This is a genomic window from Streptococcus suis (assembly GCA_022354845.1).
GTDB lineage: Bacteria > Bacillota > Bacilli > Lactobacillales > Streptococcaceae > Streptococcus > Streptococcus suis_AA.
In genome coordinates this window covers 1,095,759-1,153,429 of sequence record CP031970.1, presented here as the reverse complement: position 1 = coordinate 1,153,429, position 57,671 = coordinate 1,095,759, and the positions used below count along the sequence as shown (strand labels likewise).

The following is a 57,671-nucleotide window of genomic DNA, read 5'->3' as shown; positions in this document are numbered from 1 at the left end:
GGTCAGGACTAATGGCTTTTGAAGAATTTTTAAGTGCTGAAGAAATCAAGGCTATGCAGTTGGCGGAAGCCAATTCTGATAAGCAACAAAAACGCACACCTGAGCAGATTGAAGCCATCTACACGCACGGTCAGAATGTTCTGGTCTCTGCATCAGCTGGGTCAGGAAAGACCTTCGTCATGGTTCAAAGGATTTTGGATAAGTTGAAGCGTGGCGTCGGGATTGACCAGCTCTTTATCTCGACCTTTACAGTCAAAGCGGCTGGTGAATTGAAGGAGCGGATCGAAAAAAATCTCAATGAAACCATTGCGAAGACGACGGATATGGAATTGCGACGGCATTTGTCTGCCCAGTTGGCGGATTTGACCAAGGCGGATATTGGGACCATGGACTCCTTTACGCAGAAATTGGTGACAACCTATGGTTATAGCCTTGGTATTTCTCCACAGTTTCGGATTTTACAGGATGAGACAGAAAAAGCGAGTCTGAAAAAAGAGGTTTTCGATCAGCTCTTTGCAGATTATCTTGAACAGGATGAAAATGGTGCATTCCGCAAACTGGTTCGCAATTTTTCGGGCAACCGTAAGGATAACAGTGGTTTTCGTCAGGTTGTTTATCAGGTGCATGATTTTAGCCAATCGACGAGCAGTCCAACTAAATGGCTGAAAGAGCAAGCTGTTCAAGCTGATTTGTACAGTCAAGAGCGTATTGAGCAGGTGTTAGAGCAGGGCTTTAAGGAAAAAGTTTTAGAGAAGCTCTATCAAGCTGCAGATTTCTTCCGCTACCATGTGGAATGGGGCAGAAATGACTTTGGTTCTGCTAAGTATTTTTCAAGCGTTGAAGATGTAATCGAATTGTTAACCGGTATAGACCAACTGGAATCCAAGCAGTTGATGGAGCGGGTTGAAAGAATCCTTCTCATCAATGATCAGTCCAGAGGCAAGGGCCTGACCAATGCCAATCGACCAAAAGATGAGCATTTGATAGCCTTTAAAGAAGAATACAATGCTGGCAAGAGTCAGATTATCTCAGGACTACGAGATTTGGGTCAGGAAGTTTATGAATTGACCCTGCTGAAAGATTATCAGGATCAAGCTGTGCCCTTGCTGATATTATTACGTGACTTTGTCTTGGATTTTTCGCAGGCTTATCTGAATGTAAAAATCAAGGAAGCAGCCTTTGAATTTGGCGATATTGGGCATTTCGCTATTCGTATTTTAGAAGAAAATGCGGACATCCGCCAGTTTTTCCAAAAAAAATACCACGAAGTCATGGTAGACGAGTACCAGGATAACAACCATAGCCAAGAGCGAATGCTGGACCTGCTGTCTAACGGTCACAACCGCTTTATGGTAGGCGACATTAAGCAATCCATCTATCGATTCCGTCAGGCGGATCCAATGATTTTCCAAGAGAAATTTGAACTGTATCAGGCAAATCCTCAGGCTGGGAAATTGATTTTGCTCAAGGAAAACTTCCGTAGTCAGATTGAGGTCTTGGAGGCAACAAATGCTATTTTCACGCGCCTGATGGACCGCCAAGTAGGGGAAATCAAGTATGATGACACCCACAGTCTAGTAGCAGGTAGTCCAGGTCAAAAAATTGCCCAGCCCAAGCATGAGATGGAATACTTCATTTACGACCAGCAGGAAAACGCAAATTCTTCAATGGATGCTGAGGAGGAAGCGCCTCTGACTGCTGGTGAAATTGAGGTCGTTGCAAAAGAGATTATTCGTCTTCACAATGAAGAAGGAGCAGACTTCAAGGACATCACTCTATTGGTGCAAAAACGGACGCACAATGACCTCATTATGTCCATTTTTGAAAAACATGGGATTCCTATTGTGGCAGATGGCGGAGCAGCCTCCTATCTGCAATCTTTAGAAGTCATGATCATGCTGGATACCTTGCGAGTTATCAATAACCCACTCAATGACTATGCCCTCGTTGCCTTACTTAAATCGCCCATGTTCCGATTTGATGAGGATGAGCTGACACGTATTTCCTTGCAGGATGGGACAGGTTTCTTTTACCAAAAAATTGAAGTAGCCCAACAAGAAAGTGGGCAACATCCTGAACTTATATCAGGAGAGTTGAAGAAGAAAATCACGGATTTTTTGTCTATTTTGGAAAACTGGCGTGCCTATGCCAAACTGCATTCTATTTATGACTTGATCTGGAAGATTTTCAATGAAAAATTCTACTATGACTATGTCGGTGCTCTCCCAAATGGCAGCAAGCGTCAGACCAATCTATATGCACTAGGTCTGCGTGCCAACCAGTTTGAAAAAACAGGCTACAAGGGCTTGTCTCGCTTCATCGCCATGATTGACCGTGCCTTAGCAAATGACAAGGACTTGGCAGATGTACAAGAGTTTCTACCGCAAAATGCTGTACAGCTTATGACGATTCACAAGTCAAAAGGTTTGGAGTTTAAATATGTCTTCCTCATGAACATCGATAAGCGATTCAACTTGGAAGACCATTATCAGTCAGTCATCATCAGCCGGAAAAATGGTCTAGGCATTCAATATTTAGCGGATATGAAAGATAAGGTAAATAGCCCATTACCCCAGGTTCGAGTCTTAATGAACACCCTTCCTTATCAAAATAATCTCCAAGAGCTAAAAATTGCCAATCTTTCAGAACAAATGCGGTTGCTTTATGTTGCACTAACGCGTGCCGAGAAGAAGCTGTATCTGGTTGGAAAGGGCAATGCTGACAAGTTAGCTGAAAAATACGATGGCAAAAAGGAAGATGGCGTACTTGCCCAATCAACTCGTGAAAGTATGGCGACCTTCCAAGACTGGATTCTAGCCATTGATGAGGCCTTCTCAGGAGAAGACTTGCACTTCAAGAAAGTCTTTGTAACGGATGAGGATTTGACGGAGGAGAAGATTGGTAAACTGAAATTGAAGAATAAGCTAGAAGATGCCAGCCTTAAAGATATTCGTCAATCAGAAGACATCGCCCAGGCCTTGGACCAGTTGTCTTCTGTCCAAGAGTTGAACGAACGCTATAAGGCTGCTATAGAATTACCAAGTTTACGGACTCCAAGTCAAATCAAGAAACTCTATGAGCCTGTCTTGGAACAAGAAGGCATGGAAGTCATGGAAAAATACCAGCCAAAACGGACCTTCAACTTACCAGATTTCTCCAAGAAACCAAAAATCACTGGAGCCCAAGTCGGTTCGGCAGTCCATGAACTCATGCAACGCTTGGATCTGTCTTGGTTGGTGACAGAAGATACGGTAAGAGAAGCTCTAGAAACTGTTCATGCTGAGCAAGCGATTAAAGATAAAATCAATCTTCAAATGATTTTGGATTTCTTTGATACAGACTTAGGAAGAGAAATTCTAGCAAATACGGACAAACTTCACCGAGAAGCTCCATTTGCAAGTTTGCAGACAGATTCTTTGTCACAGGAACAATTTGTCCTTCGTGGGATTATCGATGGCTACCTGCTATATGATGATCATATTGTACTCTTTGATTACAAGACAGACAAATATGACCAACCAAGCCAACTCAGCCAACGTTACCAAGCTCAAATGCAACTCTATGCCGAGGCATTGAAAAAAGCCTACAAGATAAATCGTGTAGACTGCCATTTGATTTTGCTTGGTGGGGAGAAGATTGAAGTGGTAGAGGTCAATTTGAAGGGTAAGTCTTCATTATGATAGGTACTGGATAGAGAATAGGAGATCATATGTCACGTAAACAATTGGTTACACTTACGAATATGTGTATGATAGAGGATCAGGATGAAAATGTAGTAGTTCAGATTCGAGATCCTAAACGGTATAGTTGGTCTGGCGCAGCATTTCCAGGTGGGGATGGTGTCATAATAATGACAGGTGCTTAAAACGCTGTTAAATCAAGGATTTGAGTGTTCTACAATCTGTCTGTCATTAAGGAGGAATCAAGAATAGTGCATTTGCGAGAACATTTAAAAAATGTTCTCTTTTTTATTTTAAGATGGAAATTTTATGAAAGAGGAAAAGATATGAAACGTATAAATACAAATCACTATCAAACATCAGAGAGGTATTATAAGACACCAAAACTCCTATTTGAGAGTATCAGATACAAGGACATGAAATTGGAAGTGAAGATGGCTCATCTCTTACTTTTTCTTCTGTCTTATCCTTGATATGGTTACGAGTTTGATAACTATTAAGAGTTATGGTGAAGGCATGTCACCTATTGATATGAGTAAGGTGTTTACCCCACCAACTCAAGCACTAGAAAAGGGTTTATCAGTTTAGGAGGTACTAATGTTAGAAATTTATTTAGGAAATAATAAACGACTTAATAAAGCCTTATTGGAGAGCCTAGAAAAGTACGGTGTCTTCTACCTGCATTGTGCAAGTCAACGATTTGTTGTTTGAAGTCATCTGTGAAGTAACGGCGAATTTTTCTAGACATATCTGTTCTCCTCTTTTCTTTAGTGTAGAACACTTTATAAATTCAGTCTAGTTTAGTGTAACCTTTTCACAATCCTAAATGTAATTTCTTACAAATAGTTAGATATACACTAAAACTTAGGAGTGCTATTTTATCATTGAATTAGATAATTATGTCAGAACATCATAGATGATTGAAGGAAAAATGGTTGATTTAGATACCAAATTAAATAAATTGAATAATATACTAACCTTATAATTTGATAGAGTATATCTATTTTAACTCAAATTAATTATTGAAATTAATATATTTTAAAAAAATATAAAACAATGTTTGACATTGATAGAACATAGTGATAGAATATAATCAAACTTAGTAAGGGGGAATGGATATGAAGCTCTTAGAATTGCAGAAAAAATCTGCTGAAGCTAAACCAAATTCATGGGCTAGTTTAATTAGTTCTTCATGTAGTGTGAAGGCGTAATTTATCTAGTTTCCATCAGACATATAGCATTTTATTTTGCAGAAAATGTTATTAAACTTAGACAGACTAGTTAAACTATACTAGTTTGTCTTTTTTGATAAGAGATTTAGTTTTGAATTCTAATATTGTATATTAGTTCGAATCTAAATTCGTATTAATTTTTATAATGCGTAGATTAAATACACTCTTATGAATTATATATAAGATGTTAAGGTAAATATATAGTATACTCTACATAATTTATAATTATTTGAGTTTTTTATAATGGGTGAATTGGAGACTATTATGTACCAGTTTAGTAACAAATATAATAAATTTATTAGTAAAAATTTAATAGAAAATGAATACTTTTTAAATATTAGATTTCCGAATATTCCTCAAAGTGGATGGAAAATACATGTTTCTTGTACACTATCTAATTATGATAAATTACTTAATATAGTTAGTGAGTATTGCATTGAAAATAGAATTAGTTTTAAAGTTATAAAAGATATTGATTTTTACTTTAAAAATGGTCATAAAAAAGGGGATACTTCCAGTTATGGTAAATTTATCACACTTTATCCTCCCAATGATGATATTTTTATTAAAAGTATAAAGGAACTGTATGAATTACTTAAGCAGTTTGAAGGACCATATATTCTATCAGATAAAAGGTACAATGATTGTAAGTGTTTATATTACAGATATGGTAATAATTTGTTAGATAATATATACGACAGTAAGGGGATAGTTAAACGTTTTATTAGATATGACCTAGTCAAGCATTTTTGTAACACTAGTGTATAAAATTTCTTACGCTGCACGACATCTTGCAGCATAAGGTGTAAGTCCACCGTTTGCACGATGTGGTCTTACGTGATTATATTTCCCATAAACGAATTCATAGAGCTTTTGGTCAAGAATGTCATTTGAATCAAACTTGTAGAGATAATAGAATTCGTGTTTGAGCGTATTGTAGAATCTTTCCATAACGGCATTGTCATATGGACAGCCTGCTTTGCTCATACTTTGTTGGACATAGTTTTTATCACAAAATTTATTGAATTCTTTTGCGGTAAATTGACGCCCTTGATCAGAATGCAGGATAATTCCTTTTGCTGGTTTTCGACGTTCTAGTGCGATTTTCAAGGTTTCCTTTGCCAATTCAGTATCGATATGACTGCTGTTTAATGATGCAACCACTTCACGACCGCAAAGGTCTATAATCGTGCAATTGTAACGCATTGTTCCATCTGGACGAGTTAAATATGTAAAATCAGTACACCATATTTTATTTGGTTTTTTTACATCAAATTCCCTATTCAGAAGGTTTGGAAAGATTTTATTGGCAGTTCCTTTTACATAGTTTGGTTTCTTTCGACGTGTGATGGAACGTAAGCCCAATTCATTCATAAAATGATGTATTGTCAGATCTGAACGAATGCTTCCGATACCCTTAAGATAATCGTTCATCATTCGGTATCCAGGAACTCCATTTTCGCGGTGGTAGATTTCAACAATTTTACGTTGAATCTCTGCCTTTTCCTGACGATAAGCATGTTTTTTGTTTTTAAGATAATTATAGTAAGCATTTGGACAGATGTTCATTCTTCTAAGAAGCCATCTGACCCCAAATGTCTGTTGATATTTCTGGATGAACTGGTACTGAGCTAATCGATTTCCTTCGCAAAGAATGCTGCCGCTTTTTTTAAAAAATCATTTTCCTTTTTGAGTTCTTCAATTTCTTTGCGTAGCTTTTTTGCAACTTCGTATGAATCAGATTCTTCCCGTTTTGTTAGGCTGTTATCGCATTCTTTGCGGTATTGCTGTAACCAGTATGTCAGCGTGCCTTGTCCAAGATTATATTCTTCAGTCAGGCTTTTCTTGGTTCGTCCCTCTTCCAGATAGAGGCGAAGAACCTTTTGTTTGAGCTCAGGCTCGTAACGATTATTTGTCATTGTAACATCTCCTTGGATTATGTATGTATTTTACCAAACTATACACAGGTGTTACAACTTAATTATATCAGGTCAATATAAGGGTCATGAATATTTAGATTTACCAACTGGTTACTATAATGTTCCTGATTTTATAGTAGACCCATTAGATTCTACAACCTCTCCAGATACTAGTAGTTATTTGCTTCTAAAATATAATATAAAAGAGGGAATTTCATTTTCTCCTATAGGCGGTGTCTATAAAGCTAATGAAAAAAATAAACAATTCGATTGTATTGTTAAAGAGTTTTATCCGTACACAGGAATTCTAGATGAAGAAAATGATTCATTTACAATATATAGAAATGAAGTAGGAAATCTTAAGAGACTCCAAAAATTTAAATTTGTTCCTAGGATTATTGAAAACTTTCAAGATTGGGATAATTATTATCTAGTTGAAGAATTTATTGATGGTGATAGTTTAGAAAGCTATGCTGCACAATATAATACAATTGTTTTAGGTTTTGATTTTATACAAGTTAAAAAATATATAATTAAAATACTGAATTTATTTTTAAAAATTGTTGAAAATGTAATTGAACTTTATAAAGATGGTTATATTTTTACAGATCTTGCTCCCGATAATATTATTATTAATCAAGCAGGTGTTTACTTTATCGATTTAGAAAGCGTACATGAGATCAATGATGATAAAGAAGTTTTTAGTTATACATTGAATTTCTATGATAAGAATAAAACTGATGATGAAAATATCAAATTGTCGATTTCTAATTTATTACTTTTTTGTTTCAATAAAAAGTCTACTTTGTTCGATATTTTCAATGCTGACCAAATACTTGATCCAATAATTAGGAGATACCCTGATATAATAGAAATATTGCATTTAATAAATAATATTAATAATCCTAAGTCAAATGTAATGGAAATTAAAAATTTTATCCATGAAACATTGAATAAAATTCACTTGCTTCCAGATAAGAAAAAGTTAGATATAAAAAGAGAGGATAAAATTTCACTTTCAGACTCTAAATATTCCATTTCACCCAATAATTTAAGTTTTGATGGGTATATTAATAATCGAATTATAAATAAAAATTCTATTGCATTTGGAACTCTAGGGCAATTTTTAGCTGCTAATTATATTTTTGATAAAAAATTTGAAGAAAACTATTTTAAAGAATATATATCTGACTATAGAACTAATTCATTTTTTTATGGACACTCAGGTTTATTGTATATTTTAAATTTGAATAGAATCAAGTGTAATGAAGTATTATTAAAAATACTAAAGAATATTGATTTTTCAGATAAAAGTCTCCAGACGGGAATATCAGGAATAGGTATTTCACTATTACATAGTTATTCAATACGAAAAGATGATAGAGTTAAAAAAGTTATTAAGGATATAAAAGTAAATTTAAATAATGCTAGTATTAAAGATTTTGATAATACTTTGGAAAATGGAAAATTAGGTATAGCATTGTTTTACATTTATCATTATCATATTTTTGAAAGTAATAGTTCCTTAAGTAAAGCTATAGAATATTTAGATGATGTTTTATTAGAATTTCAAGATAGTAAGTATAAAAAATCCTTAGCTAAAAATATAAATAGTGAGTTTTATGAATATTATATAGCAAATGGAATATGTGGTTTAATATTGGTTCTTATTGAGTTTATGCAGAAGACAAACGATAGTAGATATTTTAGTAAAATGGAATATTTTGCTAAACTCTGTAAAGGTATATATAGCACCTCTCCGTGTTTTTTAAGGGGTAGTGCAGGTTTTCTATACACTTTCTATAAAATTTATAAAAATTTCAAATTAAATAAAGAGTTTAGGATTGAAGTTGTTGAACAAATTGAACAATTTTATCTAGATATTATAAATATGATTTTAGATGGTAAAATTTATGATGTTAATTTTGATAACCACGAAAAAAATTTTTTTGGAGGAAAAGAAGGGATATTAACTATTTTAGATTTAGTTAATAAGGATAGTGGCAATCTAAAAATATTCCCTTTTATATTATAAAAATGCAATTAAATCTACAAAGTAGGATTAATTATTTAAATGAAGCTCTAATTTTAGCAACATATATTTGTAACACAGATCCCTCAAATGATTCTGTATTGCCAATAGACTATAAAAAAATTACTTTCTCTAAATTAGAGATTGATAGAAAATATCAATGGTTAGTTTCATTTTTAAGTGTCGTTAGAGCTGAAGCAAGAGTATTATTGGACAGTCATTCAGAATTGAAAATACTATTTCAAAGGTATGATAATGAATGTGTACCTGAGATTTTAAATTTTTTAACATATTCAAATCTTAAACAAAGTATTGAATATTACTCACAAAATGAACTTTTGGAAAAAATTAAAAAAAGTTTCATAATTAATATGGAGTCATTAGGTTTTACGAATACAACGAGTTTTAGTTTTGATGAACTTGATAGGATGACTATTTTTAATGAGCAACAACGTTACATGATTTACAAACTTCTTAATAATATTAATGACACTTATGATATTTTTTATAAATTTTTATCTTCAATGGAAAGTATTTTTAAAAGCCGTGATAAAATTTTGATAGAGGAACTCGGTATCTTTTACAATAGTATTAAAGGAGTTGATATTTTATCACTAGATTCTACAGATGCTCTAAATAATATAATTGAAAATCATAAATTAGATAATTTAGAATATACTTTTTTTATTCAATTTCCTCAACCTATAGGTTTTAGTTTATCCATTGAAGATCAACTAACTGGCTTTCTATTTATTGGCTTTCTTCCTTTTTTGTTAAGAGAAAATTCTATTTCTGTTGAAGAAAATAAGAATGAGATGGCTAGTAAGTTTTTGGCACTTTCTGACCCCACTCGGTTTAATATCATAATATTATTATCTAAGGGTTCGATGTATGGACGAGAAATCGCAGAAAAATTAACGATTTCTACAGGAACAATTAGTCATCATTTATCACTTTTAGTGAAAGAAGGAATTTTAGAATCTGAAGCTAAAGGAAAAAGGATTTACTACAAGATTAATCAAATAGAGTTTGATAGAATGAGTCAGTTTATCAATCATATTGGAGGGAGAGGAAATGAGAAATAAATTATTTATTGAAATAATAAAATCTAATATCAAACATACTTTCTTAGCTATTACGACTCAGGTGTTATTTGCTTTATCGGTAACATTAGTATCTTATTCATTATCAATTATGTTTGACGCATATAGTAAGGATAAAACAGATTTTTATCAATCAATTATTTTTGTAGTTATCATAGTCATGATAACTACAATGTTATCATTTATTTCTGAATACTTTAAAGCAAAGTATATAAGAAAAACTAATGAATCTTTAAAAGAAAAAATTACAGAAAATACTATTGAAAAATCTTATAGTTTAATTGTTACAAAAGATATTGGTAAATCAATTTCTTGGTTTATTAATGATGCAGATCAAATTGAATCACAAGCCTTTACTAATTTTTTAGATTTTATATTTGGTATTACAATTGTTCTAAGTGCATTTTTCTATATTTTAAAATTACATTGGATACTCGCTCTTACCTCAATTCTATTGCTTGTTGTTTCATTAATTATTCCTAGGATAACTCAGAAGTATATTAAGTTAGCACAAGAAAAATATACTATAGAAAATGAAAAATATACTGAATCGGTGAGAGATAACATTGAAGGTTTGGGTGTTTATTTTACCGGAAATGCTTTATCAATGTTTCATAGTAAAATGTATGATTCTATTGTATTAAGAGAAAAACAATATTTCAATTTTTCAATTACTAAGGCGAAAATCGGTGGAGTGATGTTGTTTGTTTCTCTGCTGTCACAGATTGGCTTAGTTGTTATTTCATTATATATTTCCAGTCTTGGGCTTACCGCTACAGGTAGTGTTTTGAGTATTGCAAGTCTGGCTGGGAACTTATTTAATGGAGTTCAAAGCTTGACAGGTACATTAGCAACTTTTAAAGGAGTAGAAGTACTATTAGATAAGTTTCAAAGTTCAAAAGTAGATAAGCAACAATTAATAAATAACCTTACAGTAATATCGATTGATTCAGTTGATTTAGAATATAGTGAAAATACTATATTTAAAAATTTTTCTTTTGAGTTTAATAAAGGTAAAAAATATGCTATTGTCGGGGCTTCAGGAAGTGGTAAATCAACATTACTAAAATTAATTTTGGGACTTGTAAGTCCTGAATCAGGACAGGTAAAAATTAATGAATATGATATTCGTGAAGTAAATTTAGAACAATTTTATCAAAACATTTCTTATATTGATCAATCTATTTATTTAATCAATGGAACTATTCGAGATAATATAACTTTAGGTCAGTTTATTTCAGAAGAAAAAATGGATGATATATTAAATAAGGTACAATTAAAATCATTTATAGAAAAGCAACCTTTGGGCTTAGATACGCTCCTTGAATCAAATGGTCGTAGTATTTCAGGAGGAGAAAAGCAGAGAATTGCTCTTGCTAGAGCATTAGTTAAAAACGTTGATTTTGTCTTAATTGACGAATCTACTTCACAGCTTGATAAAGAAATTAGAGATTCTATTGAAGAAACAATATTATCTTTTGATAATTTAGGTCTTATTTATGTAAGTCATAATACAGATACTGAAATGCTTAATAAATTTGATGAAATAATTGATAGCCAGTCATTTAGATAGATATAGCTTAAAATGTAAAAAAATTTTAAAGTAAGGAAGTTCTCTTTCTCTTTTAATTTCTAATGAAATACTTTGGAATCATTAAAATTTATCAAATAATCAATTAAGCTATAGTAAAAATTAATGAAAAAAGCCTCCAATTACGGAGGCTTTTTTCATTAATTACTTATGATTATTTGATAAAATTATCAAATCTTTATCATTTCAGTACTGATTATTTGTTAGATCTGACAAATTGACGTTTACAATGAATTGAAAGACCTCTTGGTGGATAGAGGGATTCCCAAAGAAGCAATTGCCTTTGTCCATGACGCTAATACCGATGAGAAGAAAAATTCTCTCTCACGCAAGGTCAATAGTGGGGAAGTCAGGATTCTCATAGCTTCAACGGAAAAAGGTGGAACAGGTCTAAACGTCCAGTCACGTATGAAAGCAGTCCACCATTTAGACGTTCCCTGGAGACCAAGTGATATTGTCCAACGCAATGGTAGGTTAATTCGTCAAGGCAATATGCACCAAGAGGTAGATATTTACCATTACATTACGAAAAGGAGCTTCGATAACTACCTCTGGCAAACAAAGGAGAATAAACTCAAATACATCACGCAAATCATGACCTCTAAAGACCAAGTACAGTCGGCAGAAGACATTGATGAACAAACCATGACTGCTTCAGACTTTAAGGCTTTAGCGACAGGTAATCATTATCTCAAACTAAAAATGGAACTAGAGAATGAGTTGACGGTATTGGACAATCAAAAGCGTGCCTTTAATCGCTCCAAAGATGAGTATCGCCATACCATTTCTTACTGTGAGCAGAACCTCCCTGTATTAGAGAAACACCTCAGTCAATATGACCGTGATATTGCCCAATCCTTAGCAACTAAGTCACAAGATTTTATCATGCAGTTTGACAATCAGATGATGGATAACCGTGCAGAGGCTGGAGACTATCTGCGTAAACTCATTACCTACAACCGTTCGGAAACCAAAGAAGTCAGAACGCTGGCTCATTTTAGAGGATTTGAGCTAAAAATGGCAACCAGAAGTCCTAGTGAACCCTTGCCAGATATGGTGTCTTTAACCATTTCAGGCAGCAACCAGTATTCTGTCTCTTTAGACTTGAAATCAGATGTGGGAACCATCCAACGCATTACTAATGCCATTGACCATATCCTAGAGGACCAAGAAAAAACAGAAGAAATGGCTAACAATTTGAAAGATAAGCTATCAGTCGCAAGGGTTGAGGTGGAAAAGGTCTTTCCTAAAGAAGAGGATTATCAGCTGGTTAAAGCCAAATATGACATCATTGCCCCCTTGGTTGAACAAGAAGCAGAGGTTGAGGAAATTGATGCAGCACTAGCTAAGTTCAATGAAACGATCCAACCGCAACACGACCAACAACTTTCTCTAGAATTTTAAAAAAAGGCTGACAAAAAAATAATGAACGCGGTAAAATGACATTAAGAAATCATCAAAGGAGAATTGATTATGACCCAGACAGTAGAAGATATACGTTACCAATTAGAAGAATAGTTAGCACAAGGTTTTACAAGTCCTGAAGATAGGGCTAACTATCAAGCCTTAAAGGGACAATATGAGGATGAAACCCTTGATTACAGCTTTTCAAAGCGAGAAATCATTGGTCAATTAGAAGTTATTATCACGACTCGTGAGAATGATTTTCCAGACTTAGATGAGGTCACCAAAGAAGAGTATCTTGACCTGGTTGAACAACTTGATAATCTAGATAAGGGACAGGCAGATTATTATCGTAAGCAATTAGCGTAGAAAGAGGTACAGATATGATTGAACAAATTATTCAAAGTCTTTTCATTATCGCAGCAACAGGGCTGATTTTGCTTGTCCTTTACCAGATTGCGAAGATGCTTGGAAGCTTATTTGTCATTGGATTAATTGGATTATTAGCTTTCACAGAAGTCTATGGAATTTACCTCTTTTTTACAGAACGATATCTCTATGTGGAAGATTTAGCCACCAATGGAATTTTCAGCTTTACCACTTTCTATATTATTTTTAATCTTTTACTTGTCTTTGGACTTGTTAGAAAAGTTGTTAGAAGTCGGATGGCATAATAAAAATGGTTATCCAATTTTTGACAAATAAAGTAAATAACCAGCATCAGGTATTTTAATGATGCTGGTTATTTACTTTATTGTAAGATGAGTGAGCTATATTTGATAGGGATAATTTTTCACTAGATTTTCAAGGTAAAGTTCAAACATTGAAGCAATAGAGGTACTCCCGACCATTTTGAAATAAGTAATAACTGAGAAACAATTATTTAAAGTACTTGTTTTTCTAGTCAAGTAGTTGAGCACCTCACTAAAAAATAATATGCAGCTTTTTTCATAGAGACAATCATCATTTAATTTGAAAGTTTGTACAGTATCCAGGGTTTGTTGAGCTCTTATTAAATCTTGTCTGTCAATGTATAAAATTACCATGTTTATGAACATTCGTATAGACTCGTTACCATAGTATCTCAAGGTAGAATACTTCTCGATATTGTAATTAATTTTAGCAAAAACGAGCTCAATGAATTCGTTATCAAAAATAAACATTGAGTTATTAAAAAGTACTGTTTCATAGTGAGTCCACGTTTCGATATTTATCAGATATTCACGTAGTAATTTTTCTTCATTAGGAGCTTTTTCTCCAGTTAATCGACCAATCAAACTGGAAATAAGTGAGGATAGAACCTGCTCTTTACTCGATGATTTGGAAGAATAATTAGTTAGCAAATTATTCAATTCTTTAATGTCTTTATTTTCAAAATGAAATTTAACTTTCTCCATATCAGAGAATTCTTTAGATACTTGAAAGTTATTATTTATAAAGAGGAATTCGTCAACGTTTACATTAAGACTGTCTAAAATATAAAACAACTTTTTTGCTGAAATATCTATTTCATCTTTTACAAATCTGTAATACGTTTGCCTAGAAAGATAATCTCCACAGATTTGTTTTATAGAAAAATTTTTTTGATGCCGAATAAATTCTACAGTTTGACCAAAATTCATAATGACCCTCGTGTAACATATTTGCAACTATTATATATGATTTGCAACAAAAAATCAATTGATTTATACCAGTAGTAATATAGTTGCATAAATAAGTGGAGGGAAAATCTATGTGGTTATTACTATTATTCCTATAACTAAGTAATGAAAAAGAAGGATATTCTTATGAAAAGTATAGTTTTAAATTTAACACAGAAATGTAATGCAAAATGTGCTCATTGTTGTTTTGGTTGTTTACCAAATTCTGAAAATTATCTAACTGATTTTGAAATTGAAAAAATTGTTCAGTATGCCGAGAGTCATGAAGATGTAAAAGTAGTATCATTAACAGGTGGAGAAGCTTTATTAAGGAAAGCGAAAGTATTAGAAATTACAAAAAGACTTTCTTCAGCTGGCAAAGAAGTTACATTGATTTCAAATGGCTTTTGGGCTACTAATGATCGCACTACTCGAAGAATTCTTACGGAATTAACTGAAGCAGGGTTAAAATATCTAACGATTAGTTTTGATGATTACCATGCTAAGTATATTCCAGTCGAAAATATTAGAAGACTACTTACAATTGTTAGGGAGTTCGAGATGGAAGTAGCAATGAATATGGTTGCTGATAAGACTAATAATGGGATTGGTTTACTGGAGCAATTAGGAGAGAGTATTTTTGGGGTTCAAATTACAGTTGTACCAGCTTCACCAGTTGGACGTGCAAATGGAATAAATAAAGATGATTTGTACGTTAAGAATATTTCTGAGTTAGATTTATCTTGTCCAGCAACTGGTTGAGAATTTGTAGTACATCATGATGGCTATATTTACCCTTGTTGTTCACCGTCTGTTTTCGAGAGTGAACTCAGACTTGGAAATATTGCTGATTCTTCTATAGAAACTCTTGAGAAAAATTTTTATTCTAATATTTTACTTTATATTTTGAAGGAGGAAGGGTTAAGCTGGTTTATTGAAAAAATGAATTTAGATATTTCAGATATGAAGTTTGTGTCAACATGTGAAATATGTAAATATATTTTCTCAGATATTGATCGTATTAACTCTATTACAGACGACATGAAATTATATTATGATGAAAACTTTGAAAGTATATAAAGATGATAATTATGAAATTTTTGGAGAAGATGACCAGTATATTGTAAAAGATATACAGGAGCACAAGTACTATAAACTTACTGCTACTGAGATAAAAAATTTCAATTTAAAATTTAAAAATAGAGATGAAAAAATTTCCAGTTTAAACTTATTTATTTTCTTTATTATACTATTTTCTTTAGAAATTTTTAATATATATATCGTCCTAAAATCTGTTGTTGGAGAGATAGATGAGATTGATTTTATATACTCTCTATGCATATATTGACCTGATATAATTAAGTTGTAACACCTGTGTATAGTTTGGTAAAATACATACATAATCCAAGGAGATGTTACAATGACAAATAATCGTTACGAGCCTGAGCTCAAACAAAAGGTTCTTCGCCTCTATCTGGAAGAGGGACGAACCAAGAAAAGCCTGACTGAAGAATATAATCTTGGACAAGGCACGCTGACATACTGGTTACAGCAATACCGCAAAGAATGCGATAACAGCCTAACAAAACGGGAAGAATCTGATTCATACGAAGTTGCAAAAAAGCTACGCAAAGAAATTGAAGAACTCAAAAAGGAAAATGATTTTTTAAAAAAAGCGGCAGCATTCTTTGCGAAGGAAATCGATTAGCTCAGTACCAGTTCATCCAGAAATATCAACAGACATTTGGGGTCAGATGGCTTCTTAGAAGAATGAACATCTGTCCAAATGCTTACTATAATTATCTTAAAAACAAAAAACATGCTTATCGTCAGGAAAAGGCAGAGATTCAACGTAAAATTGTTGAAATCTACCACCGCGAAAATGGAGTTCCTGGATACCGAATGATGAACGATTATCTTAAGGGTATCGGAAGCATTCGTTCAGATCTGACAATACATCATTTTATGAATGAATTGGGCTTACGTTCCATCACACGTCGAAAGAAACCAAACTATGTAAAAGGAACTGCCAATAAAATCTTTCCAAACCTTCTGAATAGGGAATTTGATGTAAAAAAACCAAATAAAATATGGTGTACTGATTTTACATATTTAACTCGTCCAGATGGAACAATGCGTTACAATTGCACGATTATAGACCTTTGCGGTCGTGAAGTGGTTGCATCATTAAACAGCAGTCATATCGATACTGAATTGGCAAAGGAAACCTTGAAAATCGCACTAGAACGTCGAAAACCAGCAAAAGGAATTATCCTGCATTCTGATCAAGGGCGTCAATTTACCGCAAAAGAATTCAATAAATTTTGTGATAAAAACTATGTCCAACAAAGTATGAGCAAAGCAGGCTGTCCATATGACAATGCCGTTATGGAAAGATTCTACAATACGCTCAAACACGAATTCTATTATCTCTACAAGTTTGATTCAAATGACATTCTTGACCAAAAGCTCTATGAATTCGTTTATGGGAAATATAATCACGTAAGACCACATCGTGCAAACGGTGGACTTACACCTTATGCTGCAAGATGTCGTGCAGCGTAAGAAATTTTATACACTAGTGTTACAAAAATGCTTGACTAGGTCATATTTACCTATGTTCATAATTTTACATGAGCTAGGTCATATTTCATTTTTTCATCTATTTGATAAAAAAATTGATAAAGTTGGTTTCAAATTTAATTATATTTTCCCCTCTTTCTTTGTACGAATGAATGATACATATTTACTGAGTAAAAAAGAGCGTTTAATCGTCCACTCAGGAGGGATGATGTTTAGTCTTTTGATAAATACGTTTGTATTTCTATTAGGTGTTATGTTAAATAATGTTCTTTTGGTATATTTAGCAAAATATATGTCAATTGATATTATGTTTAATTCCTTACCGATGATGAATTCAGATGGGTATAAAGTTATTTTATCGTTGAAAGGAATGGAAGAAAAGAAAAATTTTGAAGAAAATAGGCGCTTAATTCAAATAATAAAAGTAGTAAATATTTTATTCGTTATCGTATATACTATTTGGTTTATTTGGAGTTTGTAAAAAAATTTTACTTGTTTCAGTGAGTGACCTGTCCTGCACAGTGTGGAGGAAAATATTATGAAACAATCAGAAAATATCAAACGTGAAATGAAACCTGTCCTTAGCGACATGAATTTTGAAAAAGTTTTAACCAAAAAAAATGAGTTAGATAATGTAAATGATTTATGGTATTTTGTTAAAAGTTCAAAAAATAGATGGATTGCAGGTTCTGCCCATTAACTAATTATTTATTTTGGGACAGGTTGCTTTCTGAAGCAAGTAATGGTTTGGAGGATGAGTGATGATAGTAAAAAATTATAACCTGGTAATTGGGAAAAAAGTTTTATTGAAAGACTCAGAGTTATATTTCGAGGAAGGAATAATAAATCATGTAATAGGACGAAATGGTTCGGGGAAATCTCAACTTGCCAAAGATTTTATTTTAAATAGGGGAGGATATTTTTCAAGGAATATTCCGGATCGAACATTAGTCATTTCGAGTTATTCAAATTTACCCAAAGAATTGACTCTAAATGATGTGATAAAAACAGTAAGCTGGTCTTTATCTGCTGAGATTTATAGATTACTAGGTTTAGAAAATGTGCCAAATAATATTCCATTAAAAAAATTAAGTGATGGACAAAATCAGAAAATAAAATTATATATTTTATTATCTAGGAATAAAGAAATTATTATTCTTGATGAAATTACTAATGCGCTTGATAAAGCTACTGTTAATGAAATTCATATTTTTTTACAAAAATATAGTAAAAAGCATCCAGAAAAAATTATTATAAATATTTCTCATGATTTGAGTGACATTCGAACATTACATGGAAATTATTTTATAATCGATAATCAAAGATTATACCAAATTTCGACAGCGGACGAAGCAATAAAATGGTATTTAGGAGAAATTTGATATGTTAAAAATGGAATTTATTAAGTCGTTTAGAAATAAGACATTACTTTATATTTTTTCTTCTGTTATTTTATCTTATATTTTGGGCTATATTTTGCCTGTGGGAATTGATAAAGTTAGTAAACTTAGTATAGGTGATTTTTATTTCAGTACATACACAGTTTTTACCCAGTTTGGTTTTTTGTTATTTGGTTTTGTAATTGTCTATTTTTTTAACAAGGACTATGCTGATAAAACAATATTATTCAGCTTCTTCTCAGGTATTAATTCACTGAAATTTCTTTTTACAAAAGTGACAGTACTTCTATTTGAATTTGTTTTTTCAATTTTTATTTCTAATATTTTAACGGCATTGTTCCTTCGTTTTAATAGTTTTCATTTTATGTTTTCTTTATTAATGTTTTCATTAATTGTTCTTCAATATATCTTGATTGTTGGCACCATTAGTTTAATATTTTCAAATTTGTTAATCTCATTAGGGGTATCACTTGTTTATTGGATACTGTCTATCATTCTTGTTGCAGTAGGAGGTTTTTTTAAACTTGTTGCAATTTTTGATGCTTCCAATTCTTTATATGTTTTAGTTGAAAAAATATTTTCTAAAGGGGAAATTATTCAAATGCACGACTTTGTTGTTGTAATCCCTTATATATTAATTCTAATTTTTCTAAGTTTATTTGTTGGAGTCATTTCTAATAAAAGATGGCTCAAAAATGGTCTACTATAAATAGAGAAAATTTATGCTAAGGATTATCGGATTACCTAAGTTAGGTAGTCCTTTTCTTTATTGTGATAACTTTTTCAAGTTCATCTTGTTATCATAGTGCTATCTTATGGAAAAAGGAGATAGCACTAGTGATGTTAAATAAAATGAAGGCTCGGCTATTGATTGGTTTAGGAGGTCTAGCTGTGACTAGCTTTATTGTGATGATGGGTTACACCATTGGTTCTCAGTCTGTCACCAATCACACGCAGAAACAAATCCAGTCTGAGGCTCAAAAATTACTGACCAAAGAGAAAGAAAAAGAGAAGGCGAGTGTTCTCTCTGATGAGTTGGTTAAAGAATTTCTCACGCAATACTACACCAAGGAAAAGCTGGGTGAGAACAACAACCGTATTAAGCCTTATATGACAGATTCTGCTTTTAAGGAAGAAGTAGCTCGTCAAGAAGATTCTATCAACCAAGTCTATAAAGACTACATGTTGGATTATCGCTTTGAGTCTGCCAACATCTATGTCAATACAGAAGAAAATGAAGCTTTTGCGGAAGTATCTTATCAGGTTGTTTACGTGTCAGATGTCAGTGATAAGGCTCAGAAAAGTACACAGACAGAAACAAGAACTCTTTGAATAGGTTACACTAAACTAGACAGAATTTATAAAGTGTTCTACACTAAAGAAAAGAGGAGAACAGATATGTCTAGAAAAATTCGCCGTTACTTCACAGATGACTTCAAACAACAAATCGTTGACTTGCACAATGCAGGTAGAAAACGCAGTGAACGGATCAAAGAATATGATTTAACACCCTCAACCTTCGATAAGTGGGTTAAACATTAAACAGGGAGATAAGTATTTATGTGTTTTTATTGGCCAGAAGTATTTTCAGAAGCTCCGCTAGTCACTTCTGCACTGGAAGTAGTAGTTGAACTTGTTTCACTGCTTGTTCCTGTTGAGGAGGAATCAGTAGGAGAGGAGGAGACTTCTGATGTTGCTGTTGAGCTACTTGTAGTTGTTTGAGTAGTCTCATCTGCTGTTGATGTAGATGAGTCGGTTGAAGAACTACTGGTCGTTCCTTCTTGAGTAGAATTTTGTATATCAGTATTAGAAGGCACTTGTAGAGTTGAGCTGCTTGTATTTGACACTGATTGAGCAGATGATTTGGAGCTAAAGGTGTAAATCGTAATGCATGCAGTGATAATCCCTAAAATGGATCCAATAAAGGTCAGAACCTTTTGGAAATGGGAAAGTCCAGCGACTTTTGTTGTATTTTCTTTTTTTGAACGTGTATTCATGGTATACCTCCGAACCTAGTGTATGAAATGAAGTTTAAATCTAACTTAAAGAGTGGAAACAAGATGTGAAACGTGATAAAATAGGACCATTGCAAACAAAGGAATGAAAATAATGATCTATTTCGATAACGCAGCCACAACACAGACTCAGCCAGAAGTTATTAAAACGTACACGGAAGTTGCTACGAAAATTTGGGGAAATCCCTCCAGCCTGCACAACCTTGGCACACAGGCGACACGAATCCTAGAAGCATCCCGTAGGCAAATAGCAGAGCTATTGGGGAAAGAAAGCAAGGAAATCTTTTTTACTTCAGGCGGTACAGAAGGTGATAACTGGGTCATTAAAGGTGTCGCATTTGAGAAAGCACATCTGGGTAAGCACATCATCGTTTCAGCTATCGAGCATCCAGCGGTAAAAGAGTCAGCACTTTGGCTCAAAACACAAGGTTTTGAGGTGGATTTGGCTCCGGTCAATACCCAAGGTTTTGTTGATGTTTCAGCTTTGGAGACTTTGATTCGTCCAGATACCACACTGGTTTCTGTCATGGCCGTCAACAATGAAATTGGTGCCATTCAGCCGATTCAGGAAATTTCACAACTTCTAGCTGATAAACCCACCATCTCCTTCCATGTGGACGCTGTGCAGGCTATCGGCAAGGTGCCAACGGAACAGTATCTGACAGACCGAGTTGATTTTGCTAGTTTTTCAGGTCACAAATTCCATTCTGTAAGAGGTGTAGGGTTCGTCTATATCAAAGCAGGTAAGAAAATCGCTCCGCTATTGACAGGCGGAGGACAGGAAAGCGATAAGCGCTCAACTACGGAAAATGTGGCTGGTATTGCCGCAACAGCTAAGGCGCTCCGCTTGACCCTGGACAAGGGCAAGGCAACAGATAGCCAGAAGCAACTGGCAGCTATGAAGCAGATTATGGTGGATGAATTGAGCAAGTATCAAGATGTGACGGTCTTTTCTGGAAGGGAAAACTTTGTACCAAGTATATTGACCTTTGGAATTAAGAATATTCGTGGTGAGGTCATTGTTCATGCTTTTGAGGACCATCAGATTTATATTTCAACTACATCTGCCTGCTCGTCTAAGGCAGGGAAACCTGCGGGTACACTAATTGCCATGGGTGTTCCGCAGAAGTTGGCACAAACTGCAGTCCGTGTCAGCTTGGATGATGACAACGATATGGGGCAAATCGAACAATTTCTCACGATTTTTAAACAAATTTATCACAATACACAGAAAGTAAGGTAGAATGAACTATTCAGAAATTATGATTCGCTATGGCGAATTGTCAATCAAAGGGAAAAACAAGATGCGGTTTGTCAACAAACTCCGCAACCATATCAAGCACGTCGTTTCTGTTTACCCAGAAGTGACGGTTTATTTTGATCGTGACCGTGGTCATGTCTATTTGAATGGGGCGGATTATCAGGAAGTTTCAGCATCTCTGAAAAAGATTTTTGGTATCCAAAATTTTGCGCCATCTTATAAGGTTGAAAAGTCTGTTCCAGCTTTGAAAGAAGCGGTTCAAGACATCATGAAAAACATTTATAAGGACGGTATGACGTTTAAGATTGCTGCGCGTCGTAGTGACCACAACTTTGAATTGGACAGCCGTGACCTAAACCAAGTCCTTGGAGATGCGGTTTTCACAGCTATTCCAAATGTGCAAGTGCAAATGAAGTCACCAGATATTACTTTGCGAGTGGAGATTCGTCCTGACGCTGCTTACATTTCCCATGAAGAAATCAAGGGAGCAGGTGGTCTGCCAGTTGGAACATCTGGAAAAGGAACGCTTATGTTATCAGGGGGTATTGATTCGCCTGTTGCGGGCTATTTGGCTCTCAAACGTGGGGTTGAAATCGAAGCCCTCCACTTTGCTAGCCCGCCTTATACGAGTCCAGGTGCACTTAAGAAAGCCCATGATTTAACTCGTAAATTGACTGCCTTTGGTGGTAATATCACCTTTATCGAAGTGCCGTTTACAGAAATTCAGGAAGAAATCAAGGAAAAGGCACCTGAAGCATATTTGATGACCTTGACACGTCGTTTCATGATGCGGATTACAGACCGAGTTCGTGAAGAACGTGGTGCCATGGTTATTATCAATGGTGAAAGTCTAGGACAAGTGGCAAGTCAGACCTTGGAATCCATGCAGGCCATCAATGCTGTGACCAATACACCTGTTATCCGTCCTGTTGTCACAATGGACAAGTTGGAAATCATTGATATTGCGCAAGAAATTGATACCTTTGATATTTCCATCCAGCCATTTGAGGATTGCTGTACCATCTTTGCCCCTGACCGTCCAAAAACCAACCCGAAAATCAAAAATGTCGAGCAGTACGAAGCGTGTATGGATGTAGAAGGATTGGTAGAACGTGCTGTTGCAGGAATTATTGTGACAGAGATTACTCCAAAAGTGGAAGTAAAAGATGAGATTGACAATTTAATCGAAGATTTACTGTAAACTGTTGATGAAGTTTAATGCCTGACACTGTTGGGAAAGAATAGACAACTTTAGAAAGAAATTCATTCAGCGCATCAAATGAAGGTTAATTTTAACCTGATTTGATGCGTTTTTTAATTATTTGACTTAGGTGTCGTTACCTTTATAACTATAACCTAACGTTCGGAAAAATCGAATTTTTGTGGTATAATCGACTTTCGAAAAAGATAAGAAGGAGTTTTTATGAAAAAAGGAGCCTTAACAGGTTTACTACTGTTTGGTATGTTTTTTGGTGCGGGAAATTTGATATTTCCTCCAGCGCTCGGTATTTTGTCTGGTGAACATTTCTGGCCAGCCATTTTAGGATTTGTTGTATCTGGTGTCGGTATTGCCGTGATTGCTTTGATTGTAGGAACACTCAACCCTAAAGGGTACGTGCATGAGATTTCACGTAAGATTTCACCCTTGTTTGCTACTGTTTATCTTGTTGCTTTGTACTTGGCAATTGGACCATTTTTTGCAATTCCACGTACAGCTACAACGTCATTTGAGGTTGGAATTGCTCCATTGTTGGGCGATGCGAATCTGGGTCTATGGTTGTTTGGTTTTACAGCTTTTTACTTTGTGGCAGCTTATCTGATTGCCCTCAATCCATCTCAAATTTTAAACAGTATCGGACGTATTTTAACCCCTGTTTTTGCGATTTTGATTGTGATTTTAGTGGTGCTAGGTGTTGTTAAATATGGTTCTACAAATCCACTTCCTGCAGCCGATGCTTACTCAGCTGGACAGGCATTTGGTACAGGATTTATTGAAGGATACAACACCCTTGATGCCCTTGCCTCAATTGCTTTTAGTGTTGTAGCGGTGAATACCTTAAAACAACTTGGTTTCTCCAGCAAGAAAGAATATGTTTCAACTATCTGGTCTGTTGGTTTTGTTGTAGCCTTAGCATTCTCAGCACTATATGTCGGTTTGGCTTTCCTAGGTAATCATTTCCCAGTGCCTGCTGATGTTTTGGCTTCCGATACCAACAAGGGTGTTTACATTATTTCGCAAGCAACACAGGCTATTTTTGGACCAGGCGCACAAATTTTCTTAGCTGCTATGGTTATCGTTACTTGCTTTACGACGACGGCTGGCTTGATTGTTTCTTCAGGTGAATTTTTCGCTGAGCGTTTCCCATGTTTTAGCTACAAGGTATATGCGACTATCTTTACTTTGATTGGCTTTGGGATTGCCAATCTCGGTTTGAACAATATCATCACCTTCTCTGTTCCAGTTCTTTTGGTTCTCTATCCAATTACTATCTGTATTGTCTTGATTACCATTGTTAACAAATTTGTACCGCTTTCGACCTATGGTATGCAATTAACCGTGGGACTAGTGACAGCTTTGTCATTGGTAGAAGTTTTAGCGGGACAATTCAACTGGACTGCTGTTTCAAAAATCATCTCAGCTCTGCCATTGGCTGGACAATCACTAACTTGGTTATTACCAGCTCTTGTCGGAATCGTCATTTCTCTATTCTTACCAAACAAGCAGGAGAGCGAAGTTTTTGAAATGTAAAAAAAGTGATACAAAACACTTGCATTTGCAGGTGTTTTTGATATAATAGGACTGTTGACTATGCACACTTCCTGTGCAACCGCACGAATGCCGTTGCTCTGCAAAAATTAAGCTCTAACGTCGTTGTCTTAACTTGGTGAAACTAAGTTCTACCTTCGACGACACGAACTATGTTCGTTACATTTCCAACCTTCAATAGTCTATCCTTAGACTATCGAAGCTAGTCTGAACTTAATTTTTATTGAGCAAGATAAAGTGGTTCGACCCACGGTACTAGGCGAGTCTTCACATCAAATTCGGGCAAGACCCAAAAATCATAGGAGGTGCATAATGAGCACATACGCAATCATTAAAACTGGCGGCAAACAAGTTAAAGTTGAAGTCGGTCAAGCTATCTACGTTGAAAAATTGAACGTTGAAGCAGGTCAAGAAGTTACTTTCGAAGAAGTAGTTCTTGTTGGTGGTGAGAAAACTGTTGTGGGTACTCCACTTGTTGGAGGCGCTACTGTTGTTGGTACTGTTGAAAAACAAGGTAAACAGAAAAAAGTTGTTGCCTTCAAGTACAAACCTAAAAAAGGTAGCCACCGCAAACAAGGTCACCGTCAACCTTACACAAAAGTTGTTATCAACGCTATCAACGCTTAAGGCGTAGCTTGAAGCAATCATTACAGAAATTCGGAGGAATAACATATGTTAAACTTGAATCTTGCTAACTTGCAATTTATGGCCCACAAAAAAGGTGGAGGTTCAACGTCAAACGGTCGTGACTCACAAGCGAAACGCCTTGGTGCGAAAGCTGCTGACGGCCAAACTGTATCAGGTGGTTCAATCCTTTACCGCCAACGTGGTACAAAAATCTACCCAGGAGCTAACGTAGGACGTGGTGGAGATGATACTCTTTACGCTAAAGTAGAAGGCGTTGTACGCTTCGAACGTAAAGGTCGCGATAAGAAACAAGTATCTGTTTACCCAATCGCAAAATAAGGTCTAGAAACCTTATATTAAAAGGCTTTCCGAGTTTTCGGAAGGCCTATTTTTTTGATTTGATACTCACCGTGATACCCATATTTCAAGAACCAATGTAGGAAGCGAAGTTGTCGGCAACTTCATTCTTTGCTTTTTGAGTAACATGAGAGTAGATGTCCATGGTTGTTTGGATGTTTTCATGTCCGAGTCTTTCTTGATAGTAGCACCAGCTTCAAACAAAAGGGAGCAGTGGGTGTGTCTAAATCCATGTGGGGTAATTCTTTTGAAGTCTGGATATTTTCTCCAAACATTTGAAAATCAATCTTTTGATTGCCATTTTTTTAATGATTGGAAAAAGATACTATACAACTTTGGACTGATGATTGTTGAAATCTGTATTTTAACCCTTGGCCTTTCATCTCTTTATAGGTTGGTATAGAAGTGACGCTTTATGGTGTAATTTGAAGTCTCCCAAAATCTACATATTTCTGGTATAATAGAAAAAGTAGTATAAAAGAGGATTTTACGATGAATATTCAACAATTACGATACGTAGTAGCTATTGCTAATAGTGGAACGTTTCGAGAAGCAGCGGAAAAGATGTATGTTTCTCAGCCAAGTTTATCCATTTCCATTAAAGATTTGGAAACAGAGCTTGGTTTTCAAATCTTTAGTCGAACCAGTTCTGGCACCTTTTTAACGCAAAAAGGGATGGATTTTTATGAAAAAGCTCAAAAATTGGTAAAAGGTTTTGATCAGTTTGAACATCTTTACTTGCAACCTGAAGAAGGTGAGAAAACTTTTTCTATTTCTAGTCAACACTATGACTTTTTGCCTCCATTGATTACCGAGTTTTCTAGACAACATCCACAATATCCTCATTTTCGTATTTTTGAATCAACCACAGCACAAATTTTAGATGAGGTTGCCCAAGGATATAGTGAATTAGGTATAATCTATTTAAATGATAAAAATACTAAAGGTATCATGCAAAAGTTAGATAAACTTCATTTGCAAGCGATTGATTTATCTGATTTCCAAACACATATCTACCTTCGGGAAGATCATCCCTTGACAAATAAAGAGGAGATTGAACCAGCAGATTTGGTTGGTTTACCGACTGTTCGATTTACCCAAGAGAAGGAAGCCTATCTATATTATTCAGAAAATCTGATTGACACCTCTGACTCATCAGTAGTTTTTGACGTGACCGATCGAGCTACCTTAAATGGCATTTTAGAACGTACAGACGCTTATGCGACTGGTTCGGGTTACTTGGATGATGAGAGTGTGAATGGGATTACAGTGATACCATTTAAAGGAAAAGTTGACAATCGCATGGTCTACGTTAAACGTGCGAGTGATGAATTGAGTCAATGCGCAAAGGATTTTGTGGAGACTTTGCAGTCATATTTTGATAAAAAGAAGGAAGAACATGCGTAAATTTGGGTTTCCGCTCCTTGCGGCGGTTTTAATTGCTATTGATCAATATGTGAAAGCTTGGACAGTTGCGAATATTGAGTTAGATTCAGTAAGAAAATTTTTACCTGGTTTCATGAGTTTGGCCTATTTACGCAACTATGGTGCAGCTTGGTCGATTTTGCAAAATCAACAATGGTTTTTTACGATAGTAACTATTGTTGTAATGATTGGGCTGGTTTGGTACTATATTCGACAAATAAAAGGAAGTCTATGGACATTATTCAGTCTTTCTTTGATGATGGCTGGAGCTTTAGGTAACTTTATTGACCGTGTTCGTTTGGGGTATGTTGTTGATATGTTTCACCTGGATTTTATAAATTTTCCGATTTTTAATGTCGCTGATATGTGCTTGTCGGTTGGGGTTGGATTGTTATTTATATGTATATTGAAAGAAGAGTATGATGGAAATAAAGGTTGAAACAGGCGGTGTTCGTCTGGATAAGGCATTGTCAGAATTGACAGAGTTATCTCGTTCGGTGGCAAATGACCAAATCAAGGCTGGTCAGGTATTGGTCAATGGTCAAGTAAAGAAGGCAAAATATACTGTACAAGAAGGGGATATCATTACCTATCAAGTACCAGAAATTGAAGAAATTGATTATGTCGCTGAAGATATTCCTTTAGATATTGTTTATCAAGATGAAGATGTCGCTGTTATCAATAAACCTCAAGGAATGGTTGTGCACCCCTCAGCTGGACATACTTCCGGGACCTTAGTTAATGCTCTTCTATACCATGTCAAAGACTTGTCTGGCATCAACGGTGTCCTTCGTCCTGGGATTGTTCATCGAATTGATAAGGATACCTCAGGTTTATTAATGATTGCTAAAAATGATGAGGCCCATACAAAACTTGCAGCTGAATTGAAAGATAAAAAATCCCTTCGCAAGTATTGGGCCATTGTACATGGAAACCTTCCAAATGATCGTGGAGTCATTGAAGCTCCTATTGGTCGTTCTGAAAAGGATCGTAAGAAACAGGCTGTGACGGCAAAAGGGAAAAAAGCGGTCACGAGATTTCAAGTATTGGAACGATTTGATGACTATACCTTAGTTGAATTAACATTAGAAACAGGTAGAACCCACCAAATTCGGGTTCACATGGCTTATATTGGTCATCCAGTTGCTGGGGACGAAGTTTATGGTCCGCGAAAAACTTTAAAAGGAAATGGCCAATTTCTCCATGCCAGAACTCTTGGATTCACTCATCCTAGAACTGGAGAGGTAGTTGCTTTTACAGCAGAAGCGCCAGCTATTTTTCAAGATACACTAGAATATCTCCGCCGAACTGCTAAAGGCCAAGGGGCTCGAGAACAGACCATTCTCTGAAAAAATAGTGAAAATTTCAGTTTGGTGAATGGTTTTGGTCTACTTGCTCATTTTTTAAAAAGATGATAGACTAGTACAGATAACATTTGAGGAGACAATGAATGGAAACTTTACCAAATTGCCCAAAATGCAATTCTGAATACGTTTATGAGGATGTAGCACTATTAGTTTGCCCTGAATGTGCCTATGAATGGAACCCAGCTGATGTGGCTGAAGTAGAAAACGGTCCAGTGGCAATCGATGCAAATGGCAATCGTTTGGCTGATGGGGATACTGTTACACTTATAAAAGACTTGAAAGTCAAGGGTTCACCTAAGGATTTGAAGCAAGGTACACGTGTAAAAGGGATTCGTATCGTCGAAGGTGACCACAACATTGATTGCAAAATCGATGGGTTCGGTGCGATGAAGTTAAAATCTGAGTTCGTTAAGAAAATTTAGTATAGATTTGGAAAGGACTGGTTCACCAGTCTTTTCGCGTTTTTGAAAGGATATTATGAAACATCAAAGTATTTTGTTTTACAGTCGGTGTCTGCTGGCTATTTTAGCTGTTACTGGTACAGCTTTAGAGATTATCAAGTACGGCATCGGTATGCTTATGTATTACACAGTGCAGTCTAACTTACTGGTCTCCCTGTTTGCTGTGTATATGGTTTATGCCATGTTCAAGGGAAACGATTTACAAGGTCCTCAGTTCCTTCGAATAAAGGCTTCGGTAACAATGTCAATAATGATTACCTGTGTGGTCTATCATTTTATGTTGGCACCACTGGCCGAAGATTTTTGGCGTGTTGAAAATATACTTTGCCACTATATTGTTCCTTTATATTTTTTGTTGGATACCATCTTACTGGATCATCAGCGCCAGTATAAATGGTTTGATCCGATTTGGTGGACGTTATTACCAGTTCTGTATATGATTTTTGGGTTAGTCAATGGCTTTTTACTCAAGATTCCAATTCCGGATGCCAAGGATAGTCCATTTGCCTATTTCTTTTTAAATGTGCCTAAATATGGCTGGTCGTATGTATTGACCTATGTAGGAATTATTTTTGCAGCCTATCTTATCTGCGGATTTGGATTAGCTGGAATCAAGTGTCTACGTGTTGCACCAAATAAACAGTTTAAAAATAATTTCCACTAAAAACCGAAAGTTAGTATTTTTTTCAACAAAAAAATTGTCAAGGACAGTATTTTATGCTATACTCTGCTTAATAAATCCTTTAATACCTGTCCAGAGAGGCAGACAAGGAGTCGGATGATCATGAGGCTGGTTTTGATTGTCTTTTAGTTTACTTTTGATAATGAGCAAGATTCTCAGGATTGGGAAATAGGAAACAATGTTTTTTATTCGTTGCCATAATAATCGTAGGACTCAAAGACCATATTAGCTGATATTTTCAAAGTCTCCTTGGAAAAGGAGACTTTTTCTATATTTTTTGGAGGTCTTATGAAGACAAAAGAAATCGTTGATGATATGACCATGAAGCGGGCGATTACCCGCATCACATATGAAATTATCGAACGCAACAAAAATTTAGACAATATCGTTCTTGCTGGCATTAAAACACGAGGTGTTTTTATAGCTAAGCGAATTCAAGAAAGGCTGAAGCAAATTGAGGGGATTGATGTACCTTTGGGTGAATTAGACACCAAGCCTTTCCGAGATGATGTGAAAGTTGAAGAAGATACAACGAATTTTACTGCGGATGTCAATGATCGGGATGTTATCTTGGTAGATGATGTACTCTATACTGGACGAACCATTCGTGCAGCAATTGATAATATTGTGTCACTTGGAAGACCCGCTCGCGTTAGTTTGGCTGTATTGGTTGACCGCGGTCATAGAGAATTACCGATTCGTGCAGATTATGTTGGAAAAAATATTCCAACAAGTCGGACAGAGGAAATCATTGTTCATATGACGGAAATTGACCAACAAGATGCTGTTTTATTAGTAGAAGCGGAATAAGTCAAGTACATTAAAGGCGGTAAGTATCATGACAATTGTAGATGGTAAAGTATCTCTAAAACATTTGGTGACTATGGAAACACTTTCGAATGAAGAAGTGCTGGGACTTATCCAACGGGGATTAGCTTTCAAAAAAGGTGAGCCTGTTGCTTTATATCGTAAATATTATGCCTCAAATTTATTCTTTGAGGATTCAACACGCACTCACAAATCATTTGAAATGGCTGAACTTAGATTAGAAATGGGAATCATAGATTTCGATGCCCGCACGAGTTCGGTAAATAAAGGCGAAACCCTTTATGATACAATTCTAACCATGTCGGCATTAGGGGTCGATATTTGTGTGATTCGACACTCAGAGGTAGATTACTACAAACAATTAATTGATAGTCCGACAATACAGACTTCAATTGTCAATGGAGGAGATGGTTCAGGTCAGCATCCAAGTCAATCTCTGCTTGATTTGATGACAATCTATGAAGAATTTGGCAGCTTTGAACAGTTAAAAATCGCTATTGCAGGGGACATCACTCATTCGAGAGTTGCTAAATCAAATATGCAAATTCTCAAACGATTGGGAGCTGATATTTACTTTACTGGTCCTGAAGAATGGTATGCGGAAGAATTTGATATTTATGGTAAACATGTAAATATTGATGATATTATTGAAGAATTAGATGTCTTGATGTTGCTCCGTGTTCAACACGAACGACATGATGGGTCAGAAAGTTTTTCAAAAGAACATTACCATCGTTTGCATGGATTAACTGAGGATAGATATAAACGACTAAAAGAACAAACAATTGTAATGCATCCAGCACCTGTTAATCGTGATGTAGAAATTGCTGATCTTTTGGTTGAAGCACCTAAATCACGCATTGTCCGACAAATGCAAAATGGTGTATTTGTCCGAATGGCTATCTTAGAAGCGATAGTGAATGGCAAGGCATAAAAGTTTCCCTTGCTCTAGCTTAACAGTTCATCTATTATCGAGCTGAACTGTTAAGCGTCGGACTTATCTTATTTAATGTCAACCTGTGAGTTGACAAATAGAAAGGAGAAGGGGTGTTCTGTTGCTCGGATTTTGTAATTGAATTCGGGCTACGGACTGGGTCAAAAAGATTGTTTTTCTTCGAACGCAAGTGTTCTTGAACAAACTCCTGTTTTGACTGTGTCCGTTTAACGCCCTTAATATCTTATTATTATGTCAAAAAGACGATTAATTTTGGAAGATGGAACTATTTTTGAAGGGGAAGCCTTTGGTTCCGAATTATATGTGACTGGTGAACTGGTTTTTTCAACGGGTATGACAGGTTACCAAGAGTCCATTACAGACCAATCATATAATGGTCAAATTTTAACATTTACATATCCTTTGGTAGGGAATTATGGTGTCAACCGTGATGATTATGAGTCCATTAATCCAACTTGTAAAGGAGTAGTTGTTAGTGAGTGGGCCAGACGGGCAAGCAACTGGCGGAACCAACTAACACTAGATGAATTTTTAAAAGCAAAAAATATTCCAGGGATTTCTGGTATCGATACCCGTGCCTTAACAAAAATTATTCGTAAACATGGGACTATGAAGGCAACAATTGCAAATGTGGGTGATTCCATTGAGCATTTGACAGATCAGTTGCGTGCGACAGTATTACCGACCAACAATATTGAGCAAGTATCAACGAAAACAGCTTATCCTGCTCCAGGAATTGGGCGTAGCGTGGTCTTGGTTGATTTTGGTTTGAAGCATTCAATCTTACGTGAATTGTCCAAGCGTGAATGCAATGTTACTGTAGTTCCATTTGATACGACAGCAGAAGAAATCTTAGCACTCTCTCCAGATGGTGTGATGTTGTCCAATGGTCCTGGAAATCCAGATGATGTACCGGAAGCGTTGGAGATGATTCGTAGTATACAAGGGAAAATACCTATTTTTGGAATTTGTATGGGCCATCAATTGTATGCCAAGGCAAATGGTGCTAAGACGTATAAGATGAAATTTGGACACCGTGGTTTCAACCATGCCGTTAGAGAAATTGTAACTGGTCGTGTAGACTTTACAAGTCAAAACCATGGTTTTGCGGTTTCGCGTGAAGATTTGCCGGATTGTCTCATGATTACGCATGAAGAAATCAACGATAAATCTGTCGAGGGTGTGCGTCATAAATACCTTCCAGGATTCTCGGTACAATTTCACCCAGATGCAGCACCTGGTCCTCATGATGCTAGCTATCTTTTTGATGAATTCATGGACTTGATGGACTCATTTAAACAAGAGCACAATTGACAATCAAAATGTAGAGCGACTCAGAGATTACATGCTCGTACGCAATTGTCCACTAAGCTGAAAAGTTGAGTCGAATTCTGAGAACTAGTGCTGAATTACGTTCAATTGCTAGCTTAGACACTAGTTTTAAAACCTCAAATATGAGTGAATCGAGATTTCAGACATCGGTTGATTATTTCATTCTATCCGGAGAGATAGAAAATAGAAAGGCAAGGGACAGTTCAATGGTTGCGAGCAACTCATTTCCCTACGCCTGCCTCTATGGAGGTCAGGCTATCCCTTGCACTAGCTCGAAAATGGATTAATGTCGAATCCATTTTCTCACGTCGGAGTATTATTTAATTCTATCCGGAGAGATAGAAAATAGAAAGGAGAAGATACAGGTTCGAGTTTCCTATTCGAACACGCCCTAAGGACTGTGCGAAAAAGATAAACATCGTCTTGATGCTCTAAGCATCAGCGTCGAGTTTCCTATTTTCGCTTTGTCCTCTTAACGGGCTCTGTATCATAAATTATGCCTAAACGTACGGATATTAATAAAATTATGGTGATTGGGTCTGGTCCCATTGTGATTGGTCAGGCTGCTGAGTTTGACTATGCTGGGACACAGGCTTGTCTAGCTTTGAAAGAAGAAGGCTATAGCGTTGTCTTGGTCAATTCAAATCCTGCAACAATCATGACAGATAAAGAAATCGCGGATAAGGTTTACATTGAACCTATCACGATTGAATTTGTTACACGTATTTTGCGGAAAGAGCGACCAGATGCTATCTTACCAACACTCGGTGGTCAAACTGGTCTAAATATGGCTATGGAACTTTCTAAAGCTGGTATTTTAGATGAACTTGGTGTTGAGTTATTGGGAACTAAGCTGTCAGCAATTGATCAGGCTGAGGATCGTGATTTATTCAAACAGTTGATGGAGGACCTGAAGCAGCCTATTCCAGAATCTGAGATAGTAACAACAGTTGAAGAAGCTTTATCTTTTGCTAAGACTATCGGCTATCCAGTCATTGTTCGTCCAGCCTTTACCTTAGGAGGTACTGGTGGCGGTATGTGTAGCAACGAATCAGAGTTGAAAGAAATTGCTGAAAATGGATTGAAACTTTCACCTGTTACTCAATGTTTGATTGAGCGGTCGATTGCTGGATACAAAGAAATTGAGTACGAAGTGATGCGTGATGCTGCGGATAATGCCCTTGTTGTATGTAACATGGAAAACTTTGACCCTGTTGGAATTCATACAGGTGACTCGATTGTATTTGCGCCAACTCAGACGCTTTCAGATATTGAAAATCAAATGCTACGTGATGCCAGTCTGACAATCATTCGTGCCTTGAAAATCGAAGGTGGTTGTAATGTTCAGTTGGCTTTAGATCCGCATAGTTTCAAATACTACGTCATTGAGGTAAATCCACGTGTTTCTCGTTCATCAGCCTTAGCTTCAAAAGCAACAGGCTATCCAATTGCCAAATTAGCTGCTAAAATTGCTGTCGGTTTTACCTTGGATGAGATGGTTAACCCTGTAACGGGAACAACTTATGCTATGTTTGAGCCAGCACTCGACTACGTTGTTGCTAAAATTCCTCGCTTCCCATTTGATAAATTTGAAAAAGGGGAACGTCGCCTTGGCACACAGATGAAAGCAACTGGGGAAGTGATGGCAATAGGTCGTAACATTGAAGAAAGTCTTCTGAAGGCTTGTCGTTCCTTGGAAATTGGTGTTTACCACAATGAAATGCCTGAGCTAAGTCACTTGTCTGATGATGCTTTAGTAGAAAAAATTGTTAAGGCTCAAGATGACCGTCTTTTCTATCTTTCAGAAGGCCTAAGACGAGGATACACTGTTGAAGAGCTTGCTCAATTAACGAAAATTGATATCTTCTTCCTTGATAAACTGCTTCATATATTAGAAATAGAACAGGAATTAGCCATCAATCATGATAATATTGATTTGCTGAAAAAAGCTAAAAAATATGGCTTTGCAGATCGTAAAATTGCAGAACTTTGGGGAAGAACAGTATCCTATATTCGTCAGTTGCGTACAGATCATAAGATTATTCCTGTTTATAAGATGGTGGACACTTGTGCAGCTGAATTTGAAAGTTCAACACCGTATTTCTATTCAACATATGAGTGGGAAAATGAATCCATTCGGTCTGAAAAAGAATCTGTCCTTGTGTTAGGATCAGGTCCGATTCGGATTGGGCAGGGTGTTGAGTTTGACTACGCGACAGTCCATTCGGTAAAAGCCATTCAGGACGCAGGCTATGAAGCGATTATTATGAATTCAAACCCTGAAACAGTTTCGACAGACTTCTCTGTTTCTGATAAGTTATATTTTGAGCCTCTGACTCTTGAAGATGTCCTCAACGTGATTGACTTGGAACAACCAAAAGGTGTTATCGTTCAGTTCGGTGGACAGACTGCGATCAACTTGGCAGAACCATTGGAAAAAGCTGGTATTCCTATCCTGGGTACGCAAGTGGCTGATTTGGATCGAGCTGAAGATCGCGATTTGTTTGAAAAAGCCTTGAAAAATTTGGGTATTCCACAGCCGCCTGGGCAAACTGCAACAAATGAAGAGGAAGCGTTAGAAGCAGCTCGCAAGATTGGATTCCCTGTGCTTGTACGGCCATCTTATGTTTTGGGTGGTCGCGCGATGGAAATTGTTGAAAATGAAAATGACCTACGTTCTTATATGCGAACAGCAGTTAAGGCATCGCCAGAACACCCTGTCTTGGTCGACTCATATATTGTAGGTCGTGAATGTGAAGTGGATGCTATATCAGATGGTACTGATGTTTTAATTCCTGGTATCATGGAGCACATTGAACGTGCTGGGGTTCACTCAGGAGACTCAATGGCAGTTTATCCACCACAGACTTTATCGAAAAAGGTGCAAGAAACGATTGTGGATTATACAAAACGTCTAGCTATCGGCTTGAACTGTATTGGTATGATGAATATTCAGTTTGTCATCAAAGACGAAATAGTTTATGTCATTGAGGTAAATCCACGTGCCAGTCGTACGGTTCCATTCTTGTCAAAAGTAACAGATATTCCGATGGCGCAAGTGGCAACGAAATTGATTTTGGGGCAACGCCTTTCAGAACTTGGTTATGAAGATGGACTCTATCCTGAAAGTCAACAAGTCCATGTCAAAGCTCCTGTCTTCTCATTCTCAAAATTAGCTAAAGTAGATAGTCTTTTAGGCCCAGAAATGAAGTCAACTGGTGAAATTATGGGCTCAGACGCCACACTCGAAAAAGCCCTATATAAGGCTTTTGAAGCAAGTTACCAGCATTTAGAAGAATTTGGGAACATCGTCTTCACTATTGCAGATGAAGATAAGGAAGAGGCCCTTGCTCTTGCAAAACGGTTCTACGAATTGGGTTATGGTCTATTTGCGACAGTTGGTACTTCAGACTATCTGATTGAAAATGGCTTACCTGTTACGCTCATTGGAAAATTAGGAGATCCTGAAAATCAAGATATTCCTAGTCTCGTTCGAGCTGGGAAAGTCCAAGCTATTATTAACACAGTTGGTAAAAAGCGTGTAGCAGATAGTGCTGGACAAGTGATTCGTAGTTCTGCTATCGAAGGAGGAATTCCTCTCTTTACAGCTCTTGATACTGCTGAAGCCATGGTTAAAGTTCTAGAAAGCCGTAGCTTCATGACACAGGCGATTTAATAGGACCTAAAAACAGGATGAATGTTGAGTTCATTCTGTTTTTTGAGTATACTAGATACAGTATGAAAGTAATAATCACTACGAGTCTGAGGATGGACGATAATCTTGTTGCAAAGGCGAAACAGCTGGCTGAGGATTTAGGTATAGAATACTTGAAAAGAAACAAGCGGTCCGTTTCGTCGTTATTAAAAGAAGTAGAAAAGGTGCTTGTGCTCTATCAAAATAAGCTTGTTTTAGAGCAGAGAAATGGTCAAACCTTCTTTTTCCACCCTGACACAGCGATGTTGCGAATAAAAGCAGGACATGATCCGCTATTAGATCTAATTGGGCCATCAAAGAAAACGATTTTAGATTGTACCATGGGACTAGCTTCTGATAGTATTGTATTAGCTAGTGCAGGTCATCAGGTGACATCCTTGGAGAGTTCACGGCTTATTCATTTTATTGTTAGTCGTGGTTTACAGGATTTCAACAGTAGTAATGTGCTGGTGGATTGTGCTATGCGATCCATTCAAACCAAATGGATAGATAGTTTGACCTATCTGAAAGAACAAATAGATAACTCTGTTGATGTCATTTACTTTGATCCCATGTTTTCAGAAGAAATCAAGGAATCAAACAATCTTTCTGGTTTAGTGCAGATGGCTGACGGAAGTCGATTGTCAAAAGAGTTGCTTCTTGAGGCAAAACGGGTTGCAAGGGAAAAAATTCTTGTCAAGGCTCATTTCAGAGACAGTGTTTTTGAAGAATTTGGCTTTAAACGTCATGTAAGACCCAGTCAAAAATTTCATTATGGAGAAATTCGTTTGAAGGAGTGAGAACAGAATGAAAATATTAGTAACTGGTTTTGATCCATTTGGAGGTGAGTCTATCAATCCTGCACTGGAGGTCATTAAATCTTTACCAAAGCAGATTGCAGGCGCAGAGATTCTTCTTGAGGAGATTCCAACTGTTTTTTATCAAGCCGCAAGTGTTCTTGAAAAAGCCATGGTTAAGTATGTACCAGATATTGTGCTATGTATTGGACAGGCTGGTGGAAGGACGGAATTAACACCTGAGCGTGTAGCCATTAATCAAGACGATGCTCGCATTCCAGATAATTTAGGACAACAACCAATTGACACTATGATTCGTGAAGATGGGCAACCTGCTTATTTTTCAACCTTACCCATCAAAGCAATGGTTGAAGCTATTCGTGCAGCAGGTCTTCCAGCCTCTGTTTCTAATACCGCAGGGACCTTTGTCTGCAACCATCTCATGTACCAAGCTCTTTACTTAGCTGATAAACAAATTCCAAAGACTAAGGCTGGTTTTCTTCATATTCCGTTTCTACCGGATCAGGTTCTTGACAAACCAGGCTTTGCCTCTATGCCTCTAGCCGATATTGTCAGAGGAGTTGAAGCATCCATTGGAGCAATAGTTGCATTTAAAGGCAAAGAGGATGTGAAGAACGTTGGAGGTGCAACACATTGATGGCGGATTGTATGGAAGTTAGGAAACGTATCGAGGAGATGGAAAAAATATTTAATATGCATCTGGAGATGAACAAGTCCCTTGCTGATAGTGTTACCCAACTCAATCAGGCACAATCAAGTTATTTACGGTTACTAGATTATTATCAAAGCCAGACCTATATGGAAGATCTTGATTTATCCAATAAGGGTTATTTTGATGGTATTCCTTGCGGTGTATTGAGTGAAGATGGAGTCTATAATTTGCTTTTTGACCGCCCGAATTTAGCAAGTCAACTGAGAGAACTAGCGGATATGCTGGATTAATAAAATTTTTAAAAAGTGTCAAGTTTTTTTCTTGACACACTGTTAAAGTGTGTTATAATAGAACATGTGCTAAATAGCTCTGCTATTTCACCGAATAATAAAAATTAAAAGAAAAGAGACATTAAAAAATGGCAGTAAAAATCCGTTTGACTCGAATGGGTTCTAAAAAGAAACCTTTCTACCGTATTAACGTTGCAGACTCACGTGCACCACGTGATGGTCGTTTCATTGAAACAGTTGGTACTTACAACCCACTTTTGGCTGAAAACTCAGTAACTCTTAAAGAAGAACGTGTACTTGAGTGGTTGGCAAAAGGTGCACAACCATCTGACACTGTTCGTGCTCTTCTTTCACACGCTGGCGTATTGAAAAAATTCCACGAACAAAAATTCTCTAAATAAGAACAGTAAGCGAGAACACTTATGGACATGATTGAAAATCTCATTATTGCGATTGTGAAACCTTTGATTTCACAGCCTGAAAACTTGACGATTAAAATCGTTGATACACCTGAATTCTTAGAATACCATTTGGATTTAGATCAATCGGACATCGGCCGTGTCATCGGTAAAAAAGGACGTACCATTTCTGCAATCAGAACGATTGTTTATTCTGTCCCTACAAGTGATAAAAAAGTTCGTTTAGTGATCGACGAGAAAGAATAGAAAGTCACCTTTTGGTGGCTTTTAAATTTACAGTCAGGGGCCTTGCCCCTTTTAACATATAGAAAGGATGAAAAGATGAATCTGATTTGGACTTATTGGAAAAAATATCCAAAATGGTTAGCATTAGATTTGTTGGGAGCTATTTTATTTGTTGTAGTAAACTTAGGCTTGCCTACATTTTTGGCAAGGATGATTGACCAAGGTATTACCAAAAATGATGCCAGTCAGCTCTATTTCTGGGCTGGGATGATGGGGTTTATTGTCTTATTAGGAATTGCTGGTCGGATGATTTTGACTTATGCAGCTGGGAAGTTAACGACAACTATCGTAAAAGATATTCGGAATGATATGTATGAGAAAATCCAAGACTATTCTCATCATGAATACGAGCAAATTGGTGTTTCTTCCCTAGTTGCTCGTATGACAAATGATGCCTTTGTTTTGATGCAATTCTCTGAAATGGTTTTGAAATTGGGAATTATTACTCCGCTGATGATGGTAGCCAGCGTTGTGATGACCTTGGTTACGAGTCCAAGTTTAGCATGGACAGTGGCGGTCGCTATTCCCTTCCTTATTTTCGTTATCTATTATGTTGCGACTAAAACACGTCCCTTATCCGAAAAACAACAAAAACGGTTGGATACCATTAACCAGTATGTTCGTGAGAACTTAATGGGACTTCGTGTCATTCGTGCATTTACGCGCGAGGAGTTTCAGGAAGAGCGTTTTTCAGATGTCAATGAACAATATACAGAAACATCTAAAAAGCTTTTCAACCTTACTGGGTTGACGGAGCCCTTGTTTGTGCAGATTATCATTGCTATGATCGTGTCAATCATTTGGTTTGCTTTGACTCCTCTACAGGAGGGCAGTTTACAAATTGGTGATTTGGTAGCCTTTATTGAATATAGTTTCCATGCACTTTTCTCTTTCTTGCTCTTTGCTAACTTGTTTAACATGTATCCACGTATGTCGGTATCGAGTCATCGGATTCAGGAAGTCTTGGATATGTCCATTTCCATTTCTAAGAATGAAGATGGCATAACTGAGACTGATTCACGTGGTTATTTGGAATTTGAAAATGTGACCTTTGCTTATCCAGGGGAAACGGAGTCGCCTGTTCTACACAATATTTCATTTAAGGCTAAGCCCGGTGAAACCATTGCCTTTATTGGTTCAACAGGTTCTGGCAAGTCTTCCTTGGTCAACTTGATTCCACGTTTCTATGATGTGACACTTGGTCGTATCTTGGTGGACGGTGTGGATGTCAGACGTTACAATCTAAAAGCACTTCGTAGTAAGATTGGTTTTATTCCGCAGAAAGCTCTGCTATTTACCGGAACTATCGCGGAAAACTTAAAGTACGGTAAGGTAGATGCTAGTCTTATGGAGCTTCACGAAGCGACGGATGTGGCTCAAGCTAAAGAATTTATCGAGAGCAAGGAAGAGAAATTTGACACCCATCTTGCTGAGGGCGGAAGCAATTTGTCTGGTGGGCAGAAACAACGTCTTTCGATTGCGCGTGCTATTGTGAAGAAGCCGGATATTTACATTTTTGATGATTCCTTCTCAGCATTGGATTATAAGACGGATGCAATTTTGCGGAGTCGTTTGAAGGAAGTAACGGAAAATGCGACAGTGTTGATTGTGGCCCAACGTGTTGGAACCATTATGGATGCAGACCAAATCATTGTACTGAATGAAGGTGAAATTGTTGGTCGCGGAACCCACAATGAATTGATGGAGAACAACGAGATTTATAGTGAAATCGCGAATTCTCAGCTCAACCGTCAATCTTTGACAGAAGAATAGGAGGAATTATGAAGAATAGATCAGTATTTATCCGTGTTTGGGACTATTTACGTCATTATCAATCTTCAGTATTTTTGGCTGTTTTTCTAAAAACCATTAGCGCAGTGATGAATGCCCTGGAACCCTTCGTTTTGGGACTGATTATTACAGAATTGACTAAAAATCTGTTAGATATAGCAAATGGAGTAGAAGGTGCCCATATCAATGTTTCCTATATTGCCATCATGCTTGCGCTCTATGCCCTTCGTGCCCTTATGTATGAAATCGGCGCCTATGGTTCTACCTATTTCATGACTAAGGCGGTACAGGGAGCAACCAAGGAACTGCGTCAGGATTTGAGTCACCAGATTAACAAAATTCCCATTTCCTATTTCGATAAACACCAGTATGGTGACCTATTAGGTCGATTTACAAGTGATGTGGAGACAGTCTCAAATGCCTTGCAGCAAAGTTTTCTTCAGCTCGTCAATGCTGTACTAACCCTTTTTTTAGCCATGTTTATGTGTTTTTGGTTGGATATATCCCTGGCTCTCGTAGTCGCAACCTTGGTTCCATTGACCTATTTGGGTTCCAAGTTTGTCATGGGCAAGTCCCAGCCCTACTTTAAACAACAGGCGGATGCATTGGGACGATTGAACGGTTTTGTGCAGGAAAATCTAACTGGTTTCAACGTCCTCAAACTCTATGGACGAGAGGAAATCTCTACAGAAGAATTTCGCCAGATTACCTCAGATTTGCAGGAAGTCGGCTTTAAAGCCAGTTTCGTATCAGGTTTACTTATGCCTTTAGTCCACGGTTTTTCTAATATTGCCTATGTCGTCGTAGCCTTACTTGCTGGTTTGAAAGTCCTAGCAGGCAAACTAACGGTTGGTAACATGCAGGCCTTCGTCCAATACGTTTGGCAGATTTCTCAGCCTGTTCAAACCCTGACCCAGTTGGCTCCTCAGTTACAGTCTGCCAAATCTTCCCTTGAACGCATCTTTTCAGTCTTAGATGAGCTTGACGAAGAAGACGCCAATGCGCTGGAGTTGACAGCTAGTCTGATCGGACAAGTTAGCTTTGAACAGGTCGAATTTGGCTATTCAGAAGACAAGCCACTTATCCGTAACTTTAATCTTGAAGTTAAACCTGGTGAAATGGTAGCTATCGTTGGACCAACGGGGGCTGGTAAGACAACCCTCATCAACTTACTCATGCGTTTCTATGATGTCACATCCGGTGCTATCAAGGTGGATGGTCAGGATATTCGTAATATTTCTCGTCAATCCTACCGTAGCCAATTTGGTATGGTCTTGCAGGATGCTTGGCTTTATGAAGGGACGATTAAGGAAAACTTACGTTTTGGGCGTCTGGATGCGACGGATGAGGAAATTGTGGAGGCTGCTAAAGCCGCCAACGTTGACCATTTTATTCGTACCCTGCCTGGCGGTTATAATATGGAAATGAACCAGGAATCCAGCAATATCTCCCAAGGTCAGAAACAGCTTTTGACCATTGCGCGTGCCTTGTTGGCGGACCCATCCATTCTTATCCTTGATGAAGCGACTTCTTCAGTTGATACTCGCTTGGAACTTTTGATTCAAAAGGCTATGAAACGATTGATGAAGGGGCGGACAAGTTTCGTCATCGCCCATCGCTTATCAACCATTCAGGAAGCTGATAAGATTTTGGTCTTGAAAGATGGACAGATTATCGAACAAGGTAATCATGAAAGTCTTTTGGCTGACAAAGGTTTCTATTATAACCTCTATCAAAGCCAGTTCAGCCAGTCTAAATAGGGGATAATAGTGTACAGTGAAAAGTATCGATTCAATTGGTACTTTTTCTAAACCTTGTGCATTCTTCCGCTACATGTTAAAATAAATGGATAGAAATACAAAGGAAGTTATCATGAATTATTTTAATGTCGGTAAAATTGTTAATACTCAAGGTTTACAAGGAGAAATGCGGGTTTTATCAGTAACAGATTTCGCGGAGGAACGGTTTAAAAAAGGTTCAGTCCTAGCACTTTTCGATGAAAAAGACCAATTTGTTATGGATGTGGAAATTGCTAATCATCGCAAGGCAAAGAATTTTGATATTATCAAGTTTAAGGGAATGTACTATATTAATGATATTGAAAAATATAAAGGGTACAGTTTAAAAATCGCTGAAGAAAAACTGACAGATCTTGAAGATGGTGAATTTTACTATCATGAAATTATTGGTTTAGATGTCTATGAAAATGATCAAGTTATTGGTCAAATAAAGGAAATTCTTCAGCCAGGTGCCAATGATGTTTGGGTGGTTAAGCGAAAAGGCAAGAAAGATTTGCTTTTACCATATATCCCACCAGTTGTGTTGAATATTGACATTCCAAACAATCGTGTAGATGTGGAATTACTTGAGGGTTTGGACGATGAGAATTGATATTTTAACGCTGTTTCCTGAGATGTTTGCCCCGTTAGAGCACTCAATTGTCGGAAAGGCGAGAGAGAAAGGAATTCTCGAAGTAAACTACCATAATTTTCGAGAAAAAGCAGAGAAAGCGCGACATGTTGATGATGAGCCGTATGGTGGCGGGCAAGGGATGCTATTAAGGGCTCAACCAATTTTTGATACAATGGATGCGATTGAAAAGACAAATCCTCGCGTTATTTTATTGGATCCTGCTGGTCGGGCATTTAATCAAACCCATGCAGAAGAATTATCAAAAGAAGACCAGTTAATTTTTATCTGTGGGCATTACGAGGGCTATGATGAGCGTATCAAGACACTAGTCACCGATGAAATTTCACTGGGTGATTATGTCTTGACAGGTGGAGAATTGGCGGCGATGACCATGATAGATGCGACTGTTCGTCTCATACCAGAGGTCATTGGGAAAGAAGCCAGTCATACAGATGATAGTTTCTCTTCTGGTTTATTGGAATACCCACAATATACTCGTCCCTATGAATATCGTGGCATGGTCGTACCTGATGTGTTGATGAGTGGTCATCATGAAAATATTCGGAAGTGGCGACTGGAACAAAGTATTAGAAAAACCTACGATCGACGTCCAGATTTACTAGCTTGCTATGAATTATCGGATGAAGAACGCTTCATTTTGGATAAGATCATAGCAGAACAATAATTAGATGAGTTCAAATGAGATGCCTAAATGGGTATCTCTATTTTTTTCAGAAAATGTGTATCATCAGCAATTACAAAAAGAAAAAACCAAGCCCCTTTGAAAGGACATGGTTTGAAAAAAGTATGGTATCTACCAGTGGATATTATGGTGTTATTTCATTTAGGAGTCCTTCAGCACTTGTAGTTGGAAGAACGCGAACACGATTAAGACTTAATAAGCCATCCGCTAGACTAGCCAAGCCATTATTTGTAGTTAAACCTAATTTATAACCGGCTTGCTCACTGATGTTTAGGGTATCTTGTGAGTAGCTACCAGATGGATAAGCTACTGCAATAGTCTCTTGATTAAGTTGGCTATCTAAATAATTTTTGGATTGGATCAATTCGCTCATCTGATCATCAGTGCTGCTTACCTCTAAGTCAGGATGATTGACTGTATGTCCTTGGAAAGACATCCCATTTACTTGCATCTCTTTCATCTGATCAAGGGTTAAATATCCTTCAATTCCATTTTCGGTAAAACCAGTTATTACATTGTTTGTCGCCTGCATGTGGTATTTTACCAAAAGAGGATAGGCATAAGAATAAAAATCCCAAATGCTATCATCAAAGGTTAACCAAACGACTTTTTTGTCCTGTGGAAGAACATTTTCTGTTAGAACTTTATAGGCTTCTTCCGGTGTAAGAGCGTAGTAGCCATTTTCTTCTAAAACTTGCAAATGACTTTCAAAAACTGCTGGTGAGACGATTAAGTTGGCATTTGCTTCCTCTTCAGGAGCCATTTCGTGAATCGCATGGTACATGAGAATCGGTATTTGGACAGGCTCATCCGCTTTAACCCAGTTTACAGAACTTGTTTGGGTTGATGAATTGGAATCAGCTGTAGTAGTATTTTGAGTAGATGCTTGACTGCTTGATTGGCTAGAAACAGTAGTCTGTGAAGCATTTGAAGAGCGAGGAATCAAGGTGGGGAGTAGAAGATAAATCAAACTTAGTACAAGAATTGTAAGAAGAGAGAGAAAAATATAATGAATATATTTCTTGGATGGTTTAGGTTGTTTTCTACGTCTACGCGCCATGATTGTTCTCCTTTGAGTCTAGATAAATTAATTATATCAAATTATTTGGAAAATTATCAGAATATTTGGTATAATAGTCGAAATACATTTAAATAAGGAGAGAACATGGCTATCAAGGTAGGATTATTAGGATTCGGTACAGTAGCAAGTGGTGTACCATTTCTATTGAAAGAAAATAAAGAAAAAATTGAAAAAGCTGCTGGGGATTCGATTGAAATTGCTAAGGTATTGGTAAAAGATGAGGCTGAAAAAGACCGTTTGGTAGCTGCTGGTCACCAGTTTCATTTTGTGACCAATATTGATGATATTTTAGAAGATGCAGAGATTGCTCTTGTTGTAGAATTGATGGGGCGAATTGAACCGGCAAAAACATTTATCATTCTTGCTTTAGAAGCTGGCAAACATGTTGTAACAGCTAACAAAGATTTATTGGCCGTTCATGGTACAGAGTTGCGTACACTTGCTGAAGAGAAAGGGTTAGCACTTTATTATGAGGCAGCAGTAGCTGGGGGCATTCCTATCTTGCGTACGCTTGTGAATTCATTTGCTGCGGATAAAATTACCCGCATTTTGGGTGTCTTAAATGGTACATCAAACTTTATGCTGACCAAAATGGTAGATGAAGGTTGGACATATGAGAAAGCATTGGAAACAGCCCAAGAGTTGGGTTATGCTGAGTCTGATCCAACAAATGACGTAGAAGGAATTGATGCTGCCTATAAAGCAGTTATCTTGAGTCAGTTTGGTTTTGGGATGACCGTTGATTTTGATGCTGTAGGACATAAAGGAATTACCACTATAACACCTGAAGATGTTGCGGTAGCTCAAGAGCTGGGGTATGTCATCAAGCTGGTGGGTGATGTCCGAGAAACAGCTTCAGGAATAGCTGCTGAAGTCTCACCAACCTTTTTGCCTAAGAACCATCCGTTAGCAAGTGTGAATGGAGTAATGAATGCGGTCTTTGTTGAGTCTATCGGTATTGGCCAATCCATGTATTATGGGCCAGGTGCGGGGCAAAAGCCAACTGCAACCAGTGTGACCGCTGATATCATTCGAATTGTACGCAGGATGAAAGATAAAACTGTAGGTAAACCATTTAATGAATATTCTCGCCCTCTTCAATTAGCTATACCAGAAGATGTGACAAGCGAATACTATTTCTCAATTCTGACTCCAGACACAAGTGGAAAAATGTTACGAATTGCAGAGATCTTCCATTCTGAGGGAATTTCATTTAAACAAATCCTACAAAAAGGTACAAAGGACGACACAGCTCGCCTTGTAATTGTTACACATGCGATGAACAAAACACAGTTGGAGCAGGTAACTAGAAAATTAGCAGAAGCGACTGATTTCACACTCGTTAACACCTTTAAGGTTTTGGGGGAATAGTCTATGAAAATTATTGTTCCAGCGACATCAGCAAATATTGGACCAGGATTTGATTCTGTTGGTGTAGCACTCTCAAAATATCTTGCGGTTGAAGTTCTAGAACATACTAATGAGTGGATTGTTGAGCATCAATTAGAACATGTTCCCTCTGATCAAAATAATTTACTCATCCGGACTGCCCTGACAGTTGCAAAACATATACAACCACATCGTTTAAAAATGGAAAGCGATATTCCCTTAGCTCGTGGCTTAGGTTCATCTAGTTCAGTCATTGTTGCAGGTATCGAACTGGCCAATCAGTTAGGAAAACTTAACCTGAGCCAAGATGAAAAGTTGCAATTGGCTACAAAGATTGAAGGACATCCAGATAATGTAGCTCCAGCTATTTATGGAAATTTGGTCATTTCAAGCTATGTCAACAAAAATGTTCAAGCAGTTGTAACTGACTTTCCACCAACAAGTTTTATTGCGTTTATTCCAAATTATCCTCTTCGTACAAGTGAAAGTCGAGGTATTCTTCCTACACAAATGGGCTATAAAAAGGCGGTTGCTGCTAGTTCGATAGCTAACGTTGCAATTGCAAGCCTTATGTCAGGAGATATTGAAAAAGCGGGTCAACTGATTCAGTTAGATATGTTTCATGAACCCTATCGGCAACTACTTGTTAAAGAGTTTTGTCCGATTAAGCAGTTAGCGCAAGAAATTGGCGCTTATGCAACCTATCTCTCTGGAGCTGGACCGACCGTGATGGTATTGGCACCTGCTGAGAAAGAGGCTGAACTTATTGCGGCGATTGAAGCTCTGCAGCTAGATGGCTCTGTCCATTCCCTAACAGTTGATACAAAGGGAATTCAAGTTATTTTATAAATGAAAGTCCAGTTCTGGGCTTTTTTATTTAAAGCTTCAATTTAATATATTTTATTTTCTATTCGTTTTTTATCCGAATTTTTGGTATAATATTCTCCGTATATAACTTGGAAAAGAGAAGGATATGAAAAATAAAATAAGAGTTGAACTTGAAGGTATCGATATCCGTTTTGATGAGCCTTTGAAAGAGTACACATACACAAATGTCGGTGGGGCAGTTGATTATTTAGTATTTCCTCGTAACCGTTATGAAATTGTTCGTGTCATTGAATTTGCGAAACGTGAAGGGATTCCCTGGCAAGTGCTTGGGAATTCAAGTAATGTCATCGTTCGTGATGGTGGTATTCGTGGTTTTGTTATCCGTATGGATAAATTAAATACGGTAACTGTTTCTGGCTATACTATCGAAGCAGAGGCTGGAGCTAACTTGATTGAGACAACTAGAGTTGCGCTATTTCATTCACTGACCGGTTTCGAGTTTGCTTGTGGAATACCTGGTAGCATCGGTGGAGCTGTCTATATGAATGCTGGCGCTTATGGTGGCGAAGTATCGCATATTTTAGTATCTGCACAAATTTTGACGCCTGCTGGCTATGTAGAAACATTAGATAATCGTGAATTACGCTTTGGCTATCGTTCTTCTATTTTACAGGAAAATGGCGCAATTGTTTTATCTGCGAAATTTGCTCTTCGTCCTGGTAATTACACAGTTATCGAGCAAGAAATGGCCCGTCTGACCCATTTGCGTGAGTTAAAACAACCATTGGAATTACCATCATGTGGTTCTGTCTTTAAACGGCCACTTGGCCATTTTGCTGGTCAACTGATAATGGAAGCAGGCTTGAAAGGCTATCGCATTGGTGGTGTAGAAGTTTCTCAAAAACATGCAGGTTTTATGGTAAACGTTGAAAATGGGACTGCAAATGATTATGAAAGTCTCATTAAACATGTCATTGAAACTGTAGAAAAATCTTCAGGCATTACCTTAGAGCGTGAAGTACGTATTATTGGCGACCCTGCCGAAACTCTTTAGCCAATTGGCTACTGTATAAAGAAGGGATTTATGTGAATTGAAAAAGCCGATTATTGAATTTAAACATGTATCTAAAGTTTTTGAAGATAGTGGAACAACTGTTTTAAAGGACATTAGTTTTGAATTAGAGGAGGGCAAATTTTACACTTTGTTAGGCGCCTCTGGTTCTGGAAAATCAACTATTTTGAATATTATCGCTGGCTTATTGGATGCAAGCTCTGGCGATATTTATTTGGATGGTCAACGGATAAATGATGTGCCAACCAACAAGCGTGATGTCCATACCGTTTTTCAGTCTTATGCCCTTTTCCCTCATATGACTGTCTTTGAAAATGTGGCTTTTCCTCTAAAATTGCGTAAGGTAGATAAGTCAGAAATTGAACGTCGTGTGACAGAAGCCTTACAAATGGTTCGCCTTTCTGGCTATGAGAAACGTTCTATTCAGAAATTGTCTGGTGGACAACGGCAGCGTGTTGCAATCGCGCGTGCCATTATCAATCAACCACGCGTTGTCTTGCTGGATGAACCCTTATCTGCCTTAGACTTAAAACTTCGGACTGAAATGCAGTATGAATTGCGTGAGTTGCAACAGCGCCTTGGAATCACTTTCGTTTTCGTAACGCATGATCAAGAAGAAGCCTTGGCCATGAGCGATTGGATTTTTGTCATGAATGAGGGTGAGATTGTTCAATCTGGAACACCTGTAGATATCTATGATGAGCCGATTAACTATTTTGTTGCAACCTTTATCGGTGAGTCCAACATTCTTCCGGGGCGTATGATTGAAGACTATCTTGTAGAATTCAATGGCAAACGGTTTGAAGCTGTTGACGGTGGTATGCGACCGAATGAGGAAGTTAAGGTAGTCATTCGCCCAGAGGATTTACGAATTACCTTACCTGAAGAAGGAAAACTACAGGTTAAAGTCGATACACAGCTCTTCCGTGGTGTTCACTACGAAATTATAGCCTACGATGATTTGGGCAACGAATGGATGATTCATTCCACTCGTAAAGCCATTGTGGGTGAGGTGATTGGTCTCAGTTTTGAGCCAGAAGATATTCATATCATGCGCCTCAATGAAACTGAAGAAGAATTTGATGCTCGTATTGAAGAGTATGTTGAGGTGGATGAAGTGGAAGATGGTTTGATTAATGCCATCGAGGAGGAACGCAATGAAGAAAACCTCTAGGCTCTTTGCAATTCCTTATGCCTTATGGGTCTTTCTCTTTGTACTAGCACCCGTTGCTTTGATTATCTTTAAATCTTTCTTTGATATTCATGGCAATTTCACTTTGGCTAACTATCAAACCTATTTTAATTCACCAAATATTACCTATCTGCGAATGAGTTTCAACTCCATTTTTTACGCAGGTATTATTACTTTGGTCACCCTTTTGGTGTCCTATCCGACTGCCTATTTCTTGACCAAGCTCAAGCATCGACAACTATGGCTCATGTTGATTATCTTGCCAACCTGGGTAAATCTTTTGCTGAAAGCCTATGCCTTTATCGGTATTTTCGGTCAACATGGTTCCATTAATCAATTTTTAGAGTTTCTGGGGTTAGGGACTCAACAAATTCTCTTTACAGATTTCTCCTTTATTGCTGTTGCAGCCTATATTGAGATTCCATTTATGATTTTGCCAATCTTTAACGCTTTGGATGACTTGGATAAGAATCTTATCAACGCTAGTCGTGATTTGGGTGCAACTTCTTGGCAAACCTTTTCAAAGGTTATTTTTCCTCTCTCTATGAATGGCGTCCGTTCTGGGGTACAGGCTGTTTTTATTCCAAGTTTAAGCCTCTTTATGTTGACTCGTTTGATTGGAGGTAACCGAGTGATTACTTTGGGTACTGCCATCGAGCAGCACTTCCTCACAACACAAAACTGGGGAATGGGTTCAACCATTGGTGTGGTCTTGATTTTAGCCATGCTCTTGATTATGTGGATGACGAAAGAGAGGAAGAAATAATGAAGAAATTTGCAAATGTCTACTTAACCATTGCCTTCCTCGTGCTTTATTTACCCATTTTTTATCTCATTTTCTATGCCTTTAATGCTGGAGGAGATATGAATGGTTTTACTGGCTTTACCTTAGAGCATTTTTCTTCGATGCTTGGTGACAGCAGACTGATGCTGATTTTAGCTCAGACATTCTTACTTGCTTTCTTAAGTTCTTTGATTGCAACCATTATAGGAACATTTGGAGCAATTTATATTTATCAGGCAAAACTTCGTTTTCAAAATGCCCTCTTGTCTATCAATAATATCTTGATGGTGGCACCTGACGTTATGATTGGGGCAAGTTTCTTGATTCTCTTTACCATGATTGGATTTCAATTGGGGTTTGTTTCTGTTTTACTCAGTCACATTGCCTTTTCGATTCCAATCGTCGTCTTGATGGTTTTACCCCGTTTGAAAGAAATGAACGCGGACATGATTTCAGCTGCATATGATTTGGGCGCAACTCAGCCACAAATGCTGAAAGAAATTATGTTGCCTTATCTGACGCCGGCAATTATCGCGGGTTATTTCATGGCTTTTACTTACTCTTTGGATGACTTTGCTGTAACCTTTTTCGTAACAGGAAATGGCTATTCAAATCTTTCGGTTGAAATCTACTCAAGGGCTCGACAAGGTATTTCTTTAGAAATCAATGCCTTGTCAGCGGTTGTGTTCCTTTTCTCTATCTTGTTGGTAGTGGGTTATTATTTCATTTCACGTGAAAAGGAGGCCAACTAATGAAACGACTGTATTCATTTTTTGTAGGTATTGTAGCTATTATTCTTGTTTTATGGGGAATCAGCTACAAGTTAGAAGCTGATTCGACACAAGGAATGATAGATAAATTGGTTATCTATAATTGGGGCGATTATATTGATCCTGAATTACTAGATGAATTTACTGTCGAGACAGGAATTCAGGTTGATTATCAGACTTTTGATTCCAATGAGTCCATGTACACAAAGATCAAGCAGGGTGGAACAACCTACGATTTAGCAGTTCCATCAGAATATATGATTTCCAAAATGACGGAAGAAAATATGCTGGTTAAGCTCGATAAGTCTAAAATCGAAGGTTTGGAGAACATTGACCCTCAATTTATGGGATTGAGCTTTGATAAGAATAATGACTATTCTATCCCCTACTTCTGGGGAACCTTGGGGATTGTGTACAACGATACTATGGTTGAAAATCCTCCTCAAGAGTGGGAAGACCTATGGTCCGACGAATACCGTGACAACATCATGTTAATTGATGGCGTGCGTGAGGTTATGGGCTTTGGTCTACAATCCCTAGGTTATAGCCTGAATTCTAAAAATCCTGTAGAGATTGAAGAAGCAGCTGAACATCTCTACAACCTGACACCAAATATCAAGGCTATTGTTGCTGATGAAATAAAGGGCTATATGATACAAGATGCAGCAGCCATTGCGGTGTCTTTCTCAGGTGAAGCCAGTGAAATGTTGGATGGAAATGAACATCTTCACTATGTCGTGCCATCGAAAGGATCGAACCTTTGGTTTGATAACATGGTAATTCCCAAATCAGCTAATAACATTGATGGCGCCTATGCTTTTATAAGTTTCATGCTCCGTCCTGAAAATGCATTGCGTAATGCAGAATACGTGGGTTATTCCACTCCAATTCCTTCAGCCAAGGCTATGTTGGATGAAGAAACACAAAGTGATGAAGCTTTCTATCCTTCTGAGGAAACGATGAAGCAGATGGAAGTTTATGAAAATTTAGGAAAAGAACTACTTGGTTCTTACAATGATTTGTACCTCCAATTTAAAATGTATCGTAAATAATTTGATTGGACAGGTAGCAACAAAAATATAAGAATGGGAGTGAGGTTCTTTACTAAGTACATATTGCTTCCATTTTTTGGGCGTGTATACTATAGAAATAATGGAAAGGAAATTCCAATGGAAAATCACCGGAAAGAAGTTAGTTTTATTTCGCAATCAATCCTCTATTCGGTTCTGCGTGGTAGTATAGTTGGTATTGCTGCTGGTTTAGTGGTTGTTGTATTTCGCTTAGCCATTGAAAAACTATTTGGTGTTTTTTCACACCTCTATTCTCTGGCAACAGACAATCCAATCTATTTACTTCTTATTGGAGGGCTTTATCTGGTTATAGCTTTACTTGTTGGCCTCTTGATTAAGTACGAACCCAATGCAAAAGGTTCCGGAATTCCTCAAGTTGAAGCGGAACTAAAAGGATTGATGGATTTAAGTTGGTGGTCAGTTCTTTGGAAAAAATTTATCGGTGGCGTTTTATCCATTGCACCGGGCTTAATGCTGGGTCGAGAAGGTCCCAGTATTCAACTAGGTGCTGTAACAGCTAAAGGTGTATCAGTTCTTCTTAAATCCAGTGAAATGGAAAGAAGGAGTTTAATTGCTAGTGGTGCCGCGGCTGGTTTGGCAGCGGCTTTCAATGCCCCAATAGCTGGACTTTTATTTGTTGTAGAGGAAGTCTATCATCAGTTTTCGCGGCTGGTTTGGGTCTCAGCCTTAGCTGCTAGTATCACTGCAAACTTTATTTCCTTACATGTTTTTGGATTAACACCTGTTTTGCACATGCCGGAAGATTTGCAGCTACTATCTCTTGACCAATATTGGATCTATATCTTACTTGGTATTTTCCTTGGGCTTGCTGGATATGTATATGAAGTTGTTATCCTCAACATACAAGTTTTCTATACCATGCTTGCAAAAATCATTCCTCTCCCAGCTCCGTATTATAGTGTATTTGCCTTTTTGTTCATCATGCCGATTGGTTATTATTTCCCTAATCTATTGGGTGGCGGGCATCAGTTGATTTTAGAGCTTCCACATCTGGATCAAGGGCTACTGACATTAGCAATCTTGATTTTAATACGATTTGTATGGAGTATGATTTCTTATGGTTCTGGTTTACCAGGGGGGATCTTTTTGCCTATATTAACCTTGGGAAGTCTCCTTGGTCTATTTGTTGCACGGTTCTTCCTTGATATTGGTTTCATCAGTCAGGACCAGATGCTATTGTTTATTGTATTGGGGATGGCAGGCTTCTTTTCAGCGATTTCCAAAGCTCCTCTAACTGCTATTATTCTAGTAACTGAAATGGTAGGAAGTTTGAATCAATTGATGGTCATTGGGTTGGTGGCTTTGAGTTCCTATGTGATAATGGACATCTTAGGTGGCGCGCCTGTCTACGAAGCGATGTTGGAAAAAATTCTGCCAGTAGAAGTAGAACAGCAAGAACATATGACCTTAATAGAGGTTGTGGTCAACGAAACTTTGGATCAAACCTTTGTAAGTGAGTTACGTTTGCCGGATTCATGCTTGATTACCAGCCAAATTCATCACGGAAAGTCTAGGATTGTGAAAGGAAACAGCCAACTTTTTATGGGTGATTCCTTGCTCGTTGCAGTTCCAATTTCAAAAATTCACACTGTTCGTAAGATACTCGAAGGTGCTTAGATAGTTAGTATCAATTTTCCATCGAAAGGTTGTTAATACCTTAGGCATTCTGATTTCGTTTCTCATTTATCGTATGTTATAATGGTTTTATGGTATTATCAAAAAAACGTGCTAGAAAAGTTATTGAAGAAATTATTGCACTCTATCCTGATGCCAAACCTAGTTTGGATTTTCATAATCATTTCGAGCTGTTGTGCGCTGTGTTACTTTCTGCTCAAACTACAGACGCTGCGGTGAATAAGGCAACACCTGGTTTGTTCGCAGCTTTCTCTACGCCCCAAGCCATGGCGGTAGCAGAAGTGAAGGATATTGAGCCTTATATTTCTCGTTTGGGTTTGTACCGAAACAAGGCAAAGTTTTTAAAAGACTGTGCCCAGCAGTTGATTGAACGGCATAATGGCATTGTTCCGCAGACTCGTGAGGAATTAGAAGCTCTGGCAGGAGTGGGAAGAAAAACGGCCAATGTTGTCTTAAGTGTCGGTTTCGGAATCCCAGCCTTTGCAGTTGATACCCACGTGGGACGGATTTGTAAACACCACGATATTGTCAAAAAATCGGCTACACCCCTGGAAACAGAAAAACGAGTCATGGAAGTCTTACCTCCTGAACTCTGGCTTCCAGCTCATCAGGCGATGATTTATTTTGGAAGAGAAGTATGCCATCCAAAGAATCCTGAGTGTCACAAATATCCGCAATTATATAAATTTGATTAAAAATCTTCCGTTTTTGGAGATTTTTTTGTTTTTGAGACAGAAATATATGGTAAATTCAGAATATTTATTTGAAAATACTAGAAATCTTTCTTAAATTCTGAACAATCACGATATTTGTTTATCAGAAAAATAAAAAATAATAGAATATACGAATGATTTGATAATATTCTTAATTATCATTGACAAAAACCAAACAATAAACTATAATAATACATATGAATTCGTTTAATTACGAAAATTTATCGTTTTTTCTGAAAATTATATGAAATAGAGGTGCGATTATGATTAACGAGACTCCAATTTTTGACTACGAAGATATTCAGCTTATCCCAAATAAATGTATTATCAATAGTCGTTCAGAGGCAGATACAAGTGTAACTCTGGGAAAGTACAGCTTTAAGTTACCTGTAGTTCCGGCCAATATGCAGACGATAATAGATGAAGATGTTGCAGAGATGTTAGCAAAGGATGGTTATTTCTATATTATGCACCGTTTCGATGAAGCCGGCCGTCTTCCATTTATCAAACGCATGCATGAACAGGGCTTGATAGCTTCTATCTCTGTTGGTGTAAAAGAATATGAATATGACTTTGTATCAAGTTTGAAAGCAGATGCTCCTGAGTTTATTACCATTGATATTGCTCATGGTCATGCTGATAGTGTGATAAATATGATTCAGCATATTAAAAAAGAATTGCCAGAAACATTTGTGATTGCTGGAAATGTTGGCACACCAGAAGCGGTCCGTGAATTGGAGAATGCTGGTGCAGATGCCACGAAAGTTGGTATCGGCCCAGGGAAAGTATGTATAACTAAAGTAAAAACAGGTTTTGGTACAGGTGGTTGGCAATTGGCTGCGCTACGTTGGTGTGCAAAAGCAGCTCGTAAACCAATCATTGCGGACGGCGGTATCCGTACCCACGGAGATATTGCTAAATCCATTCGTTTCGGGGCAAGCATGGTTATGATTGGTTCGCTTTTTGCAGGACATATTGAAAGCCCAGGAAAAACAGTAGAAGTAGATGGTGAGAAGTTTAAAGAGTACTATGGTTCTGCATCTGAATACCAAAAAGGTGATTATAAAAACGTTGAGGGTAAGAAAATTTTATTGCCTGCTAAAGGTCACTTGAAAGATACTCTGATTGAAATGGAGCAAGATTTGCAATCTTCTATTTCTTATGCTGGTGGGCGTGATCTCACAAGCTTAAAACATGTGGATTATGTTGTAGTAAAAAATTCAATTTGGAACGGTGACTCCTTATAATTCCATTGGACTTGCATTGCAGGTCCTTTCTTTGTTTGCAGAATGCTTTCAGTCCTGATACAATAATAGAGGCCCCCTTTGACAGTTAGAAAATAATAGTCAATGAGAATCAAAAGTAGCATAACTTCACCTATCTGGGAGATAGTTGAAGGCTGGAAAATATAGAGAATTGTGTTCTCGTCATTGAGCAGAAGACAGAACTCTGTTACTTTCTTGTTTCAAGGTAACAGGTTGAGGGTGGACAGAAAGTCCAGCCTCGCTTCTCAGAATTCGTGTCAACATCTCAGCGCAGTGGTTGGTTGGCAGATTTGTTCGTGTTTCACACTCCAAATCTGACCATTACGACTGTTGCGAACAAAGTTCGCTCCATTTCCAACCTCAAACTGTCTCCCAGACAGTTTGAGCTGTGCGTGGGTGGGAGTTTAAAAGGTCTGGGAGACCTTTTAAAGTGGGAGATATAAGCTGACTGCCGTCAGCTCACATAAATTGATGTCTGGGAATAGACTGTTTCAGCTCAACAACTTGAAATAAAGACTTGTTGACGAACTCTTTTTTGAGTGGTCGAGTTCTTTCCCACTCCCACTCATCAAGGCTCTAGACAACAGTTAATTTTGATTTTCGATGAGTATAATTCGATTGTTTTCGATAAAAAGGTACCTTAGAATAAAAAGGAATGATTATGTATCCAACTCACACTCGAAAAGAAAAGTTTCTGCTTTTTTTAAAGATTTTTCTCCCCATTCTCATTTATCAATTTGCTAATTTTTCTGCATCTTTTATTGATACAATGATGACTGGTCAATATCGGACCCTTGATTTAGCAGGAGTTTCTATGGCAACAAGTCTTTGGAATCCGTTTTTCTCTTTTCTAACAGGAATTGTTTCCGCTATGGTTCCTATTATTGGTCATCACTTAGGGCGGGGAAAACGTGATAAAATCAGAGAGGAATTCCACCAATTTGTTTATCTAGCTCTTGGTTTGGCAGTCATCTTGTTTGTATTGGTAAAGGTTGTTGCGGGTCCGGTCCTTGGTCTGTTGCACTTGGACGCTGAGGTAGAGTCTATAGCAAAATCGTATCTTAACTACATTTCTATTGGAATTTTGCCTCTTTTACTCTTTAGTGTCTGCCGTTCATTTTTCGATGCTTTAGGGATGACACGCTTGTCTATGAAATTAATGTTATTGCTAGTTCCCTTTAATAGCTTATTCAATTATCTATTTATTTATGGTAAGCTGGGATTCCCGACTTTGGGCGGGGCAGGAGCTGGGTTGGGAACTGCTTTAGCCTATTGGGCTGTCCTAGTGGTCATTATCTTAGTCATGCTTAAAAATAAGCTTATCGCTTCGTATCAACTGTGGCAATGGAGCCCTGTTCAATCCTCCCTCTTAAAGGCTGGGTTAAAATTGGGCCTTCCAATTGGTTTGCAAGTCTTTGCTGAAGTTGCTATTTTTGCAGTTGTCAGTTTACAAATGGCAAAATTTTCTTCTCAGGTCATTGCTGCTCACCAGTCTGCAATGAATTTTGCTACCTTGTTATATGCTTTCCCAGTTAGTGTTTCTATGGCCTTACCGATTGTGATTTCATATGAAATCGGTGCAAACCGGCCTCAAGCGGCGCGTCAGTATGCAATTATCGGTCGTTTGACCGCCATTTTATTTGCTGGTTTAACCCTAACATTTCTCTATTTTAATCGGCAAATGGTGGCGGGTTGGTATGGTCAAAATCCGGTGTTTATCAGTTTGACGGCAGATTTTTTAGTTTTTGCTTTATTCTTCCAGTTAGCAGATGCGTTTACAGCTCCGATACAGGGAATCCTACGCGGGTACAAAGACACAACTGTCCCATTTTTATTAGGCCTCATTTCTTTTTGGTCATTGACGTTTCCAATTGCATTTTTATTAGAAGGAACGACAGATTTAGGTCCTAAGGCTTACTGGGTTGGTCTGATTGTTGGTATTTTTGCCTGTGGTATTACCTTAAACATTCGTATGCATATTGTAGAAAAACGAACGGTTCAGTAGGGAAATTTTATCAGTTATTTGTTTGTATCTATCATTGGCACTATTCGAAGAGTATCATAGTAACTGTCGAGAATTTTCTTTCAGCGCCTGAGGCTTTATAACGAACCAAAGTATGTGATAG

Annotated in this window: 53 protein-coding genes and 8 pseudogenes (2 of these 61 cut by a window edge); 55 read left to right on the top strand and 6 right to left on the bottom strand. The window is 37.2% G+C overall.

Annotated elements, in window-relative coordinates:
- Window positions 1-12, top strand: partial view of an ATP-dependent nuclease subunit B gene (gene rexB / locus D2A30_06075; protein ULL21168.1) — the 3' end only. Its footprint begins 3,255 nt before the window's first position; 12 of the gene's 3,267 nt are visible here — the last part of the coding sequence; its start codon lies beyond the left edge, outside the window; its stop codon occupies window positions 10-12.
- Window positions 1-3,680: the 3' portion of a helicase-exonuclease AddAB subunit AddA gene (gene addA / locus D2A30_06070; GenBank protein ULL21167.1), read on the top strand. Its footprint begins 22 nt before the window's first position; the window shows 3,680 of its 3,702 coding nt (coding positions 23-3,702); its start codon lies off the left edge, out of view; the stop codon is at window positions 3,678-3,680. Before rexB ends, addA begins: the two co-directional genes overlap by 34 nt.
- A 29-nt stretch (window positions 3,681-3,709) precedes the next feature.
- A complete protein-coding gene (locus tag D2A30_06065) occupies window positions 3,710-3,865 on the top strand; it encodes a DNA mismatch repair protein MutT (protein ULL21166.1) in 156 nt (51 codons plus the stop codon).
- 141 nt (window positions 3,866-4,006) lie between these two features.
- Window positions 4,007-4,132 (top strand): annotated as a pseudogene (locus D2A30_06060) (replication initiator protein A).
- 1,044 nt (window positions 4,133-5,176) lie between these two features.
- Window positions 5,177-5,680, top strand: a complete 504-nt coding sequence (locus D2A30_06055) for a hypothetical protein (GenBank protein ID ULL21165.1) — start codon at window positions 5,177-5,179, stop codon at window positions 5,678-5,680.
- Between the two features lie 6 nt (window positions 5,681-5,686).
- Here D2A30_06055 and D2A30_06050 read toward each other — a convergent pair.
- A protein-coding gene (locus D2A30_06050; protein ULL21164.1) for an IS3 family transposase occupies window positions 5,687-6,831 on the bottom strand; the annotation gives its coding sequence in 2 pieces (ribosomal slippage) (window positions 5,687-6,570 and window positions 6,570-6,831; 1,146 coding nt in all).
- Window positions 6,832-6,850: 19 nt separating this feature from the next.
- Between D2A30_06050 and D2A30_06045 the strand changes: the two genes are divergently transcribed.
- The 6 genes and pseudogenes from D2A30_06045 to D2A30_06020 all read left to right on the top strand — a co-directional run bounded on the left by D2A30_06045 (window position 6,851) and on the right by D2A30_06020 (window position 13,635).
- Window positions 6,851-8,866 carry a hypothetical protein gene (locus tag D2A30_06045; GenBank protein ID ULL21163.1) on the top strand — a complete coding sequence of 672 codons (2,016 nt, stop codon included), beginning with the start codon at window positions 6,851-6,853 and terminating at the stop codon, window positions 8,864-8,866.
- 2 nt (window positions 8,867-8,868) lie between these two features.
- Window positions 8,869-9,948: an ArsR family transcriptional regulator gene (locus D2A30_06040; GenBank protein ULL21162.1), complete on the top strand. Its 1,080-nt coding sequence runs from the start codon at window positions 8,869-8,871 to the stop codon at window positions 9,946-9,948.
- Window positions 9,938-11,539 (top strand): ABC transporter ATP-binding protein, encoded by a 1,602-nt coding sequence (locus D2A30_06035; GenBank protein ULL21161.1) that lies wholly within the window; start codon window positions 9,938-9,940, stop codon window positions 11,537-11,539. The genes D2A30_06040 and D2A30_06035 overlap by 11 nt, the downstream gene beginning before the upstream one ends.
- 237 nt (window positions 11,540-11,776) lie before the next feature.
- Window positions 11,777-12,961: pseudogene (locus tag D2A30_06030) on the top strand (hypothetical protein).
- A 69-nt stretch (window positions 12,962-13,030) separates the two neighbouring features.
- Window positions 13,031-13,330, top strand: a pseudogene (locus tag D2A30_06025) (hypothetical protein).
- A 14-nt stretch (window positions 13,331-13,344) separates the two neighbouring features.
- Complete coding sequence (locus D2A30_06020; protein ULL21160.1) at window positions 13,345-13,635, top strand: hypothetical protein; 291 nt, start codon at window positions 13,345-13,347, stop codon at window positions 13,633-13,635.
- Between the two features lie 96 nt (window positions 13,636-13,731).
- On the opposite strand, the gene D2A30_06015 is transcribed toward D2A30_06020, so the two are convergent.
- Complete coding sequence (locus D2A30_06015; GenBank protein ID ULL21159.1) at window positions 13,732-14,583, bottom strand: Rgg/GadR/MutR family transcriptional regulator; 852 nt, start codon at window positions 14,581-14,583, stop codon at window positions 13,732-13,734.
- A gap of 165 nt (window positions 14,584-14,748) precedes the next feature.
- Between D2A30_06015 and D2A30_06010 the strand changes: the two are divergent.
- The 9 genes and pseudogenes from D2A30_06010 to D2A30_05970 all read left to right on the top strand — a co-directional run bounded on the left by D2A30_06010 (window position 14,749) and on the right by D2A30_05970 (window position 20,120).
- Window positions 14,749-15,681 (top strand): annotated as a pseudogene (locus D2A30_06010) (YydG family peptide radical SAM peptide maturase).
- Entirely contained in the window at window positions 15,656-15,949 is a 294-nt protein-coding gene (locus D2A30_06005) for a hypothetical protein (GenBank protein ULL21158.1), read from the top strand. Before D2A30_06010 ends, D2A30_06005 begins: the two are co-directional and overlap by 26 nt.
- Window positions 15,950-16,021: 72 nt before the next feature.
- Window positions 16,022-17,166, top strand: a protein-coding gene (locus tag D2A30_06000; protein ULL21157.1) for an IS3 family transposase whose coding sequence is annotated in 2 segments (ribosomal slippage) — window positions 16,022-16,283 and window positions 16,283-17,166 — 1,146 coding nt in all. Because the reading frame shifts where the segments join, the coding sequence is not laid out codon by codon here.
- Complete coding sequence (locus D2A30_05995; protein ULL21156.1) at window positions 17,141-17,665, top strand: peptidase; 525 nt, start codon at window positions 17,141-17,143, stop codon at window positions 17,663-17,665. Before D2A30_06000 ends, D2A30_05995 begins: the two co-directional genes overlap by 26 nt.
- A gap of 57 nt (window positions 17,666-17,722) precedes the next feature.
- Window positions 17,723-17,884 (top strand): YydF family exported signaling peptide, encoded by a 162-nt coding sequence (locus tag D2A30_05990; GenBank protein ULL21155.1) that lies wholly within the window; start codon window positions 17,723-17,725, stop codon window positions 17,882-17,884.
- 61 nt (window positions 17,885-17,945) lie between these two features.
- Window positions 17,946-18,566 carry an ATP-binding cassette domain-containing protein gene (locus tag D2A30_05985; GenBank protein ID ULL21154.1) on the top strand — a complete coding sequence of 207 codons (621 nt, stop codon included), beginning with the start codon at window positions 17,946-17,948 and terminating at the stop codon, window positions 18,564-18,566.
- A gap of 1 nt (window position 18,567) precedes the next feature.
- The gene (locus tag D2A30_05980; protein ID ULL21153.1) at window positions 18,568-19,293 is read left to right on the top strand and encodes an ABC transporter permease; all 726 of its coding nucleotides are present in this window, start codon (window positions 18,568-18,570) and stop codon (window positions 19,291-19,293) included.
- 128 nt (window positions 19,294-19,421) lie between these two features.
- Entirely contained in the window at window positions 19,422-19,916 is a 495-nt protein-coding gene (locus tag D2A30_05975) for a hypothetical protein (GenBank protein ID ULL21152.1), read from the top strand.
- 66 nt (window positions 19,917-19,982) lie between these two features.
- Window positions 19,983-20,120, top strand: a pseudogene (locus tag D2A30_05970) (IS3 family transposase).
- A gap of 32 nt (window positions 20,121-20,152) precedes the next feature.
- Here D2A30_05970 and D2A30_05965 read toward each other — a convergent pair.
- A complete protein-coding gene (locus tag D2A30_05965; GenBank protein ID ULL21151.1) occupies window positions 20,153-20,581 on the bottom strand; it encodes a hypothetical protein in 429 nt (142 codons plus the stop codon).
- Window positions 20,582-20,693: 112 nt separating this feature from the next.
- On the opposite strand from D2A30_05965, the gene D2A30_05960 reads away from it, so the two are divergent.
- From D2A30_05960 to D2A30_05940, 5 genes are all read left to right on the top strand, one after another.
- Window positions 20,694-21,842, top strand: coding sequence for a cysteine desulfurase (locus tag D2A30_05960; protein ID ULL21150.1), 1,149 nt, complete (start codon window positions 20,694-20,696; stop codon window positions 21,840-21,842).
- Window position 21,843: 1 nt separating this feature from the next.
- Window positions 21,844-23,061 (top strand): tRNA 4-thiouridine(8) synthase ThiI, encoded by a 1,218-nt coding sequence (gene thiI, locus D2A30_05955; protein ULL21149.1) that lies wholly within the window; start codon window positions 21,844-21,846, stop codon window positions 23,059-23,061.
- A gap of 222 nt (window positions 23,062-23,283) precedes the next feature.
- Window positions 23,284-24,609 carry a branched-chain amino acid transport system II carrier protein gene (gene brnQ, locus D2A30_05950; protein ULL21148.1) on the top strand — a complete coding sequence of 442 codons (1,326 nt, stop codon included), beginning with the start codon at window positions 23,284-23,286 and terminating at the stop codon, window positions 24,607-24,609.
- A 330-nt stretch (window positions 24,610-24,939) separates the two neighbouring features.
- Window positions 24,940-25,254 carry a 50S ribosomal protein L21 gene (gene rplU / locus D2A30_05945; protein ID ULL21147.1) on the top strand — a complete coding sequence of 105 codons (315 nt, stop codon included), beginning with the start codon at window positions 24,940-24,942 and terminating at the stop codon, window positions 25,252-25,254.
- A gap of 45 nt (window positions 25,255-25,299) precedes the next feature.
- Complete coding sequence (locus D2A30_05940; protein ID ULL21146.1) at window positions 25,300-25,593, top strand: 50S ribosomal protein L27; 294 nt, start codon at window positions 25,300-25,302, stop codon at window positions 25,591-25,593.
- An 85-nt stretch (window positions 25,594-25,678) separates the two neighbouring features.
- On the opposite strand, the pseudogene D2A30_05935 reads toward D2A30_05940, so the two are convergent.
- A pseudogene (locus D2A30_05935) lies at window positions 25,679-25,866 on the bottom strand (site-specific integrase).
- Window positions 25,867-26,103: 237 nt separating this feature from the next.
- Between D2A30_05935 and D2A30_05930 the strand changes: the two are divergent.
- The 5 genes from D2A30_05930 (at window position 26,104) to D2A30_05910 (ending at window position 29,528) form a co-directional block, all read left to right on the top strand.
- A complete protein-coding gene (locus D2A30_05930) occupies window positions 26,104-27,018 on the top strand; it encodes a LysR family transcriptional regulator (GenBank protein ULL21145.1) in 915 nt (304 codons plus the stop codon).
- A complete protein-coding gene (locus tag D2A30_05925) occupies window positions 27,011-27,475 on the top strand; it encodes a signal peptidase II (GenBank protein ID ULL21144.1) in 465 nt (154 codons plus the stop codon). The genes D2A30_05930 and D2A30_05925 overlap by 8 nt, the downstream gene beginning before the upstream one ends.
- Entirely contained in the window at window positions 27,459-28,385 is a 927-nt protein-coding gene (locus D2A30_05920) for an RluA family pseudouridine synthase (GenBank protein ULL21143.1), read from the top strand. Before D2A30_05925 ends, D2A30_05920 begins: the two co-directional genes overlap by 17 nt.
- 101 nt (window positions 28,386-28,486) lie before the next feature.
- Complete coding sequence (locus D2A30_05915) at window positions 28,487-28,825, top strand: alkylphosphonate utilization protein (GenBank protein ID ULL21142.1); 339 nt, start codon at window positions 28,487-28,489, stop codon at window positions 28,823-28,825.
- Between the two features lie 55 nt (window positions 28,826-28,880).
- Window positions 28,881-29,528 (top strand): hypothetical protein, encoded by a 648-nt coding sequence (locus tag D2A30_05910; protein ULL21141.1) that lies wholly within the window; start codon window positions 28,881-28,883, stop codon window positions 29,526-29,528.
- Window positions 29,529-29,579: 51 nt separating this feature from the next.
- Here the strand turns inward: D2A30_05910 and D2A30_05905 are convergent.
- A pseudogene (locus D2A30_05905) lies at window positions 29,580-29,744 on the bottom strand (hypothetical protein).
- Between the two features lie 90 nt (window positions 29,745-29,834).
- Between D2A30_05905 and pyrR the strand changes: the two are divergent.
- The 13 genes from pyrR to trmD all read left to right on the top strand — a co-directional run bounded on the left by pyrR (window position 29,835) and on the right by trmD (window position 43,707).
- A complete protein-coding gene (gene pyrR / locus D2A30_05900) occupies window positions 29,835-30,356 on the top strand; it encodes a bifunctional pyr operon transcriptional regulator/uracil phosphoribosyltransferase PyrR (GenBank protein ID ULL21140.1) in 522 nt (173 codons plus the stop codon).
- Between the two features lie 28 nt (window positions 30,357-30,384).
- Window positions 30,385-31,308, top strand: a complete 924-nt coding sequence (locus D2A30_05895; GenBank protein ID ULL21139.1) for an aspartate carbamoyltransferase catalytic subunit — start codon at window positions 30,385-30,387, stop codon at window positions 31,306-31,308.
- 252 nt (window positions 31,309-31,560) lie between these two features.
- Window positions 31,561-32,643 carry a carbamoyl-phosphate synthase small subunit gene (locus D2A30_05890; protein ID ULL21138.1) on the top strand — a complete coding sequence of 361 codons (1,083 nt, stop codon included), beginning with the start codon at window positions 31,561-31,563 and terminating at the stop codon, window positions 32,641-32,643.
- Between the two features lie 514 nt (window positions 32,644-33,157).
- Entirely contained in the window at window positions 33,158-36,337 is a 3,180-nt protein-coding gene (locus D2A30_05885) for a carbamoyl-phosphate synthase large subunit (GenBank protein ULL21137.1), read from the top strand.
- Between the two features lie 62 nt (window positions 36,338-36,399).
- Window positions 36,400-37,155 carry an SAM-dependent methyltransferase gene (locus tag D2A30_05880; protein ID ULL22003.1) on the top strand — a complete coding sequence of 252 codons (756 nt, stop codon included), beginning with the start codon at window positions 36,400-36,402 and terminating at the stop codon, window positions 37,153-37,155.
- Between the two features lie 7 nt (window positions 37,156-37,162).
- Window positions 37,163-37,810, top strand: coding sequence for a pyroglutamyl-peptidase I (gene pcp, locus D2A30_05875; protein ULL21136.1), 648 nt, complete (start codon window positions 37,163-37,165; stop codon window positions 37,808-37,810).
- Between the two features lie 11 nt (window positions 37,811-37,821).
- Complete coding sequence (locus tag D2A30_05870; GenBank protein ID ULL22002.1) at window positions 37,822-38,115, top strand: DUF4298 domain-containing protein; 294 nt, start codon at window positions 37,822-37,824, stop codon at window positions 38,113-38,115.
- A gap of 128 nt (window positions 38,116-38,243) precedes the next feature.
- Window positions 38,244-38,516 carry a 30S ribosomal protein S16 gene (locus D2A30_05865; protein ULL21135.1) on the top strand — a complete coding sequence of 91 codons (273 nt, stop codon included), beginning with the start codon at window positions 38,244-38,246 and terminating at the stop codon, window positions 38,514-38,516.
- Between the two features lie 21 nt (window positions 38,517-38,537).
- Window positions 38,538-38,780 (top strand): KH domain-containing protein, encoded by a 243-nt coding sequence (locus D2A30_05860; GenBank protein ULL21134.1) that lies wholly within the window; start codon window positions 38,538-38,540, stop codon window positions 38,778-38,780.
- A gap of 75 nt (window positions 38,781-38,855) precedes the next feature.
- Entirely contained in the window at window positions 38,856-40,592 is a 1,737-nt protein-coding gene (locus D2A30_05855; protein ID ULL21133.1) for an ABC transporter ATP-binding protein, read from the top strand.
- 8 nt (window positions 40,593-40,600) lie between these two features.
- Window positions 40,601-42,370, top strand: coding sequence for an ABC transporter ATP-binding protein (locus tag D2A30_05850; protein ID ULL21132.1), 1,770 nt, complete (start codon window positions 40,601-40,603; stop codon window positions 42,368-42,370).
- Between the two features lie 112 nt (window positions 42,371-42,482).
- Complete coding sequence (gene rimM, locus D2A30_05845) at window positions 42,483-43,001, top strand: ribosome maturation factor RimM (protein ULL21131.1); 519 nt, start codon at window positions 42,483-42,485, stop codon at window positions 42,999-43,001.
- The gene (gene trmD / locus D2A30_05840; protein ID ULL21130.1) at window positions 42,991-43,707 is read left to right on the top strand and encodes a tRNA (guanosine(37)-N1)-methyltransferase TrmD; all 717 of its coding nucleotides are present in this window, start codon (window positions 42,991-42,993) and stop codon (window positions 43,705-43,707) included. The genes rimM and trmD overlap by 11 nt, the downstream gene beginning before the upstream one ends.
- Window positions 43,708-43,849: 142 nt before the next feature.
- Here the strand turns inward: trmD and D2A30_05835 are convergent, their stop codons facing one another.
- Entirely contained in the window at window positions 43,850-44,785 is a 936-nt protein-coding gene (locus D2A30_05835; GenBank protein ULL21129.1) for a polysaccharide deacetylase family protein, read from the bottom strand.
- A gap of 105 nt (window positions 44,786-44,890) precedes the next feature.
- On the opposite strand from D2A30_05835, the gene D2A30_05830 reads away from it, so the two are divergent.
- The 12 genes and pseudogenes from D2A30_05830 (at window position 44,891) to D2A30_05775 (ending at window position 57,550) form a co-directional block, all read left to right on the top strand.
- The gene (locus tag D2A30_05830; GenBank protein ULL21128.1) at window positions 44,891-46,177 is read left to right on the top strand and encodes a homoserine dehydrogenase; all 1,287 of its coding nucleotides are present in this window, start codon (window positions 44,891-44,893) and stop codon (window positions 46,175-46,177) included.
- 3 nt (window positions 46,178-46,180) lie between these two features.
- The gene (locus tag D2A30_05825) at window positions 46,181-47,044 is read left to right on the top strand and encodes a homoserine kinase (protein ID ULL21127.1); all 864 of its coding nucleotides are present in this window, start codon (window positions 46,181-46,183) and stop codon (window positions 47,042-47,044) included.
- A gap of 124 nt (window positions 47,045-47,168) precedes the next feature.
- Window positions 47,169-48,077 (top strand): UDP-N-acetylmuramate dehydrogenase, encoded by a 909-nt coding sequence (locus D2A30_05820; GenBank protein ULL21126.1) that lies wholly within the window; start codon window positions 47,169-47,171, stop codon window positions 48,075-48,077.
- Window positions 48,078-48,114: 37 nt separating this feature from the next.
- A complete protein-coding gene (locus tag D2A30_05815; GenBank protein ULL21125.1) occupies window positions 48,115-49,269 on the top strand; it encodes an ABC transporter ATP-binding protein in 1,155 nt (384 codons plus the stop codon).
- Window positions 49,253-50,053, top strand: coding sequence for an ABC transporter permease (locus D2A30_05810; GenBank protein ULL21124.1), 801 nt, complete (start codon window positions 49,253-49,255; stop codon window positions 50,051-50,053). The genes D2A30_05815 and D2A30_05810 overlap by 17 nt, the downstream gene beginning before the upstream one ends.
- Window positions 50,053-50,823, top strand: a complete 771-nt coding sequence (locus D2A30_05805) for an ABC transporter permease (GenBank protein ULL21123.1) — start codon at window positions 50,053-50,055, stop codon at window positions 50,821-50,823. The genes D2A30_05810 and D2A30_05805 overlap by 1 nt, the downstream gene beginning before the upstream one ends.
- Window positions 50,823-51,893, top strand: coding sequence for an extracellular solute-binding protein (locus D2A30_05800; GenBank protein ID ULL21122.1), 1,071 nt, complete (start codon window positions 50,823-50,825; stop codon window positions 51,891-51,893). Before D2A30_05805 ends, D2A30_05800 begins: the two co-directional genes overlap by 1 nt.
- 117 nt (window positions 51,894-52,010) lie before the next feature.
- Window positions 52,011-53,549, top strand: a complete 1,539-nt coding sequence (locus tag D2A30_05795) for a ClC family H(+)/Cl(-) exchange transporter (GenBank protein ID ULL21121.1) — start codon at window positions 52,011-52,013, stop codon at window positions 53,547-53,549.
- A gap of 89 nt (window positions 53,550-53,638) precedes the next feature.
- Entirely contained in the window at window positions 53,639-54,262 is a 624-nt protein-coding gene (gene nth / locus D2A30_05790; GenBank protein ULL21120.1) for an endonuclease III, read from the top strand.
- A gap of 281 nt (window positions 54,263-54,543) precedes the next feature.
- Window positions 54,544-55,527: a GMP reductase gene (gene guaC, locus D2A30_05785; GenBank protein ID ULL21119.1), complete on the top strand. Its 984-nt coding sequence runs from the start codon at window positions 54,544-54,546 to the stop codon at window positions 55,525-55,527.
- A 299-nt stretch (window positions 55,528-55,826) separates the two neighbouring features.
- Window positions 55,827-55,916, top strand: a pseudogene (locus D2A30_05780) (hypothetical protein).
- Between the two features lie 290 nt (window positions 55,917-56,206).
- Window positions 56,207-57,550, top strand: a complete 1,344-nt coding sequence (locus D2A30_05775; protein ULL21118.1) for an MATE family efflux transporter — start codon at window positions 56,207-56,209, stop codon at window positions 57,548-57,550.
- Window positions 57,551-57,671: the final 121 nt, after the last annotated feature.

What these genes read in the sequence shown, in the direction of transcription:
- D2A30_06065 (ULL21166.1), top strand. Translation starts at nt 3,710, where the DNA reads ATGTCACGTAAACAATTGGTTACACTTACGAATATGTGTATGATAGAG.
- D2A30_06055 (ULL21165.1), top strand. Translation starts at nt 5,177, where the DNA reads ATGTACCAGTTTAGTAACAAATATAATAAATTTATTAGTAAAAATTTA.
- D2A30_06045 (ULL21163.1), top strand. Translation starts at nt 6,851, where the DNA reads ATGTATGTATTTTACCAAACTATACACAGGTGTTACAACTTAATTATA.
- D2A30_06040 (ULL21162.1), top strand. Translation starts at nt 8,869, where the DNA reads ATGCAATTAAATCTACAAAGTAGGATTAATTATTTAAATGAAGCTCTA.
- D2A30_06035 (ULL21161.1), top strand. Translation starts at nt 9,938, where the DNA reads ATGAGAAATAAATTATTTATTGAAATAATAAAATCTAATATCAAACAT.
- D2A30_06020 (ULL21160.1), top strand. Translation starts at nt 13,345, where the DNA reads ATGATTGAACAAATTATTCAAAGTCTTTTCATTATCGCAGCAACAGGG.
- D2A30_06015 (ULL21159.1), bottom strand. Translation starts at nt 14,583, where the DNA reads ATGAATTTTGGTCAAACTGTAGAATTTATTCGGCATCAAAAAAATTTT.
- D2A30_06005 (ULL21158.1), top strand. Translation starts at nt 15,656, where the DNA reads ATGATGAAAACTTTGAAAGTATATAAAGATGATAATTATGAAATTTTT.
- D2A30_05995 (ULL21156.1), top strand. Translation starts at nt 17,141, where the DNA reads ATGCTGCAAGATGTCGTGCAGCGTAAGAAATTTTATACACTAGTGTTA.
- D2A30_05990 (ULL21155.1), top strand. Translation starts at nt 17,723, where the DNA reads ATGAAACAATCAGAAAATATCAAACGTGAAATGAAACCTGTCCTTAGC.
- D2A30_05985 (ULL21154.1), top strand. Translation starts at nt 17,946, where the DNA reads ATGATAGTAAAAAATTATAACCTGGTAATTGGGAAAAAAGTTTTATTG.
- D2A30_05980 (ULL21153.1), top strand. Translation starts at nt 18,568, where the DNA reads ATGTTAAAAATGGAATTTATTAAGTCGTTTAGAAATAAGACATTACTT.
- D2A30_05965 (ULL21151.1), bottom strand. Translation starts at nt 20,581, where the DNA reads ATGAATACACGTTCAAAAAAAGAAAATACAACAAAAGTCGCTGGACTT.
- D2A30_05960 (ULL21150.1), top strand. Translation starts at nt 20,694, where the DNA reads ATGATCTATTTCGATAACGCAGCCACAACACAGACTCAGCCAGAAGTT.
- thiI (ULL21149.1), top strand. Translation starts at nt 21,844, where the DNA reads ATGAACTATTCAGAAATTATGATTCGCTATGGCGAATTGTCAATCAAA.
- brnQ (ULL21148.1), top strand. Translation starts at nt 23,284, where the DNA reads ATGAAAAAAGGAGCCTTAACAGGTTTACTACTGTTTGGTATGTTTTTT.
- rplU (ULL21147.1), top strand. Translation starts at nt 24,940, where the DNA reads ATGAGCACATACGCAATCATTAAAACTGGCGGCAAACAAGTTAAAGTT.
- D2A30_05940 (ULL21146.1), top strand. Translation starts at nt 25,300, where the DNA reads ATGTTAAACTTGAATCTTGCTAACTTGCAATTTATGGCCCACAAAAAA.
- D2A30_05930 (ULL21145.1), top strand. Translation starts at nt 26,104, where the DNA reads ATGAATATTCAACAATTACGATACGTAGTAGCTATTGCTAATAGTGGA.
- D2A30_05925 (ULL21144.1), top strand. Translation starts at nt 27,011, where the DNA reads ATGCGTAAATTTGGGTTTCCGCTCCTTGCGGCGGTTTTAATTGCTATT.
- D2A30_05920 (ULL21143.1), top strand. Translation starts at nt 27,459, where the DNA reads ATGGAAATAAAGGTTGAAACAGGCGGTGTTCGTCTGGATAAGGCATTG.
- D2A30_05915 (ULL21142.1), top strand. Translation starts at nt 28,487, where the DNA reads ATGGAAACTTTACCAAATTGCCCAAAATGCAATTCTGAATACGTTTAT.
- D2A30_05910 (ULL21141.1), top strand. Translation starts at nt 28,881, where the DNA reads ATGAAACATCAAAGTATTTTGTTTTACAGTCGGTGTCTGCTGGCTATT.
- pyrR (ULL21140.1), top strand. Translation starts at nt 29,835, where the DNA reads ATGAAGACAAAAGAAATCGTTGATGATATGACCATGAAGCGGGCGATT.
- D2A30_05895 (ULL21139.1), top strand. Translation starts at nt 30,385, where the DNA reads ATGACAATTGTAGATGGTAAAGTATCTCTAAAACATTTGGTGACTATG.
- D2A30_05890 (ULL21138.1), top strand. Translation starts at nt 31,561, where the DNA reads ATGTCAAAAAGACGATTAATTTTGGAAGATGGAACTATTTTTGAAGGG.
- D2A30_05885 (ULL21137.1), top strand. Translation starts at nt 33,158, where the DNA reads ATGCCTAAACGTACGGATATTAATAAAATTATGGTGATTGGGTCTGGT.
- D2A30_05880 (ULL22003.1), top strand. Translation starts at nt 36,400, where the DNA reads ATGAAAGTAATAATCACTACGAGTCTGAGGATGGACGATAATCTTGTT.
- pcp (ULL21136.1), top strand. Translation starts at nt 37,163, where the DNA reads ATGAAAATATTAGTAACTGGTTTTGATCCATTTGGAGGTGAGTCTATC.
- D2A30_05870 (ULL22002.1), top strand. Translation starts at nt 37,822, where the DNA reads ATGGAAGTTAGGAAACGTATCGAGGAGATGGAAAAAATATTTAATATG.
- D2A30_05865 (ULL21135.1), top strand. Translation starts at nt 38,244, where the DNA reads ATGGCAGTAAAAATCCGTTTGACTCGAATGGGTTCTAAAAAGAAACCT.
- D2A30_05860 (ULL21134.1), top strand. Translation starts at nt 38,538, where the DNA reads ATGGACATGATTGAAAATCTCATTATTGCGATTGTGAAACCTTTGATT.
- D2A30_05855 (ULL21133.1), top strand. Translation starts at nt 38,856, where the DNA reads ATGAATCTGATTTGGACTTATTGGAAAAAATATCCAAAATGGTTAGCA.
- D2A30_05850 (ULL21132.1), top strand. Translation starts at nt 40,601, where the DNA reads ATGAAGAATAGATCAGTATTTATCCGTGTTTGGGACTATTTACGTCAT.
- rimM (ULL21131.1), top strand. Translation starts at nt 42,483, where the DNA reads ATGAATTATTTTAATGTCGGTAAAATTGTTAATACTCAAGGTTTACAA.
- trmD (ULL21130.1), top strand. Translation starts at nt 42,991, where the DNA reads ATGAGAATTGATATTTTAACGCTGTTTCCTGAGATGTTTGCCCCGTTA.
- D2A30_05835 (ULL21129.1), bottom strand. Translation starts at nt 44,785, where the DNA reads ATGGCGCGTAGACGTAGAAAACAACCTAAACCATCCAAGAAATATATT.
- D2A30_05830 (ULL21128.1), top strand. Translation starts at nt 44,891, where the DNA reads ATGGCTATCAAGGTAGGATTATTAGGATTCGGTACAGTAGCAAGTGGT.
- D2A30_05825 (ULL21127.1), top strand. Translation starts at nt 46,181, where the DNA reads ATGAAAATTATTGTTCCAGCGACATCAGCAAATATTGGACCAGGATTT.
- D2A30_05820 (ULL21126.1), top strand. Translation starts at nt 47,169, where the DNA reads ATGAAAAATAAAATAAGAGTTGAACTTGAAGGTATCGATATCCGTTTT.
- D2A30_05810 (ULL21124.1), top strand. Translation starts at nt 49,253, where the DNA reads ATGAAGAAAACCTCTAGGCTCTTTGCAATTCCTTATGCCTTATGGGTC.
- D2A30_05805 (ULL21123.1), top strand. Translation starts at nt 50,053, where the DNA reads ATGAAGAAATTTGCAAATGTCTACTTAACCATTGCCTTCCTCGTGCTT.
- D2A30_05800 (ULL21122.1), top strand. Translation starts at nt 50,823, where the DNA reads ATGAAACGACTGTATTCATTTTTTGTAGGTATTGTAGCTATTATTCTT.
- D2A30_05795 (ULL21121.1), top strand. Translation starts at nt 52,011, where the DNA reads ATGGAAAATCACCGGAAAGAAGTTAGTTTTATTTCGCAATCAATCCTC.
- nth (ULL21120.1), top strand. Translation starts at nt 53,639, where the DNA reads ATGGTATTATCAAAAAAACGTGCTAGAAAAGTTATTGAAGAAATTATT.
- guaC (ULL21119.1), top strand. Translation starts at nt 54,544, where the DNA reads ATGATTAACGAGACTCCAATTTTTGACTACGAAGATATTCAGCTTATC.
- D2A30_05775 (ULL21118.1), top strand. Translation starts at nt 56,207, where the DNA reads ATGTATCCAACTCACACTCGAAAAGAAAAGTTTCTGCTTTTTTTAAAG.